The 54,374-nt window shown below is 70.1% G+C and carries 58 protein-coding genes and 1 tRNA gene (1 of these 59 running past the window's edge); 40 read left to right on the top strand and 19 right to left on the bottom strand.

Annotated elements, in window-relative coordinates:
• The 3 genes in view from ACYVKA_RS01540 to purE are tightly spaced (at most 9 nt apart) and all read left to right on the top strand, a layout consistent with a single transcriptional unit that may run on beyond the window.
• Positions 1 to 684: the final stretch of a metallophosphoesterase family protein gene (locus tag ACYVKA_RS01540; protein WP_460702439.1), read on the top strand. Its footprint begins 819 nt before the window's first position; the window shows 684 of its 1,503 coding nt (coding positions 820-1,503); its start codon lies beyond the left edge, outside the window; it ends in the stop codon at positions 682 to 684.
• A 9-nt stretch (positions 685 to 693) separates the two neighbouring features.
• Positions 694 to 1,881: a 5-(carboxyamino)imidazole ribonucleotide synthase gene (locus ACYVKA_RS01535; RefSeq protein WP_460702437.1), complete on the top strand. Its 1,188-nt coding sequence runs from the start codon at positions 694 to 696 to the stop codon at positions 1,879 to 1,881.
• Entirely contained in the window at positions 1,874 to 2,416 is a 543-nt protein-coding gene (gene purE / locus ACYVKA_RS01530; RefSeq protein WP_460702435.1) for a 5-(carboxyamino)imidazole ribonucleotide mutase, read from the top strand. Before ACYVKA_RS01535 ends, purE begins: the two co-directional genes overlap by 8 nt.
• Here purE and ACYVKA_RS01525 read toward each other — a convergent pair.
• The 6 genes from ACYVKA_RS01525 to ACYVKA_RS01500 all read right to left on the bottom strand — a co-directional run bounded on the left by ACYVKA_RS01525 (position 2,413) and on the right by ACYVKA_RS01500 (position 9,025).
• Positions 2,413 to 4,020 carry an ABC transporter permease gene (locus ACYVKA_RS01525; RefSeq protein WP_460702433.1) on the bottom strand — a complete coding sequence of 536 codons (1,608 nt, stop codon included), beginning with the start codon at positions 4,018 to 4,020 and terminating at the stop codon, positions 2,413 to 2,415. The genes purE and ACYVKA_RS01525 overlap by 4 nt on opposite strands.
• Positions 4,017 to 4,928, bottom strand: coding sequence for an ABC transporter ATP-binding protein (locus ACYVKA_RS01520; protein WP_460702430.1), 912 nt, complete (start codon positions 4,926 to 4,928; stop codon positions 4,017 to 4,019). Before ACYVKA_RS01520 ends, ACYVKA_RS01525 begins: the two co-directional genes overlap by 4 nt.
• On the bottom strand, positions 4,900 to 5,565 hold the full coding sequence (locus ACYVKA_RS01515; protein WP_460702429.1) for a TetR/AcrR family transcriptional regulator: 666 nt from the start codon (positions 5,563 to 5,565) through the stop codon (positions 4,900 to 4,902). The genes ACYVKA_RS01520 and ACYVKA_RS01515 overlap by 29 nt, the downstream gene beginning before the upstream one ends.
• A 45-nt stretch (positions 5,566 to 5,610) precedes the next feature.
• Positions 5,611 to 6,609, bottom strand: a complete 999-nt coding sequence (locus tag ACYVKA_RS01510; protein ID WP_460702427.1) for a hypothetical protein — start codon at positions 6,607 to 6,609, stop codon at positions 5,611 to 5,613.
• Position 6,610: 1 nt separating this feature from the next.
• On the bottom strand, positions 6,611 to 7,558 hold the full coding sequence (locus ACYVKA_RS01505) for an ABC transporter ATP-binding protein (protein WP_460702425.1): 948 nt from the start codon (positions 7,556 to 7,558) through the stop codon (positions 6,611 to 6,613).
• Positions 7,559 to 7,672: 114 nt separating this feature from the next.
• Positions 7,673 to 9,025: an LCP family protein gene (locus ACYVKA_RS01500; protein ID WP_460702423.1), complete on the bottom strand. Its 1,353-nt coding sequence runs from the start codon at positions 9,023 to 9,025 to the stop codon at positions 7,673 to 7,675.
• A gap of 93 nt (positions 9,026 to 9,118) precedes the next feature.
• Between ACYVKA_RS01500 and ACYVKA_RS01495 the strand changes: the two genes are divergently transcribed.
• Positions 9,119 to 10,162, top strand: a complete 1,044-nt coding sequence (locus ACYVKA_RS01495; protein ID WP_460702421.1) for a glycosyltransferase family 2 protein — start codon at positions 9,119 to 9,121, stop codon at positions 10,160 to 10,162.
• Positions 10,163 to 10,178: 16 nt separating this feature from the next.
• On the opposite strand, the gene ACYVKA_RS01490 is transcribed toward ACYVKA_RS01495, so the two are convergent.
• From ACYVKA_RS01490 to ACYVKA_RS01480, 3 genes are all read right to left on the bottom strand, one after another.
• Positions 10,179 to 11,102, bottom strand: coding sequence for a helix-turn-helix domain-containing protein (locus ACYVKA_RS01490; protein ID WP_460702419.1), 924 nt, complete (start codon positions 11,100 to 11,102; stop codon positions 10,179 to 10,181).
• Positions 11,102 to 11,995 (bottom strand): hypothetical protein, encoded by an 894-nt coding sequence (locus tag ACYVKA_RS01485; RefSeq protein WP_460702417.1) that lies wholly within the window; start codon positions 11,993 to 11,995, stop codon positions 11,102 to 11,104. Before ACYVKA_RS01485 ends, ACYVKA_RS01490 begins: the two co-directional genes overlap by 1 nt.
• Before the next feature lie 67 nt (positions 11,996 to 12,062).
• Positions 12,063 to 12,788, bottom strand: a complete 726-nt coding sequence (locus tag ACYVKA_RS01480) for a TIGR03089 family protein (protein ID WP_394274664.1) — start codon at positions 12,786 to 12,788, stop codon at positions 12,063 to 12,065.
• A 58-nt stretch (positions 12,789 to 12,846) separates the two neighbouring features.
• Between ACYVKA_RS01480 and ACYVKA_RS01475 the strand changes: the two genes are divergently transcribed.
• From ACYVKA_RS01475 to ACYVKA_RS01455, 5 genes are all read left to right on the top strand, one after another.
• Positions 12,847 to 13,926 carry a mannose-1-phosphate guanylyltransferase gene (locus ACYVKA_RS01475; protein ID WP_460702415.1) on the top strand — a complete coding sequence of 360 codons (1,080 nt, stop codon included), beginning with the start codon at positions 12,847 to 12,849 and terminating at the stop codon, positions 13,924 to 13,926.
• A gap of 30 nt (positions 13,927 to 13,956) precedes the next feature.
• Positions 13,957 to 14,757, top strand: a complete 801-nt coding sequence (locus ACYVKA_RS01470) for a hypothetical protein (protein WP_460702413.1) — start codon at positions 13,957 to 13,959, stop codon at positions 14,755 to 14,757.
• A 208-nt stretch (positions 14,758 to 14,965) separates the two neighbouring features.
• Entirely contained in the window at positions 14,966 to 15,223 is a 258-nt protein-coding gene (locus tag ACYVKA_RS01465; protein WP_460702411.1) for a WhiB family transcriptional regulator, read from the top strand.
• A 4-nt stretch (positions 15,224 to 15,227) separates the two neighbouring features.
• Positions 15,228 to 17,975, top strand: a complete 2,748-nt coding sequence (locus ACYVKA_RS01460; protein WP_460702409.1) for a glycosyltransferase family 2 protein — start codon at positions 15,228 to 15,230, stop codon at positions 17,973 to 17,975.
• Complete coding sequence (locus tag ACYVKA_RS01455) at positions 17,972 to 19,078, top strand: DUF5719 family protein (RefSeq protein ID WP_460702407.1); 1,107 nt, start codon at positions 17,972 to 17,974, stop codon at positions 19,076 to 19,078. Before ACYVKA_RS01460 ends, ACYVKA_RS01455 begins: the two co-directional genes overlap by 4 nt.
• 18 nt (positions 19,079 to 19,096) lie before the next feature.
• On the opposite strand, the gene ACYVKA_RS01450 is transcribed toward ACYVKA_RS01455, so the two are convergent.
• A complete protein-coding gene (locus tag ACYVKA_RS01450; protein WP_394277504.1) occupies positions 19,097 to 19,531 on the bottom strand; it encodes a metallopeptidase family protein in 435 nt (144 codons plus the stop codon).
• Between the two features lie 74 nt (positions 19,532 to 19,605).
• Here ACYVKA_RS01450 and ACYVKA_RS01445 point away from each other — a divergent pair, with 74 nt between their 5' ends.
• From ACYVKA_RS01445 to ACYVKA_RS01420, 6 genes are all read left to right on the top strand, one after another.
• Positions 19,606 to 20,013, top strand: a complete 408-nt coding sequence (locus ACYVKA_RS01445; protein WP_460702405.1) for a DUF3499 domain-containing protein — start codon at positions 19,606 to 19,608, stop codon at positions 20,011 to 20,013.
• A 37-nt stretch (positions 20,014 to 20,050) separates the two neighbouring features.
• Positions 20,051 to 21,451 (top strand): phosphohexomutase domain-containing protein, encoded by a 1,401-nt coding sequence (locus tag ACYVKA_RS01440; protein ID WP_460702404.1) that lies wholly within the window; start codon positions 20,051 to 20,053, stop codon positions 21,449 to 21,451.
• A gap of 71 nt (positions 21,452 to 21,522) precedes the next feature.
• Positions 21,523 to 21,717, top strand: a complete 195-nt coding sequence (locus tag ACYVKA_RS01435; RefSeq protein ID WP_394277501.1) for a Trm112 family protein — start codon at positions 21,523 to 21,525, stop codon at positions 21,715 to 21,717.
• A gap of 34 nt (positions 21,718 to 21,751) precedes the next feature.
• Positions 21,752 to 22,795, top strand: coding sequence for a hypothetical protein (locus ACYVKA_RS01430; RefSeq protein WP_394277500.1), 1,044 nt, complete (start codon positions 21,752 to 21,754; stop codon positions 22,793 to 22,795).
• Entirely contained in the window at positions 22,792 to 23,232 is a 441-nt protein-coding gene (locus ACYVKA_RS01425; RefSeq protein ID WP_460702402.1) for a type II 3-dehydroquinate dehydratase, read from the top strand. The genes ACYVKA_RS01430 and ACYVKA_RS01425 overlap by 4 nt, the downstream gene beginning before the upstream one ends.
• A 42-nt stretch (positions 23,233 to 23,274) precedes the next feature.
• Complete coding sequence (locus ACYVKA_RS01420; protein WP_460702400.1) at positions 23,275 to 24,552, top strand: peptidase C39 family protein; 1,278 nt, start codon at positions 23,275 to 23,277, stop codon at positions 24,550 to 24,552.
• A 3-nt stretch (positions 24,553 to 24,555) separates the two neighbouring features.
• Here ACYVKA_RS01420 and ACYVKA_RS01415 read toward each other — a convergent pair whose 3' ends face one another.
• Complete coding sequence (locus ACYVKA_RS01415) at positions 24,556 to 24,819, bottom strand: DUF3039 domain-containing protein (protein WP_394277497.1); 264 nt, start codon at positions 24,817 to 24,819, stop codon at positions 24,556 to 24,558.
• Between the two features lie 93 nt (positions 24,820 to 24,912).
• Here ACYVKA_RS01415 and ACYVKA_RS01410 point away from each other — a divergent pair, with 93 nt between their 5' ends.
• Genes ACYVKA_RS01410 through ACYVKA_RS01395 form a run of 4 tightly spaced genes read left to right on the top strand, consistent with a single transcriptional unit; the run spans position 24,913 to position 28,420 of the window.
• Positions 24,913 to 26,319, top strand: a complete 1,407-nt coding sequence (locus ACYVKA_RS01410) for an MFS transporter (RefSeq protein WP_460702398.1) — start codon at positions 24,913 to 24,915, stop codon at positions 26,317 to 26,319.
• 42 nt (positions 26,320 to 26,361) lie between these two features.
• The gene (locus tag ACYVKA_RS01405) at positions 26,362 to 27,174 is read left to right on the top strand and encodes an RDD family protein (RefSeq protein WP_460702395.1); all 813 of its coding nucleotides are present in this window, start codon (positions 26,362 to 26,364) and stop codon (positions 27,172 to 27,174) included.
• Positions 27,171 to 27,848 (top strand): DUF2510 domain-containing protein, encoded by a 678-nt coding sequence (locus tag ACYVKA_RS01400; protein ID WP_460702393.1) that lies wholly within the window; start codon positions 27,171 to 27,173, stop codon positions 27,846 to 27,848. The genes ACYVKA_RS01405 and ACYVKA_RS01400 overlap by 4 nt, the downstream gene beginning before the upstream one ends.
• Positions 27,845 to 28,420, top strand: coding sequence for a hypothetical protein (locus ACYVKA_RS01395; protein ID WP_460702391.1), 576 nt, complete (start codon positions 27,845 to 27,847; stop codon positions 28,418 to 28,420). The genes ACYVKA_RS01400 and ACYVKA_RS01395 overlap by 4 nt, the downstream gene beginning before the upstream one ends.
• On the opposite strand, the gene ACYVKA_RS01390 is transcribed toward ACYVKA_RS01395, so the two are convergent.
• A complete protein-coding gene (locus ACYVKA_RS01390) occupies positions 28,390 to 29,007 on the bottom strand; it encodes a hypothetical protein (RefSeq protein WP_460702389.1) in 618 nt (205 codons plus the stop codon). The genes ACYVKA_RS01395 and ACYVKA_RS01390 overlap by 31 nt on opposite strands.
• Before the next feature lie 94 nt (positions 29,008 to 29,101).
• On the opposite strand from ACYVKA_RS01390, the gene malQ reads away from it, so the two are divergent.
• The 5 genes from malQ to ACYVKA_RS01365 all read left to right on the top strand — a co-directional run bounded on the left by malQ (position 29,102) and on the right by ACYVKA_RS01365 (position 35,836).
• Positions 29,102 to 31,249 (top strand): 4-alpha-glucanotransferase, encoded by a 2,148-nt coding sequence (gene malQ / locus ACYVKA_RS01385; protein ID WP_460702387.1) that lies wholly within the window; start codon positions 29,102 to 29,104, stop codon positions 31,247 to 31,249.
• 181 nt (positions 31,250 to 31,430) lie between these two features.
• Entirely contained in the window at positions 31,431 to 32,753 is a 1,323-nt protein-coding gene (locus tag ACYVKA_RS01380; protein WP_460702385.1) for an extracellular solute-binding protein, read from the top strand.
• A complete protein-coding gene (locus ACYVKA_RS01375) occupies positions 32,750 to 33,694 on the top strand; it encodes a carbohydrate ABC transporter permease (protein ID WP_460702383.1) in 945 nt (314 codons plus the stop codon). The genes ACYVKA_RS01380 and ACYVKA_RS01375 overlap by 4 nt, the downstream gene beginning before the upstream one ends.
• Before the next feature lies 1 nt (position 33,695).
• Positions 33,696 to 34,556, top strand: coding sequence for a carbohydrate ABC transporter permease (locus ACYVKA_RS01370; protein WP_394274959.1), 861 nt, complete (start codon positions 33,696 to 33,698; stop codon positions 34,554 to 34,556).
• 29 nt (positions 34,557 to 34,585) lie between these two features.
• Positions 34,586 to 35,836, top strand: a complete 1,251-nt coding sequence (locus ACYVKA_RS01365; RefSeq protein ID WP_394274958.1) for an ABC transporter ATP-binding protein — start codon at positions 34,586 to 34,588, stop codon at positions 35,834 to 35,836.
• A gap of 80 nt (positions 35,837 to 35,916) precedes the next feature.
• On the opposite strand, the gene ACYVKA_RS01360 is transcribed toward ACYVKA_RS01365, so the two are convergent.
• The 4 genes from ACYVKA_RS01360 to ACYVKA_RS01345 all read right to left on the bottom strand — a co-directional run bounded on the left by ACYVKA_RS01360 (position 35,917) and on the right by ACYVKA_RS01345 (position 39,100).
• The gene (locus ACYVKA_RS01360) at positions 35,917 to 36,483 is read right to left on the bottom strand and encodes an isochorismatase family protein (protein WP_460702381.1); all 567 of its coding nucleotides are present in this window, start codon (positions 36,481 to 36,483) and stop codon (positions 35,917 to 35,919) included.
• Between the two features lie 9 nt (positions 36,484 to 36,492).
• Entirely contained in the window at positions 36,493 to 37,854 is a 1,362-nt protein-coding gene (locus tag ACYVKA_RS01355) for a nicotinate phosphoribosyltransferase (RefSeq protein WP_460702379.1), read from the bottom strand.
• Between the two features lie 168 nt (positions 37,855 to 38,022).
• Positions 38,023 to 38,742 (bottom strand): hypothetical protein, encoded by a 720-nt coding sequence (locus ACYVKA_RS01350; protein WP_460702377.1) that lies wholly within the window; start codon positions 38,740 to 38,742, stop codon positions 38,023 to 38,025.
• A 1-nt stretch (position 38,743) separates the two neighbouring features.
• On the bottom strand, positions 38,744 to 39,100 hold the full coding sequence (locus tag ACYVKA_RS01345) for a PadR family transcriptional regulator (RefSeq protein WP_460702375.1): 357 nt from the start codon (positions 39,098 to 39,100) through the stop codon (positions 38,744 to 38,746).
• Between the two features lie 164 nt (positions 39,101 to 39,264).
• Here ACYVKA_RS01345 and clpS point away from each other — a divergent pair, with 164 nt between their 5' ends.
• From clpS to ACYVKA_RS01305, 8 genes are all read left to right on the top strand, one after another.
• Positions 39,265 to 39,573 (top strand): ATP-dependent Clp protease adapter ClpS, encoded by a 309-nt coding sequence (clpS, locus tag ACYVKA_RS01340; RefSeq protein WP_460702373.1) that lies wholly within the window; start codon positions 39,265 to 39,267, stop codon positions 39,571 to 39,573.
• A gap of 1 nt (position 39,574) precedes the next feature.
• Positions 39,575 to 40,201, top strand: a complete 627-nt coding sequence (locus tag ACYVKA_RS01335; protein ID WP_460702371.1) for a DUF2017 domain-containing protein — start codon at positions 39,575 to 39,577, stop codon at positions 40,199 to 40,201.
• An 80-nt stretch (positions 40,202 to 40,281) separates the two neighbouring features.
• Positions 40,282 to 40,539 carry a FeoA family protein gene (locus ACYVKA_RS01330; protein ID WP_394274951.1) on the top strand — a complete coding sequence of 86 codons (258 nt, stop codon included), beginning with the start codon at positions 40,282 to 40,284 and terminating at the stop codon, positions 40,537 to 40,539.
• Positions 40,536 to 42,626: a ferrous iron transport protein B gene (gene feoB, locus ACYVKA_RS01325; protein WP_460702369.1), complete on the top strand. Its 2,091-nt coding sequence runs from the start codon at positions 40,536 to 40,538 to the stop codon at positions 42,624 to 42,626. The genes ACYVKA_RS01330 and feoB overlap by 4 nt, the downstream gene beginning before the upstream one ends.
• A complete protein-coding gene (locus ACYVKA_RS01320; protein ID WP_460702367.1) occupies positions 42,623 to 42,910 on the top strand; it encodes a hypothetical protein in 288 nt (95 codons plus the stop codon). Before feoB ends, ACYVKA_RS01320 begins: the two co-directional genes overlap by 4 nt.
• Before the next feature lie 77 nt (positions 42,911 to 42,987).
• Positions 42,988 to 43,812, top strand: a complete 825-nt coding sequence (gene murI / locus ACYVKA_RS01315; RefSeq protein ID WP_460702712.1) for a glutamate racemase — start codon at positions 42,988 to 42,990, stop codon at positions 43,810 to 43,812.
• A gap of 204 nt (positions 43,813 to 44,016) precedes the next feature.
• Positions 44,017 to 45,105: an S-(hydroxymethyl)mycothiol dehydrogenase gene (locus ACYVKA_RS01310; RefSeq protein WP_460702365.1), complete on the top strand. Its 1,089-nt coding sequence runs from the start codon at positions 44,017 to 44,019 to the stop codon at positions 45,103 to 45,105.
• 25 nt (positions 45,106 to 45,130) lie between these two features.
• Positions 45,131 to 45,742: an MBL fold metallo-hydrolase gene (locus tag ACYVKA_RS01305; protein ID WP_460702363.1), complete on the top strand. Its 612-nt coding sequence runs from the start codon at positions 45,131 to 45,133 to the stop codon at positions 45,740 to 45,742.
• Here ACYVKA_RS01305 and ACYVKA_RS01300 read toward each other — a convergent pair.
• Complete coding sequence (locus ACYVKA_RS01300; protein ID WP_460702361.1) at positions 45,739 to 46,485, bottom strand: hypothetical protein; 747 nt, start codon at positions 46,483 to 46,485, stop codon at positions 45,739 to 45,741. The genes ACYVKA_RS01305 and ACYVKA_RS01300 overlap by 4 nt on opposite strands.
• A 39-nt stretch (positions 46,486 to 46,524) precedes the next feature.
• Positions 46,525 to 47,373, bottom strand: a complete 849-nt coding sequence (locus tag ACYVKA_RS01295; RefSeq protein WP_460702359.1) for a class I SAM-dependent methyltransferase — start codon at positions 47,371 to 47,373, stop codon at positions 46,525 to 46,527.
• A 521-nt stretch (positions 47,374 to 47,894) separates the two neighbouring features.
• Between ACYVKA_RS01295 and rph the strand changes: the two genes are divergently transcribed.
• From rph to ACYVKA_RS01265, 6 genes are all read left to right on the top strand, one after another.
• Positions 47,895 to 48,632, top strand: coding sequence for a ribonuclease PH (gene rph, locus ACYVKA_RS01290; protein WP_460702357.1), 738 nt, complete (start codon positions 47,895 to 47,897; stop codon positions 48,630 to 48,632).
• Between the two features lie 65 nt (positions 48,633 to 48,697).
• Positions 48,698 to 49,396 (top strand): non-canonical purine NTP pyrophosphatase, encoded by a 699-nt coding sequence (locus ACYVKA_RS01285; protein ID WP_460702710.1) that lies wholly within the window; start codon positions 48,698 to 48,700, stop codon positions 49,394 to 49,396.
• A complete protein-coding gene (locus ACYVKA_RS01280) occupies positions 49,396 to 50,208 on the top strand; it encodes a thymidylate synthase (RefSeq protein ID WP_460702355.1) in 813 nt (270 codons plus the stop codon). The genes ACYVKA_RS01285 and ACYVKA_RS01280 overlap by 1 nt, the downstream gene beginning before the upstream one ends.
• 44 nt (positions 50,209 to 50,252) lie before the next feature.
• Positions 50,253 to 51,224, top strand: a complete 972-nt coding sequence (locus ACYVKA_RS01275; protein ID WP_394275429.1) for a dihydrofolate reductase — start codon at positions 50,253 to 50,255, stop codon at positions 51,222 to 51,224.
• Positions 51,221 to 52,576 carry a DNA polymerase IV gene (locus ACYVKA_RS01270; RefSeq protein WP_460702353.1) on the top strand — a complete coding sequence of 452 codons (1,356 nt, stop codon included), beginning with the start codon at positions 51,221 to 51,223 and terminating at the stop codon, positions 52,574 to 52,576. Before ACYVKA_RS01275 ends, ACYVKA_RS01270 begins: the two co-directional genes overlap by 4 nt.
• 13 nt (positions 52,577 to 52,589) lie before the next feature.
• Positions 52,590 to 52,674 (top strand) — tRNA-Leu (locus tag ACYVKA_RS01265).
• 81 nt (positions 52,675 to 52,755) lie between these two features.
• Here ACYVKA_RS01265 and bcp read toward each other — a convergent pair.
• The gene (bcp, locus tag ACYVKA_RS01260) at positions 52,756 to 53,235 is read right to left on the bottom strand and encodes a thioredoxin-dependent thiol peroxidase (RefSeq protein ID WP_460702351.1); all 480 of its coding nucleotides are present in this window, start codon (positions 53,233 to 53,235) and stop codon (positions 52,756 to 52,758) included.
• Positions 53,236 to 53,374: 139 nt separating this feature from the next.
• On the opposite strand from bcp, the gene ACYVKA_RS01255 reads away from it, so the two are divergent.
• Together ACYVKA_RS01255 and ACYVKA_RS01250 are read left to right on the top strand one after the other, a co-directional pair.
• Positions 53,375 to 53,689 (top strand): DUF3618 domain-containing protein, encoded by a 315-nt coding sequence (locus ACYVKA_RS01255; protein WP_394275432.1) that lies wholly within the window; start codon positions 53,375 to 53,377, stop codon positions 53,687 to 53,689.
• 215 nt (positions 53,690 to 53,904) lie between these two features.
• Positions 53,905 to 54,303 (top strand): hypothetical protein, encoded by a 399-nt coding sequence (locus ACYVKA_RS01250; protein WP_460702349.1) that lies wholly within the window; start codon positions 53,905 to 53,907, stop codon positions 54,301 to 54,303.
• The last annotated feature ends 71 nt before the right edge of the window (positions 54,304 to 54,374 follow it).

The raw sequence follows: 54,374 nt of genomic DNA, 5'->3' as shown, positions 1-54,374 counted from the left end.
GCCACCGGGGAGGGCGGCTCGGCGCGTCCCGGCGTCAACGTCCACGAGGCGCTGCGCGACACCGCCACCTACAACTCCTACTTCGACGGCTCCCACTTCCGCTTCCGCGCCGCCACCCAGGCCGGGCGGCAGGACACCTCCACCCACATGTTCCAGGCCGGCGGCCTGAAGTGGATGGTCGTCGCCCTGGAGCTGTGGCCGCGCCGTGCCCAGCTCGACTGGGCCAAGCAGCAGGTGGCCGCGCATCCCGACCGCAATGTCATCCTGCTCACCCACGACTACCTCGATCGTGACGGGAAGGTCGTCACCGGCAATGGCGGTTACGGCGACCTGCCGATCAGCACCGTGCGCAGCGAGCTCGTGGCCAAGTATCCCACTGTGCGCATGGTGCTCAGCGGGCACCAGGGCGTGCGCAGCGTCCTGGTGGAGGACTTCGGCAGCCACCGCGTCGTGGCGATGCAGCAGAACTACGACAACAACGCCGACGCCATGGTGCGGCTGGTGGAGGTCGACGCCAAGGCCGGCACGCTCAAGCACACCTTCCGCTCCACCCCAGCGACCGTGTCGATGTCAACGGTGCGGTCATCGACAAGATGGCCTGGGTCCGGTGAACACGGATTCTGTGAACATGCGTCGTGTGACGGACGGCTCGCGGACTACGGGTGCTGCGGCGTCCTTCGGTAGTCTCGTGGGGTGAGTCGTCCCTACATCATCGGCATCATCGGCGGTGGCCAGCTGGCCCGCATGATGCACCAGGCATCCATCGCCCTGGGCGTGCGCGTCCGGCTCCTCGCGGAGGGGCCGGACGTGTCGGCCGCCCAGGTGGTCCACGAGGTCGTCGTCGGCGACTACACCGATCCCCAGGTGCTGCTCGACTTCGCCCGCGACTGCGACGTCATCACCTTCGACCACGAGCACGTCCCCACCCAGCTGCTGGAGCAGGTGGAGGCTGCCGGCACCGCCGTGCGCCCCGGCCCGGACGCCCTGCAGTACGCCCAGGACAAGTCGCGGATGCGCCTGCGGATGACGGAGCTCGGCGCGCCCAATCCCGAGTTCGCGATCTGTGAGCAGCCCGAGCAGTTGGTGGCCTTCGGTGACGAGCACGGCTGGCCGGTGATCGCCAAGATCTCGCGCGGCGGCTATGACGGCAAGGGCGTGTGGAAGGTGGACGGCCCTGAGCAGGCCGACGAGCCCTTCGCGGTGCTCCGCGAGGAGGGCAGCACCGTCGACGGCGGCACGATCAGCCGCGAGGGCGTGGTGATCGTCGCCGAGGAGTTCGTCGACTTCACCCGGGAGCTGGCGGCGCTGGTGACCCGCTCGCCCAGCGGGCAGGCCGTCGCCTACCCGATCAGCGAGACCGTCCAGCGCGAGGGCATCTGCGCCGAGACCACCACCCCGGCCCCCGGCCTCGACGGGTCCCAGGCGAGCGAGCTGCAGCAGCTGGCGCTGCGGATCGCCGACGAGCTCGGTGTGGTGGGTCTGCTGGCCGTCGAGCTGATGCAGCGCCGCGACGGCAGCGTGGTGGTCAACGAGCTGGCGATGCGCCCCCACAACACGGCGCACTGGACCATCGACGGCTCCAACACCTCACAGTTCGAGAACCACCTGCGGGCCGTCCTCGACCTGCCGCTGGGCGATCCTGGCCTGCGCGCCGCCCACGTCGTGATGGCCAATGTGCTCGGCGGCGACGAGGAGGACCTCACCGGCGCCCTGCAGCACTGCTTTGCCCGCGACCGCAAGCTGCGCGTGCACCTGTACGGCAAGGACGTGAAGCCGCATCGCAAGGTGGGCCACGTCACCACCTACGGCGAGGAGCTCGCCGACGTCACCAAGCGCGCCCGGCATGCCGCCGGCTACCTGATGGGAGATCCGAATGCCTGAGGTCACCACCCCGCTGTCCGTGCTGGAGCAGCGCGAGCCCGCTCGGCCGCTGGTTGGCATGGTGATGGGCTCCGACTCCGACTGGCCCACCATGGAGGCCGCCACCGTCGCCCTCGATGAGTTCGGCATCGCCTGGGAGGCTGACGTGGTCAGCGCCCACCGGATGCCGGAGGACATGGTGACCTATGGCCGCGAGGCCCACACCCGAGGGCTCCGCGCGATCATCGCCGGCGCCGGGGGAGCGGCCCACCTGCCCGGCATGCTGGCCTCCCTCACCCCGCTGCCCGTGATCGGCGTGCCGGTGCCGCTGAAGTACCTCGACGGCATGGACTCGCTGCTCAGCATCGTGCAGATGCCCGCCGGGGTGCCGGTCGCGACGGTCAGCATCGGCAATGCCCGCAATGCCGGCCTGCTGGCCGCCCGGATGATCGCCGCTGGGGACGAGGAGCTCACCGGCAAGATGCTGGACTTCCAGGCCAGCCTGCGCGACCAGGCCCTGGCCAAGGGCGAGAAGGTGCGCCAGCACAACCGCTAGGCCGGGATGGCGCGACGCCGGTAGCCCAGCAGGCCCAGCGCCAGCAGGGCGATCGCCAGCGCGGACTCGATGGTGAAGGCGGTCCAGTCCATCGGGTCGCGCGGCAGGTGGGCGAGGTGGCCCCAGGGCTGCAGCCGGACCAGCCAGTCGGGCAGGTCGAAGAGCACGGCGAACCAGGTGCAAAACATGGTCCAGCCGAGCAGCGCCCAGACCAGTCCGGTCAGCCGGGGCAGCCAGCCGATCAGCAGCATCATGGCGCCGGTGACCAGCACCAGGCCGGGCAGCAGGCCGAGCGCGGTGCGGGTGTAGGTGCCCACCAGACTCCAGTCGTGGTTGCGCTGGGCCTGCACCAGTGGCATCGCCGCGCCGACTGCGACCAGGACGATGCAGGGCACCAGTACCGCCCACAGCAGGTGGCTGAGCGCCAGGCTGGTGCGGCTGGTGGCGGTGGCGAGCACCTGTTCGGCATGGCCGTGCACCTCCTCGCTGCGCAGCCGGACCAGCACCGTCGCCGACATGATGGCCGCGACGGTGGCCATGATCCCGGTCATTGCGACATAGAAGGCGGTCTGCAGGTTCGCGGTGCCACCCATCTTCTGCAGCATCTCGCCCATCTGTGGATTGGCTGCCAGGGCCTTGTCCATCTGGCTCATGATCGAGCCCATCCCCGCCGAGCACAGCACCAGCGCCAGGCTCCAGCCCAGCAGGGTGCCGCGCTGCAGCCGCCAGGCCAGCCCCCACGCCCCACCCAGCCATCCGGGGGCGGTGGCGCGTCCCGCACGGGTCTGCCAGAGCCCGGCCAGGTGGTCGCGGGTGGACTCCAGCCGGAAGGCGACGGCGACGAGCAGGACGAAGGCCGTCACGGGCAGCGCCAGCACCCACCAGCGTTCCTGGGCGAATGGCCGCAGCAGCATGCCCCACTCCATCGGGATGGCCCAGCGCAGGTTCGCGTAGGAGGCTTCGGGACCGGCGCCGTCGACGATCATGCGCAGCAGGAACATGCCGCCCCACAGGGCCCCGACGGCCCAGTAGCGGGCGCTGCGGGCACTCTCGAAGAGCTGCGCGCACACCGCCCCGATCCCGACGAAGAGCAGTCCCTCGGCGCCGACCGCCGCCCCGGCCGCCACTGAACCCGTGCCGGGAAGCCCCGTCGATGCGGTCCACGCGGCCGTCACGGCTACCAGCACGAGGCAGGCAAGCATGCAGCATGCCAGCGCCCCGGCCAGTGGGGCGTGCCGTCCGACCGAGCCGGCGTGCAGCAGCTCGAGCCGTCCTTCCTCCTCCTCTGCGCGGGTGGCGCGGATGATGCCCAGGGCGCCCATCATCCCGGCGAACATGCTCGCGAAGCCTCCCACCCGCCAGAAGACGAAGCCGCCCTTGGTGTCGATGTCGAAGACCGGTCCCAGCAGGGCCAGCATCGACGGGTTCTTGCGCAACGGGTCCAAGGTGGCGCGAGGGTCAGTGCCGGGCGGGATGATCGTGTCGTACTGGCTGGCCGTCAGCGGCATCAGGCAGGCCAGGCCGAGGATCCACAGCGACCAGAAGAGCCAGTTGCGGCGCAGCGTCAGCCGCAGCATCATGCCGGTTCCGGTGAGGGTGCTCATCGTGCCGCTCCCGACGCCTGGTCGCCCTGGTCGTAGTGGCCCAGGAAGAGTTCCTCCAGCGACGGTGGGGCCGAGGTGAGCTTGCGGACTCCGTGCTGGGTGAGCAGGACCAGGACGTCGTTCATCCGGTCGGCGTCGACGTGGGCGCGCACCCGGTTGCCCTCGACGCGCAGGTCGTGCACGCCCGGCAGGGCTCCGAGCCTGTCGGGCACGGTGTCCAGATCTGCCGTGACCTGCAGGCTGTGCAGGTGGCGCAGCTCATCGAGGGTGCCCGTCTCGACGATGCGTCCGGCCTTGATGATCGAGACGTGGTCGCACAGCGCCTCCACCTCGGACAGGATGTGGCTGCTGAGCAGCACGGTGCGGCCCTGCTCCCGCTCCTGCCGGATCAGGTCGGTGAAGACGTGTTCCATCAGCGGGTCGAGGCCGCTGGTGGGCTCGTCGAGCAGCAGCAGGTCCACGCGGGAGGCCAGCGCCGCAACGAGCGCCACCTTCTGCCGGTTGCCCTTGGAGTAGGTGCGGCCCTTCTTGCGCGGGTCCAGCCCGAAGGCGTCGATGAGTTCGGCGCGTCTGGTCTTGTCCAGTCCGCCACGGGCGCGGCCGAGGATGTCGATGGCCTCCCCGCCGGTCAGGTTGGGCCACAGGGTCACGTCGCCGGGCACGTAGGCGAGCCGCCGGTGCAGGTCGGGGGCCTGGCGCCACGGGTCGCCCCCGAGCAGGCGCGCGGTGCCGGAGTCTGCCCGCAGCAGGCCGAGCAGCACGCGGATGGTGGTGGACTTGCCGGCGCCGTTGGGTCCGAGGAAGCCGTGCACCTGTCCGGTCGGGACTTCCAACGTCAGCCCGTCGAGGGCGCGCAGCCTGCCGAAGGTCTTGACCAGGTCAGTGGTCTGGATTGCGAGGTCGTTCATTCCCGTCTCCCGGGGTGGTGGTGTTGGCTGCCTGCAGCGCCTCCAGATATGCGGGCGTGAACAGGCCATGGGTGAAGACTTCGGCGGCCACCAGGCCATAGCGCTCGACGACGTCTGGGTCGTCGAGCTGCTGGCCTCCCAGCTGGCGGGCAAACTGCTCCGAGAGCATGAGCAGACCCAGGGAACTGGCTGCGAGGAAGGCCACGGTGGCCTCCCGGTCCTGGGGCATGTGCACCAGCCCCTGCGCCTCGGCCAGGTCGAGCAGGGACGCGGTCATGGTGACGGTCCGGTTGTAGATCCGGTCCGCGATCGCGCCCCCCTCGCGCAGGCCGGTGGTCAGGTAGGCGATCACCGGTTCGTACTCGGGATGTTCGGCCAGGTAGTCCCGCAGGCCGGGCTGGGGGCCGAGGGTGAGCAGCGTCTTCTCCTGCTCCAGGAACTCCACCACCCAGTCGTCGCAGTGCTCGCGCAGCTGGTTCTTGCTGCCGAAGTGGTGAATCACGAGGCCGGGGGAGACGCCGGCACGTGCGGCGATCTGGCGGATCGTCGTCTTCTCGAAGCCCTGGGCACCGAACAGCTCCAGGGCCGCCAGGCGGATACGCGCCTGGGGCAGGAGGTCGGCAGGGTTTGAACTCACGTTCAAGAAGTTAAACGCATGTTCAGTCTGAGTCAAGAAGTCCGATCAGGCCACGTCGCGCCGGGTGAAGAAGAGCCAGCCCAGCACGATGCTCGCCAGTGCCAGCCCGCCCAGCCATAGGCCGGCATCCGCGCGGGTGAGGACGTGTTGCACCGCGAAGTAGGCATCGGTGGTTCCGGGCTTGAGCACGTTGACCGTGTAGGTCATCCGCCCCTCGAACCAGGCCTCGAGGTTCTGGAGGAGGCCGAAGCGCTGCAACCAGGAGTCGCCGTTGCCGTAGGAGACGGAGAAGAGGCTGTAGACCGCGACGGCCGACACCACGGCCACCGTGTGGCGGAAGAGGAAGGCCAGTCCCGCGGCTGCCAGCGTCCCGGCCACCGCCAGCACCAGACCCCGCCCCAGCCCCGCCAGCAGCGAGGCCTGCGCCTGGCCAGTGAGGTCTTGCTGGAAGTCACTCATCTGGCCGATGACCCACAACCCGACGACCATCAAGCAGGAGACCACCGTCGTCAGCACCGCGGTGAAGAGCCCCACCACCGCCAGCTTCGAGGCGACGACCCTGCTTCGCCTCGGCTCGACCAAGAGCCAGCTGCCGATGTTGCCAGTGGTGAACTCGGCTCCGACGAAATTGCCCGCCGCCAGCATCCCCGCAGCCAGCGACAGCAGGCCGGCCAGGTAGGGCAGCGGAATGACGGCGTCGCTCATCCGCGCCGGGGTCATGGCGTACCACTGTGCCCGCGGAGCCATGGCCTCGGCGGTGCAGTCCATCAGGTAGGAACGATCCATCTGCGGGTCGCTGCGGAGCATCTCCTCATTGCTGGCCTGGCAGTCCTTGATCTGCTGGGCCCCGTTCCTGTCCCAGTCGGCCTGTGCCTGCCGGTAGCTCGCGATGGCCTCCTGCTTCTGCTGCTCGGTGGGGGGCCTGGTGCCCTCCCCGACAGCCCAGCCGGTGACGCCCAGGGCGAGCAGCACCCCCACCAGGCACAGGATCGTCACTTGCCGGTGCAGCAGGCGCCGCAGCTCGGCCAGTACCAGTCGTGCCATCTCAGTTCTCCCTCTGCATGGTGATCCCGCTGCCCTCGACGGGGCTGTTTCCGCTGGTCAGCTCCAGGTAGACCGACTCCAGGTCGCGACGCACCGGCGTCATCTCGCGCGCGTAGAGCCCTTGGTCGGCCAGCAGGCGGGTGATCCGGGCCGGGTCCCCGGCACCCTCCACCATCAGCGCGGGGCCGTCGGTGCCCACCTGCAGCCCGGCCCGCACCAGCACCGTCGCCGCCGTCGTCGAGTCCTCCACCAACACCCGCACCCGGCTGGCGCGCGCTCCCAGCAGCTCCACCACACTGCCGCTGGCCAGCAGGCTTCCCTTGCCGATCACACTGACGGTGTCGGCCACCTGCTCCACCTCGCTGAGCAGGTGGGAGCTGACCAGCACGGTGCGGCCCTCGCGCCCCAGGCCGCGGACGGTCTCGCGCATCTCGTGGATGCCCGACGGGTCGAGGCCATTGGTCGGCTCGTCGAAGACCAGCAGCTCGGGATCCTTCAGCAGGGTGGCGGCCAGCGCGAGGCGCTGCTGCATTCCCAGCGAGTAGCTGCGGAAGCTGTCCTTGTCGCGCCCGGCCAGCCCCACCTGCTCCAGCACCGCGTCGACCCGGCGCGGGGCGACTCCGGCGGCCGTGGCGGCGAGCTCCAGGTTCAGCCGGCCCGAGAAGTTCGGGAAGAAGCGGGGACGCTCCACCACCGCGCCCACCTGCGGCATGACGGCCGGCAGGTGCCTGGGGACGTCACGTCCCAGTACCTGCATCGAACCGGCATCGGCCCGCACCAGTCCCAGCAGCATCCGGATCGTGGTGGTCTTGCCCGAGCCATTGGGCCCCAGGAAGCCGTGCACACCGCCGCGGGGCACCACCAGGTCGAGCCCGACGACGGCTGTGCGTCGCCCCCTCAGCGTGCGGTAACCCTTGCTCAGACCGCTGGTCTCGATGGCCGTGTCCATCGCCACCCCTCTCGTCGGCGTACCCACTGTGGGTACGCAGACGACGCTAGGGGAGCGGAGCCGCACCGTCCGCGGCGAAACGGGGGGTCGAGACCACGGTCGTAGCAGGTGGGGTCAGCGGACGTACTGCTCCAGCCCCGAGGTGTCACCCGAGGCCATCTGCTCGAAGAAGGCGCCGGCCTTCTGCTCGTCCCAGATCACCGAGGACCCGGCACTGGTGGAGGTGTCGGTGCTGCTCAGCGGCACCGAGACGGCCAGCGCATCACCCGACGAGACCTTGCGGAAGGAATTGGCAGTGGCCGCCAGCTCGACCGGGCCAGTGCCCTTGCCCCGCTGCACCGAGCCGCCCAGGGCCATGTTGAGCCTCCAGTAGCGCACCGGGTTGATGAAGGTCATCGGGCTGGCCGCCTTCTTCACGAGGGCGGCCATCATCTCGCGCTGGCGCTTCATGCGGCCGATGTCGCCGGCGGGGTCGGCCTTGCGCATGCGCACATAGCCCAGCGCGTCGGTGCCCTTGAGGGTCTGGCAGCCGGACGGCAGGTTGGTGTGCGAATCCTTGTCCACCATGGGTTCGTCGAGGCACATCTCGACGCCCCCCACGGCGTCGACCACAGTGGCGAAGCCGTCGAAGCCCACCTCCAGGTAGCTGTCGACGCGCAGGCCGGTGTCCTGCTCGATGGTCTCGACCAGCAGTTCCGGACCGCCCAGGGCATAGGCGGCGTTGAGCTTGTTCTTGCCGTGGCCGGGAATGTCCACATAGGAGTCGCGCGGCAGGCTGACCAGCACCGGCTTGCCGGTGCGCGGGGTGTACATCAGCATCATCGTGTCGGTGCGCTTGCCCCCCTCGGTGCCGGTGCCAAGTTCGGCCTGCTGCTCGGGTGTCAGGTTCTCGCGGGCGTCCGAGCCGACCATCAGCGTCATGGTGCCGGGCTGGTCAGCCGGACGGTCCCCATCGGGGCTGGCATCGACGGCGCCGGCGCGGGTGACGGCGAGCACCGGGACGACCAGCAGCCAGACCAGCCAGGCCACCAGCAGCAAGGGCAGCAGTCCCAGCGGGCCGCAGCCGCCGCGACGGCGGCGGGAACGACGGACGGGCGCGGGGGCACTGACCTGGGCGGCAGCGGGTGCCGGGCGGGGGGCTGGCCGTGGTGCGGGGCGGGGCGCGGCTGCAGGAGCCGGTCGGGGCGCGGGACGTGGGGCAGGCCTGGGCGCGGGTGCCGGGCGTGGCTCGGGACGGGTCGGCTTGCGCACCTGGTCCTCGGTGTAGACCACGCGCTGGGGTTTCTGCTCGGCCCGCTGGGCGGCGGCTGCGCCCGTTCCAGCGGCCTGCGCGGTGGCGCGACGCCGTCTCTCCAGCTCGGCTGCCTCGTGGGAATCCATGATCCGTGACTGGTCGGCACTGGGCTTCTCGGAGCCGTAGAGCCAGTCCAGATCGGCCTGCCTGCGGGCATCGTCACGGGGATCCATGGCGACAACCGTACCCAGACCTGGCTGTGAGGCCTCACAGGCTGGTGGCGAGCCGGATGGATGGTGTGCTGGGGTGCTGGAAGAATGGAATCCATGAGCTCGCCCGGCAGCACCCCTCGACGCCCCCTGGACCCGGAACCGGTGAGCGTGGTGATCCCCGTCCTCAACGAGGAGACCCACCTGGAGGAGTCCGTGGCCGGGGTGCTGGCCCAGGACCATCCCATGGAGATCGTCCTGGCCGTGGGGCCGAGCACCGACCGCACCGAGGAGATTGCGCACGAGCTGGCGGCCGCCGACGACCGGATCACCGTCGTCGCCAACCCCTCCGGCACCACCCCCGATGCGCTGAACCTCGCCATCGCTGCCAGCCGGTACGACATCATCGTGCGCGTCGACGCCCACGGCGCGCTGGCTCCCGGCTACATCGACCGGGCCGTCGACCTGCTGCGGAGCACAGGAGCGGCCAATGTCGGTGGGCACATGGCCGCCCGGGGACGCACCCCCCTCGAGAAGGCCGTCGCCGTCGCCTACACCTCACCCGTGGGGCTGGGAGGAGGGTCCTTCCACCTGGCCAACTCGCCCGAGGGGCCCGCCGAGACCGTCTTCCTGGGGGTCTTCCGGCGTGACGCGCTCGACCAGGTGGGCGGCTACGACCCCACCCTCCTGCGCGCCCAGGACTGGGACCTGAACTACCGGCTGCGCAAGGCCGGGTGGACGGTCTGGTTCTCGCCCGACCTGCAGGTCACCTACCGCCCCCGCTCGTCGGTCACCGCACTGGCCCGGCAGTTCTTCCGCACCGGGCAGTGGCGGCGCGAGGTGATGCGTCGCAATCCCGACACGATCAGCCCCCGCTACCTGGCCCCGCCCGTGACGGTGCTTGCCATCGCCGGCGGTTCCCTGGCCGGCCTGCTCGGACTGGCCACCGGCAGGCGCGCGCTCACGGTCGGCTTCCTCGCCCCGGTGGGCTACCTCGGGGGCGTGACGGCCGCCGCCGCGCTGATGCGTCGCCCAATGGACCCGGGCGTGCGGGCCAGGCTGCCGCTGGTGCTCACGGTGATGCACATGGCCTGGGGGGCCGGGGCGATCGTCGGATTGCCTGTCGAACAGCGCGGCGGCCCCGAGCCCGAGCAGGTCTGAGCCTCAGCCCTGACCGTCAGCGGCTCCACGGTCCCCACCGGTCGAAGGGGGTGCCGGTCAGGTCCGACCCGGGCATGGCCCAGTGCAGGGCATAGGTGCCCGGAGGCGCCTGCTCGCGGGCGTACTGCAGCAGCGCGGTCGGCTCCTCCCAGATGACCACCTCGGTGGGCTCGTCCTGCTCGGGCGGGGTGTAGGAGCACATCGCGAGCCGCGGCATGTCGCCATCGAAGCGCACCTCCTCCACGAGGACGTCCACGCTGGCGTCCAGGATCCGGGTGTGGTTGCCGACCGGTGCCTGGTGGGAGGACCAGACCACGTCGTAGCCCACCCAGGCCAGTTCGGCGAGCTCCAGCTCATGTCCCAGGTCCAGCTGGGCGACGAATCCGTTCCCGGCCTCCAGCTCCACCAAGGCATGAACCGCCATGCCGAAGCCCTCCTCCAGCACCGGGCTGGGAGCCTCGTCGTCGACGCGGTGGATCGCCAACATGAAGCGGGTGCGGGGCGTGGTGCAACGCAGCAGCTGGTGGAGCGACTGGCGGGAGGTGTGGTCTGAATTGACCACCAGCATCTCCCGCAGCGCCACCTTGCCCAGCCCGGGAACCATGTCCATGCCCAACTCGCAGCGGATCCGCTGGATCTCCTCGCCGTCGGGGAAGACATCGGCGAAGGAGGCGACCCCGGTCGACCGGTCGGGCAACAGCCGCCGCAGGTGCCCCTCGCCAACCTCCAGCACCTTCTCGATCTCGGAGATTGCCCGCAGGGAATTGGTGCGTCGCGGGGTGGAGCGTCCCGTCTGCCAGTAGCTCAGGGTGGCCACGGAGATGCTGTGTCCCCGCTCGGCCAGCAGGTCACGCAAGTTCTGCAGCGTCAGGTTGCGCTGCTGCAAGGCCTGCGCGAGGGCCCGGCCGAAGGGCGGCTGGGAAGCGGTACTGTCCGGCATCAGTCCCCCTCGGCGAACTCGGCGATGCCGTCGTGGTCCCAGCACCACAGCATCATGTGACGGCCGGGACTCGCGTAACGGGTGATGTGGCACAGGCGGGGCTTGCCGGGATCCAACTCCACGAGGTCGACGCCCGTGGTCTGGCCGGTGGGCACGAAGACGTGGCCAGCGGCCCGGGGCAGCGGGCCGGTGAAGAGCACCTCCTGCACCAGGAAGTCGGCGGTGCGCCCCAGGGTACATTCCTGCATGCACGGGTCCTCGGTGCTTCGGGGGCGCAGCACCTCGTAGCCAAGCCAGAGCGTCGCACCGCGCGGGAGGGGGCGGGGCAGCACCAGTTCGGCCACCTGGCCGGGCAGGGTCCCCAGGTCCCGCGTGCGGCCGATCGTCACACCGTGAGGGGCCGTGATGCGGGGCACGGCGTCGCCGGGATGGGAACCCAGGTGGATCGAGGGGATGCGCTCCAGCCCGTCGATCTCGGCACGCACCAGTTGGCGGATGCACTCGCGCTCAGTGCCGGGCGGGTCGTCGACGACCACCAGGTCGTGTTGCATCACGGTGGTGACGGGGCCGGGCATCGCCAGCCCGAAGTCCTCCAGGATCGTGGCCACCTCGTCGGTCCAGGGCCGCCCCGCGAAGGCCTGGCGCACGTCGGACGGCCGCGTGGTCAGCAGGCCGGCCAGGCTTCCTTCCGGCAGCTCCAGTTCCTGCTCGATCAGCCCCACGGCCCGCAGCGAGTCTGCGCGTCGCGGCAGCGAGCGCCCCGAGGACCAGTAGCTCAGTGTCGCCACAGACAACCGGATGTCGCTGTCGGCGAGGCGCTGCTGCAACGCCTTGAGCGTCATGCCCCGCTCGCGCAGTGCACCGGCGAGGATCTCCCCGAAGGCGGACGGCATCGTTCGTGACACAGGGTTGGTGGTCGTGTACGTCATGGGGAAGAATTCCTGGAAGCAGGATGCGGGATCAACCGCGACCAGTCTTCTCCGCCGCGGCGATGCGCGCCAGTCGCTCCTCGAGCTCGGCGGCGTCCATCTCATCACCGCCGCGCACCAGAACCGAGGAACCTCCACCGGACAGGGCTCGCAGCAGGCCTTCGACCAGGTCGGTCCACGGCTCGCCGGTGGGTCGCACCAGGCGACGTCGCGCGTCCGGCTCCACAACCGCCAGCGCCCCGGCCCCCAGGCGCTGCTCACCGTCGTCGAACCAGACCGGGGCCGGGTCATTGCGCCAGTGCACATCGGGCTGGCCCAGCACCTCGGCATAGTCGGTCACTCCGGCCACGGGCTGCGGGAGACCCAGGCCGAGCGGGTGCAGCGAACAGGCCACCGTCTCCACCCCCGGGACGGGATGGGTGCGGGCCGGGCCCACGACGGCCAGCTCGACCCGGTCCAGGTCGTCGCGCGGCAGCGCCAGCACCGTGCCGCCGGCCTGCCAGGTGGCCATCGCCCAGACCATCCCCACCCAGTGGCCCGGGTCGGTCAGCAGCAGCGGCAGGCCCACGTCCCCCCCGTCGTCGAGCCCCATCGAACCGATCAGGTTGGCCGTCTTGTCCACCCAGTTGGCGAAGGTCCGGGCCGAGAACTCCACCCGGGAGCCGTCGTCCAGGTCGTAGCAGGTGAGCAGCGGCTGGGCCGGGTCGGCGACGGTGCGGGACTCGAGGGCGGCGACGGGATCGTTCGGCAGGAACATTCAGCCATCCTAGGGCAGCCCCGCCCGCCGGCACCGTGAGGGCCACTAGGCTCGAGCCATGAGACATGTGGTGATCATGGCCGGTGGTTCGGGGACCCGTCTGTGGCCGCTCTCCCGCAAGGGCGAGCCCAAGCAGCTTCTCGAACTGGTGGACGGAAAGAGCCTGCTGAGGCTGGCCTACGAGCGGGTCGCGGGGGTGGTGCCCGACGAGAACATCCTGGTGTGCTGCGGAGCCGCCTACACCGCCGTGGTGTCACGGCAGCTGCCCGAACTTGCTGAGGAGAACCTGTTGGGCGAGCCCGTCGGGCGCGACTCGCTCAATGCCGTGGCCTGGCCCGCCGCTGTGCTCCAGCGGCGCGACCCCCGGGCCGTGATGGCAGTGCTGACGGCCGACCAGATCATCACCCCCGTCGAGGAGTTCCGCGCCTCCCTGGAGACCGCCTTCAGCATCGCCGAGTCCGACGACAGTGCGCTGGTGACCTTCGGCGTCGTGCCGGACAGCCCGCACACCGGCTACGGCTACCTCAAGCGCGGCGACTCGCTGGCCGCCTTCCCCAGTGCCAGCGGAATCACCGAGTTCAAGGAGAAGCCCACCGCCGAGGTTGCCCGGGCCTACCTGGACAGCGGACAGTACTGGTGGAACTCGGGCATGTTCGTCTGGCAGGCGGCCACCGTCCTGGAACAGCTGCGCCAGCTGGTGCCCGAGACCCACGCCAGCGTCCTGGAGCTCGCGGCCCAGCCCGAGCGGCTGGGCGAGATCTATCCGCAACTGGCCAAGACCTCGGTGGACTACGCCATCATGGAGCCCGTCAGCCAGGGCCGTACCGGTGCGCACGTCGTCGCCGTGCCCCTCGAGATCGAGTGGTACGACCTGGGCGGCTACGCCTCACTGGCCGAACAGCTCACCCACGACGAGCAGGGCAATGCCCGCGAGGGGGTGACCGTCACCCTCGACGCCAGCAACAACCTGGTGATCAACCGGGGACGGCCCGGCACCGTCGTGGCCGTGGCGGGCATCTCCGGCATGGTCGTGTGCGTCACCGAACAGGCCACCCTCGTGGTGCCGCTGGAGCAGTCGCAGCGGGTCAAGGAGCTGGTGGGGCTGGTCTCCGAGCAGGTCGGGCCCGAGCTGGCCTGAAGCTGCCGCAGGAGGATCTAGGCTGGGTCCATGGCAGAGACTGTGAAGCGCTTCCGCGAGCCCGCCGCCCTTGGAGTACTGGGGATCAGCGTGGTCTACATCCTGATCTCGCTGGTGCGCTGGGGCTACCTGCTGGTGCAGGGCGAGCCCTTGTCGGCGGCCTCGCGCGCCGTGGGCGGAAGCTCGCTGAGCATCGTGATGGTGCTGCTGTGCTTCCTGGCCGCCACCGCCTGCCTGGGAATCGCCCCCGCGACCCGGCGCGCCACCCAGGTGGTGCGCTGGGCCGCCATGGTGGTGGGGCTGGCCGCAGCCCTGGAAGCGATCTTCCTGGTCCTCGGCGTGCCCGGGGCCCCCGGAGGCCCCTTCGTCAGCGCCCTGGAGGTGCTCGGCGGACTGCTGGAGATCTCGCTCAAGGCCGCCGCCGCCGTCCTGCTGGTGCGCACCCTCAGGGGCACCCGCGAGGAGCAGGCGGCGGCGCTGCCCGAACGACCCAGGGTCGTCGAGGTGGAGTCCGTGGAGGAGTCCGAGCCGCAGGCTGCCAGCTGGAAGGCAGACCAGGCCGCTGGGGCGGTGTGGACCCGCGCCGGCGATGCCGCGAGCGGGGCTGCCGCCAGCACTTGGGGGCATCCGGGCGAGAGCTCATCGGGCTGGCAGCCGGCACGCCCGGATGGCCCCGCCGAACTGGAGGCGCCCTCCGCCGCTGGTCCCTGGCCCACCGCCGGCCAGCGTGCCGCCGGGCACGCCATAGCGCCGCCAACGCAGGATGCACAAGGGGGCACGCCGATCGGGCAGGGCGCCGTCAGCTGGTCGCCGCTTCCTCGTGAGGAATGAGCACAAGGCGCCCGGTGATCGGGAGTGCATCCCGTGCACTTGTCAATTCTCCACGCCGACTTGACGGGAAGGCAAGCACAGCCGTGTAATTGCGCCGAGGGGGATGCATGGGTCCTGTGCGTGCCCTTTTTGATCTTTCGGGGGGCGGCTCGTGCCGCCCCCCTTCACTTTTTTCTGGTGCAGGACGGCTGAGAGGACTGAGAGGCCAATGACTGGGCTGTTCATGGTGCTTCCGGGGGTCGAAGAGGGGGTGCTGGGCTGGCAGGAACGCGCCCTGTGCGCCCAGACCGACCCGGAGGCCTTCTTCCCCGAGAAGGGCGGTTCAACCCGCGAGGCCAAGAAGGTCTGCCAGACCTGTGAGGTCAAGTCGCAGTGCCTCGAGTATGCGCTGGCGCACGACGAGCGCTTCGGTATCTGGGGTGGCCTCAGTGAGCGTGAGCGCCGCAAGCTGAAGCATCGCGCCTGATCCCGTGACCTCTATCGAGGACGACTGGCGCTGGGCGCACGTCGGGGATACAACCGATCCCCGAAAGGTTGACATTCACGACGTGGCCGCGGTCCTGGTGGTCCACAATGCCGAGCCGTGGCTGGGTCGCACCCTCGCGTCCCTCGCCCGGCTCGAGCCACGGCCGCACCTGCTGGCGGTCGACGCCTCCAGCACCGACGGCTCCGCCGCGCTGCTGGAACAGGCCCGCCAGGACGGCTTGGTGCACCAGCTGCACCAGGCTCCGGCAGACGTGGGCTTCGGCGCCTGCGTCGCGCTCGCCGAAGCCGAACTGGATGAGGACCTGACCTGGTTGTGGCTGCTGCACGACGACCTCGAGCCTACGCCCGACGTGCTGCAGTTGCTGCGCGCCGAGGAGGCGGACATCATCGTGCCCAAGCTCCTCGAGCCGCGCCGGCGCAACCATCCCGACCAGATCCAGGAGATCGGCCAGAGCATTGGCCCCGAAGGTCAGCGTGTGTTGGACGTCGAGCCGGGGGAGTACGACCAGGGCCACAAGGCGCCGCGCCCGGTGCTCGGCGCCTCGACCGCCGGGCTGTTGGTGCGGCGCAGCGCCTGGCGACGCCTGGGCGGTACCAGCCCGGAACTGCCACTCTTCCGTGACGGGCTCGACCTGGGCTGGCGCGCCAATGCCGCCGGCCTGGACGTGCGCACCTGCCCGCAGGCGGCCCTGTACCACCGCCAGGCCGGACGACGCGGCCTGCGCCAGGGCACGTTGACCGATCGTCCAGAACTCACCGACACGCTGCTGGGCCTACGGCTGGCGGCCGCCCACCGCCGAAGCCCGTTGCTGGCCACGCTGGGGCTGGTCCTGTCCGGCCTGTTCGCCGCCCTGGGCCACCTGTTGGCCAAGGACCCCTCTGCCGCCCGTACCCAGCTGGCCGCCGGCAGGGACTTGTGGAGCACGCGGGCCGCCACGGTGGGCCTCCACCAGCGGGTGCACTCCGCCGGCACCCTCACCGATCCCACGCTGCTGCCCAGCCGCGGCCAGATGTTGCGGCGTCGCGTGGACCGCGCAGCAGGCTGGATCGGTGACCTGCGCCGTCCCGAGGACGAGTCCGACGCCCCCAGCATCGACGAACTGACCGCTGACGAGACCCCGCGAGGTCCCGCGCGGATCCCGGTGCCGCGGCTGGGCCTGGCCGTGCTGACCCTGCTCGCGCTGGTGGCCGGACGGCGAGCCTTCGGGCTGGGAACCTTGGCCGCACCGGCGCTCGCCCCCGCCCCCGCCAGCCTCTCCGGCGCCTGGACGGCCTTCTTGTCCGTTCCCGACGGTGGCCACGGGGTGCAGTCGGCCGGCTGGCTTGGTCTGGGCGCCCTCGGCTCCACCCTCGCGCTGGGCCGCCCCGGGTTCTTCCTGCTGCTCTCACAAGTCTTCGCGCTGCCGGTGGCGGCCGCTTCCTCGCTACCGCTGTGGCGGCGCCTGGCACCCCGCGCGCCGCGACAGGTCTGGCTGGTGCTGGCCGGCGCCTGGACCGGCGCTATCGCCCTGCTCGGGCTCGCCCAGACCGGACGCGCATCCGGCCTGATGCTGGGCGTCCTGGTGCCGCTGGCCGGTGTGGCGCTGCTGGCGTGGACCCGCTCGGCCGGCGCTTCGGCCGAAGCCTGGCGCGCCGGTGCGCTGCTGGCGCTGGTCGCCACCGTGGCCTTCGGAGCCAGCCCGTCGTCCTGGCTTGTGGCGTTCCTGGCCGGGATCCTGGCGGCCGCCTGCTCCCGCCGCCCCGCCCCGCTGGTGCTGCTACTGGCGCCGCTGCTGGTGCACCTGCCCTGGCTGCCCGCGCTGTGGCAGGAGCCGGTCCGGCTGTTCACCGGCAGCGATCCGCTGCTGCGCGTGGACACCCTCGACCACCTGGCCGTCTGGTGGCTGGGCCTGCCCGCCGCGCTGCTGATCCTCTGTGCCGCCTGCCTCGGTCTCGCCGCCGCCCTGGGCCGTGGCGGCGCCCGTCCTGTGATCCTGGTGGCGATCGCAGTGCCGCTGCTGGTCGGCGCCGGTGTCGCCCTCACCCGCATCCCGTTCACGCTGGCCGACGAGCCGGTGGTGGCCGACCCCGAGCCCTTCCTGCTGGCGGCCCTGTGCTGCCTGCTGGTGCTGGCCTCGCAGGCCCACCACCTGCCCGCACTGCTCGGCATGCTGGCCCTGGCGGCTGTGCTGGGGCTCAGCTGGTGGGTGAGCGCGACCCGGCCCGGCCTCGAGCGTCAGGGCAGCGTGCTGCCGGCCCGGGTCCAGTCGGTGCAGGGCTCCGAGCGGGCCACCCGAGCCCTGCTCGTGGAGCGCCACGGTGACGGCAGCGTCACCTGGAACCTGAGCGCCCGTGACCTGCCCGTCTGGGGCAGCTCCGAGCACACGACCGTCCCGGCGGTGCGCAAGGCCGACCTCGACTCACTGGTCACCGATGTGGCCCTGGGGCGCACCAGCGACGACCTGGGCCAGCGCGCCCACCGGTTGGCCATCGGCCACCTGTGGCTCCGCGGCGCCGACGACGCCCAGGTGGCTGCCATCTCCAATTCCCAGGGCCTCGGCCCGGCCCAGGCCGGCGGTAATGCCACCACTTGGACCGTCACCGGCCTGGTCACCCGCACCGACGAGTGGCGCGGCCCCGTGCACTGGTGGCCGCTCGTGCCGCAGGGGCTGGTGCTGGCCGCCCTGGTCGTGCTGGCACTGCCCGGACGCACCCGCACCCAGGGCCCCCGCCGAGGACTGGAGGCCCGATGAGGACCGCACAGGTGGTTGCGCCGGTGGCGCTGGCCCTGGCGACGGCGGCCGCGGCAGCCGGCGGCTGGCGGCTGCCCACCCCAGTCCCCACCCCGGCGCGCTTGGACGGCACGGCCACCGCACAGCAGCCGGTCTGCCCGCCCACGCCCCAGAGCACCCCGGCCGGCACCCTCACCCAGTCCGCCTGCCAGCTGCCCGCCCAGGAACAGACGGTGCTGCTGCCCGACGCCGCCGACTCCCGTCTGGTGCTGGCCAACCCGGACCGGGTGCCGGCCGTCGTGGACCTCGTGCTGTCGGGGGCGAAGGGGCCCTTGACGGCCGCCGGGACCTCGTCGATCACCGTGCCTGCCGGCGGTAGCCGGGAGGTGCCGCTGATGGTGCAGGTGCCCACCGGCCAGGCTGTCGCCGTCCAGGTGAGGGCCAGCTCCGGACGCGTCGCCGCGTGGGGCAGCGTGGTCACCACCACTGGCAAGCGCCCGCACGGCGCCGACCTCGCGCCGTCGACCGGCGCCTCGACCCATTCGGTACTGCCCGCCCTGCCCGCCGCCGAGGGCCACACCCTGCTCGTCGCCAATCCCGGCGACCAGCGGGCCACCGCCACTGTCCTCGCCCACGGCAGCCAGGGCAGCTTCGCCCCGGCCGGGGCCGGCGAGGTCACCGTCGAGCCGCACCAGGTGCTCGCCCTCGACGTCAGCTCCTCCTTCGCCGGGGAGCCCGGCGCGCTCGAGGTGCGCTCCGAGGACCCGCTGGCGGTGGGCTCATCCTCGCGCAAGGGCAAGGACTTTGCCTTCGGCGCCGGCAGCCAACCCGCGACGGCCCAGCAGCTGCAGGTGCCCGGGCCGTCGACGCTGGTGCTCACCAATACCGAGGGCGCCGAGGCGAAGGTCACGCTGGTCGGTGCGCTGGGCCAGGAGCTCGCGGTGGGCCCCGGCCAGGCGGTCACCGTCGAGGTTCCGAAGCAGGGCCGCCTCGAGGTGTCCTCGACCGGCCCGGTGGGCGCGGCGCTGGTGCTCGACCGGGGCGGTCTGGCAGTGCAGCCAGCCGTGGCCAGCAGCACGTCCCACTCCGGGGGCGGTCTCAGCCGCGACCCGTCGCTGCGCTGACCAAGGTCGCAGGCCTGTTCACCAGTCCTCGTCGAGGCTCGGGTCGATGTCTCGCACCTCTTGTGCTGTCAGGGCGGCCAGCTGCTCCACCAGGGTGCGGTGCACCAGGTCGCGCAGGTCGCTGCGCGAGACCGCCCGGTGCTCCAGCGGGCGCCGGTAGATGACGATCTGCGCCGGCCGCTGGCTGGTGGCCTCCACGGCCACGGCCAACGGCACCTGGTCGCCCGTCCACATGGTTGCCAGGTACGGCACTTCCTCGACGCCCACGTCCACGCTGTCCAGGCCGCCCGGATAGCTCTTCGCGATGCGCGCGATGGCATCGGTGACGGCGTCGGTGAAGACCTCCTGACGGCTCGCCGCCCGCCGCAGCGGCACCTGGCGGCCGGTGAGCGCATTGGGCATGGCGATCGGGCCGCGGAATCCACGGTCGTGGCGGTCACGTCGACGAGGCATGGCGCCACTGTAGTCGCGGCCCGTCGGGCTGTTGGCGTGCCTGGGGCCGCGGCGCCGTGCGATAGCCTCGCCCGGTGGAGCAGAGATTGTGTACCCGGACGGGGTGTCGCGAGTGGGCCGTCGCCACCCTCACCTATGTCTATGCCGACTCCGTGGCCGTGCTCGGACCCTTGGCGGACGACCACGTCCCCGGCAGCTACCACCTGTGCCGGCTGCACTGCGAGCACCTGTCGGTGCCGCGTGGCTGGACGGTCGTGCGCAGCCCTCGGCTCGACCCGGGCGTCGCACCGGAGGCGCCGATGGCCGGGGAGCTCGAGCCTGACGATCTACTGGCCTTGGCCGACGCCGTGCGCGAGGTGGGCCTGCTGCCCGAGGAAGTGGCTGCCAAGCCTCAACCAGGGCTGGAATCGAGCGCCGAGGTGGTGGTGCTGGCCGAACGCCGGCGCCTGCGGGTGGTGCAGGAGGGCGAGCAGCCCGGCTGAGCTTGCGGCTAGATTGTCCCCGACAGTCAATCGGGGAATGGACATGATCAGTCGACACATGGGTTCAGCCCGGGGAATCAGGGGCCGGATCGGGGGGATGGACCCCCAGTGGGACCTCTACGGTGCCCGGGTGCTCGGCGCCGCCTACGTCGCCCTGTGCGAACTCCAGGGCACGACCATCGTCGTGGGCCACGACCTTCGTACGCAGGGCCGTGAACTTGCCGCCGCCTTCGTGCGTGGGGCCGCCAGCCGCGGCGCCGACATCGTCGACCTGGGGCTGACCAGCCTCGACCAGACCTCCTACACCGCGGGCGTGCTCGAGGTGCCCGGGGTGCACATCGGCCTCGGTTCGGTCGGCGCCCGCTCCAACGGCCTGCAGTTCCTCGGGACGGTGCGTCCGGACCAGGCCCTGCGCCAGCGCATCATCAACGAGGCGGCTCGCATCGACGTGGCCTCCCTGAGCGGGCGGATCATGGCCAAGGGCCGCAAGGCCACCCACGGCACCACCAGCAGTGACGACACCCGCGCCGACTACATCGCCCACCTGCGCAGCCTGGTGGGGCTGCGGCGGCTGCGTCCGCTGACCGTCGTGCTCGACTCCGGCAATGGCGTGGCAGCCCACCTGGCCCCGGGCCTGCTGCGCCTGCCCGGGCTGCGCCTGGTGCAGGTGAACCATCCCCTCGACGCACACGACAACGGCGCCCTCGAGGCGGGCCGGCTGCAGCAGGCCCGCCGCGCCGTGCTCGACAACGCAGCCGACCTGGCCGTCGTGCTGGATGCCGACGCCTCGCGCTGCGCCGTGCTCGACGAGTGCGGCGAGCAGGTGGGTCCCGGGACGGTGGCCGCACTGCTGGCCCCGGTGCTGCTGGCCGGGCGCCGTGGACCCGTGGTGGTGGACACCCTGATGGGCAATGACGTCAGTGAGGTGGTTCTGGGACTCGGCTGCACCCTGCGCGTGTGCCCGGTCGGCGAGCACCACGTCTCGCGCACCATGGCCATCCACGACGCCGTCCTGGGCCTGGAGCACGACGGCCACTGGCACGTGCGCGACCTCTACGGCGCCAGCTCCGGGTTGCTGACCGCCCTGGCGGCCGTCGCCCTGGTCGGGCAGCAGGGCAGGACCCTGTCGAGCCTGGCCGAGGCGGTGGGACGCCACTGCTGCTCCGGTGAGCTCACCCTGTCCTCACCCGACCCGTCGGGGGCGCTGCGCGCGGTGGAGCACGGCTTCCGCCACCACGTGCTGTCCTGTGAGCCCGGCGAGGGCCGGGTGCTGCGCGGGATCGTCACCGGACGCGGCAGCTGGTGGGCCAGCCTCACCCAGGACGAGGAGTGCCAGTGGGTGCGGCTGGCCGTCGAGGCCGACGACCCGGCGGTGATGGAGGCGGTGCGCGACGACCTGTGCTCGATCGTGCGCGAGCACCACATGGTGGCGGCCTGAGCCCGGCCGGGCACCCTAGACTGGGCTCCACGGCCCGCACCGGTGGGCCGGCACCGCTTGAGGAGTAGCCAATGCCCGACCAGATGGAGCTCTCGCCCACCTTCCTGGAGATCGCGGCCTGCCCGGCCTGTCACAGCAAGTTCGCGGTCGACTACGACACCCACGAGCTGCAGTGCACCAGCCGGTCCTGCGGCCTGGCCTTCCCCGTGCGCGACGGGATCCCCGTCCTGCTGGTCGACGAGGCCCGCAAGACCTCCGCCCTGTGAGCCGTCGCACCGTGAGCGAGGGGACCACCGGCCGATGACCATCGACTTCGACGACTCACGCCTCGACGACCCCGAGGCCCTGGACGGCATTGATGAACAGTTGCGCCGGCTGGCCGGCGCGGGGGCCCGAGTGCGCATGCTCGCCGGGGCTGCGGCCCCGTCGGGCGCGCAGCAGCTGGGACTGGACCGTCCGCGTGGTGTCCTGGCGCTGGGTGCGGAGGCCCGCCTGGTGCGGGCCGTGCTGGAGCCTGTCTGCCCCGTGCCCTTCGTGGCCTGGCAGCTGGAGGGCCTTCCCGCCTGGGTCGGACCGCTCGACCTGGTGGTGGTGCTGGCCAGCGGCGGCAGCGACGCCTGGCTCATCGGCGCCGTCACCGAGGCCGTGCGCCGTGGTGCGGCCGTCATGGTGGCTGCCGCTCCTGGCTCGCCGATCGCCGAGCGTGCCGCCGGCCGCAGCACCCTGCTGGTGCCCACCGTCGACGACGACCCGCTGGCGAGTGTCGCGGTGGTGCTCGACGTGCTGCACGACCTGGGCCTGGGGCCTGGCGTCGACCCGGAGCGGATCGCCGCCTGCGCCGACCGCGTCGCGGAGGCCTGCTCACCGCACCGCAACCTGGCCGAGAACCCCGCCAAGGAGCTGGCGCTGGCCCTGGGCGATGCGCAGCCACTGGTCTGGGGCGGCAGCGTGCTGGCCGCCCGTGCTGCCCGGCGGATCGCGGAGGCGCTGCGCCATGCCAGCGGCCGCCCTGCCCTGAGTGCCGACGCCGATGCGCTGCTGCCGGTGGTCGAGGCCTGCCAGCCGGCCGATGTCTTCCGGGACCCCTTCGACGACGAGGGTCATCAGCTGCCGTGCGTGCTGGTCGTCGTCGACGACGGCAGCACCGACCAGCGGGTGCGCGCCGAACGAGGCCGCCTGCTGGCTTCGGCCGAGTCGCACGGGGTGCGGGTGTGCACCATCCACTCCGGTGGTGACGGCCCGGGTGCCGACGGGTCGACCGTCTTCGAGCGCTATGTCCAGCTGCTGCAGCAGGGCCGCTATGCCGCCCAGTACCTGCAGTTGGGGCTGGAGGAGTCCCGATGAGCGATGAACTGACCGGGGTGCTGGTCCTCAACGGCGTCAACCTGGGCCGGCTGGGCCGTCGCCAGCCCGAGGTCTACGGCTCCACCACCCACGCGCAGCTGGCTGAACGTCTGGTCGTGGTGGGGGAGAGCCTGGGTCTGGACGTGGAGGTGCGCCAGACCGACTTCGAGGGAGAGATGGTCCAGTGGCTGCACGAGGCCGCCGATGCCGGCGTGCCGGTGGTGCTGAATCCTGCCGCCTGGACCCACTATTCGATCGCGCTGGCCGATGCCGTGGTGCAGGTGCCTCGCGTGGTGGAGGTGCACATCAGCAATGTGCACGCCCGTGAGGAGTTCCGTCGCCACAGCGTGGTCAGCCCCCATGCCGAGGCGGTGCTGGCAGGCTTCGGCCTGGCCGGCTACGAGCTCGCGTTGCGCCACCTCGCGGCCACCAGCTGACCGATTTCTCGATTATGACGATCGTGATGAAAACTGGTCGTCATGCACCTTTCCCGACGCACCCTGCTCGCCGCCGCCCCCGCGACGGCAGCCGCCTCCCTCACCACGGCCGCCGGCACTGCCCAGGCCGCCACCACCCGCCAGGGCCGTCTGGTTCGCTGGTCCGGCGCCGGTTGGGGCCTGGGCAGCCACGACGGCACCAGGGTCTCCCGCCAGGGCCTCTACCTCAGCGCAGCACGCCGTAGCACCACCTACCGTGACCCGCACGCCGGTCGCACTCTCACTCAAGGGGTCGCCAGCTGGACCGGACCGGTCACGGCAGTGGGAATCAGCGCCCGTGACCTGGTCTGCTCCTGGAATGCCAGCACCCAGCCCGGCAGCGCCGTGCGCATCCAGCTGCGCGCCCGCACCGCCGCGGGCACCTGGACCAAATGGTTCGTGATGGGCCTGTGGGGTTCCTCCAGCGCGAATGCCACCAGCCCCGCCCGCACCTCGGTCAACGGCCAGTACGACAGCCTCGCCGTTGTCTCCACTGACACCCTGCGAGCCCGCACCAGCGCCCACTTCACGCATGTCCAGGCGCGCCTCGAGCTGCTGCGCACTGCCGGCACGACGGCCATGCCGATCATCTCCCAGCTGGCCGTGGTGGGCTCCACCGCCGCGCAGTCCAGCACTCCGGTCAGCCCGGTGGGCGTGGCGCGCGGCCTCGCGCTCGACGTGCCGGCCTACAGCCAGATGATGCACATCGGTCACTACCCGGCCTGGAATGGCGGGGGAGAGGCCTGGTGCTCCCCGACCTCGACCGTCATGGTCCTGGACCACTGGGGCGCAGGCGCCAGCAGCGCCGAGACGGCCTGGGTGCGTCCCACGCCGCACATCGACCCACAGGTGGAGCAGGTGGTTCGCGGCGTGTGGGATGCCGCCTACCAGGGCACCGGCAACTGGCCCTTCAACGTCGCCTACGCCTCGGCCCGCGGCCTGGCCGGATTCGTCACGCGGCTGCGCAGCCTGACCGAGGCCGAGCTGTTCATCAAGGCCGGAATCCCGCTGATCGTGTCCACCAGCTTCTCCAGCAGCCAGCTCACCGGCGCCGGCTTCGGCACCAACGGACACCTCATGGTGCTGCGCGGCTTCGACGCTCGCGGCAATGTGCTGGTCAACGACCCGGCCTCACAGATGAAAGCCTCCAACGCGCTGGTGCGGCGCACCTATGACCGAGCCCAGTTCGAGTCGGCTTGGGGGCGCACCGGCGGCACCAGTTGTGTGCTCCACCCCAAGGGTCACGCCCTGCCGCCCCGCCCAGCCGGGGCGGCCTGGTGAGGCTCAGGCGTCGGGGTCCTTGCGGCCCGGGTCGTTGAAGCTCTCCCAGACCTCCTTGCACTCAGGGCAGACGGGGAACTTCTCCGGGTTGCGGCTGGGCACCCAGACCTTGCCGCACAGCGCGACCACCGGAGTGCCCATCACCATCGCCTCGGTGAGCTTCGCCTTGGGCACGTAGTGACTGAAGCGTTCCTGGTCACCAGCCTCCATGTCCTGCGTGCGCTCGTCGATGACCGTCTGCGAACCGGGTGCCAGCTGTTGACTCATGGCTTCGATTCTAGGCAGCCGATCCCTCCCTGACGAGGGCTGGGCTGTTCGCTGGCCGCGAGACGATAACCTCGGCCCCTCAGGTGTCGGACGGTGGAGGGAGGCGACGCGATGGGCACGGCCGCTGCGCGGGACGAGCCACGGCTGCTCGACGACGGGCAGCGGCGGGCGCTCATGGTGGGACTGCTCGCCGGCGTGGCCTGCGTCGCCTTCGAGTCGGTTGCGGTGGCCACCGCCATGCCGCAGGCCGCGCGGGAGCTGGGCAGCGTCGACCTCTACGCCTGGGCCTTCACCCTCTTCGTCCTGGGCATGGTGCTGTCCACCGCGGTGGCCGGGCGGCTCTCTGACCGCTTCGGCCCGGTGCTGCCGCTGGCGGGAGGCACGACGGTCTTCCTGGCGGGCCTGCTGCTGGCCGGCGCCGCCCCCACGATGGGGGTTCTGGTCACCGCACGCTTCCTGCAGGGCATCGGCGGCGGCGCCATGAACCTGTGCCTGATGGTGGTGGTGGCCATCGCCTTCGACGCGGAACGCCGCGCGGCGATCATGACCTGGTTCAGCATGTGCTGGGTGATGCCCGCCTTCATCGGGCCACCCGTCGCGGCCGCCATCACTCACCGGCTGGGCTGGCACTGGGTCTTCTGGGCCCTGGTGCCGCTGCTGCTGGCCGCGGCAGCCCTGGCGGCGCGACCGCTGCTGGAACTGTCCCGCCGCCACGTGCCCGACGAGGGGGATGCCTCGCCCGTGCCGCTGTGGGCAGCGGCCCTGGCGGCCCTCTCCGCGGCAGGCCTGCAGGTGGCCGGGCAGTGGCTCGGCTGCTCGGGTGCCGCGACGGGCCTGGTTGCCGTCGTCCTGCTGCTGGTCTCGGTCCCGCGACTGATGCCCGACGGCTTCCTGCGGATGAGCCCTGGACTGTCCGCCGTGGTCTGGACCCGCGCCTGCCAGTCCGGGGCCTTCTTCGCCACCGAGGCCTTCCTGCCGCTGTCCCTGGTGGAGGGGCGCGGGATGAGCCTGTTCCAGGCGGGCCTGGCGCTGACCATCGGCTCGGTGGGCTGGACCGTGGGGTCCTGGGTCCAGGCACGCCCCTGGCTGCGGCTGCGACGCGACCAGATCATCCAGGTGGGCCTTGCCTGTACCGTGCTCGGTCTGGCGACGATCGCCTTCCAGGCCTGGCATCCCGCGGGAAGCCTGTGGCTGGCCGCCATCGGCTGGACCATCGCCGGATTCGGCATGGGCCTGGGCGTGGCCAGCGCCTCCCTGGCCGTGATGACGCTGTCGAGTCCGGCGCGCCTGGGCCGCAACACGTCCTCGCTGCAGACCGCTGAGGGCCTCGGCAACTCGATCATCACCGGACTGGCCGGCGCCGTCTTCGGTTCCCTGCACCCACAGGGCGCCGAGGCACACGCCTTCGGCTGGCTCTTCGTGGCCACCACCGCCTGCTGCTGCATCGCCATCCTGGCCGGCTGGCGGATCGGACCCGTCGCCAACGAGGCCGCACGCTGACGAGGCGGCCGGTTGCTTGAACGGCCATGGGATACTGGCGAGGTGAGCACACCCCCGATGGACTGGTACCCCGACCCTGCCGACGGCGCCCGCGAGCGCTACTGGGACGGGCAGCAGTGGACCCACAACACCCGCCCCGCCCGCCCTGCCACGCCCGTCGCCGGCGCCCCGGGACAGGACCCGTGGAGCGCGCAGGGCCTTCAGGGCGTTCCCGTGGGCCAGGACCCCTTCGCGCCGCGTCCGGCAGACCCGGCCGCTCCCGCGGGCCAGCCGCAGCAGTACCCGTCGCAGCCGCAGTGGGGCGGCGTGCAGCAGGCCGGCCGACCGGATCGCACGCCCGACGGCGTCCCCTTCGCCGGCTATCCCAGCCGCGCGATCGGTTTCATCGTTGACTCGATCCTCACCTCGCTGGTGGCGACGGCCCTGGGCTGGAACTTCGCCCGCAAGTTCTGGGCCTCCTACTCCACCTTCATCGACGAGCTCATGGTCCAGGCCCGGGCCGGCAACACCCGCATCGACCCGGAGATGGTCGCCAATGCCGAGTTCATGAACCATGCCACGGCACTGAATGGGATCTGGACCGCCGTGCTGTTCGTCTACCTGCTGCTGTGCTGGAAGTTCCTCGGCGCCACCCTGGGCCAGAAGCTGATGGGCCTGCGCGTGGTGCCCGTCGGCGAGGGGCATGCGCCGCGCCAGCTCGGCTGGGGGGCAGCCCTGGTGCGGACCCTGGTCCTCGTCTTCTCCGCCACCTTCTTCCCGGTGCAGGTGGTCAGCTTCCTGATGCCGCTGGGCACCCGCCTGCGCCAGACCCTGCACGACATGGCCTCCCGCACCCAGGTGGTCCGCGCCCGGTGAACCCCGTCCCCGGGTGGTACACCGATCCCACCGGCACGGCAGAGCTGCGCTGGTGGGACGGCGCGACGTGGACGCATGAGGTGAACGCCGTGGCGTCCACTCCGCCCATCGCCGACGAGCACGTGCAGCTGGCCAGCTGGTGGGCCCGGGTACGGGCCTACCTGCTCGACGCCTTCCCGCTGTGGCTCGCCTCCCTGATGCTCTTCGACCACTGGCACCAGCCCCTGGTCAACGAGATCGTCGGCATCATGCGCGTGTCCATCCTCACCGGCGGGGGGCGTTTCCCGCCGCTGGAGATGTGGCTCAGCTATGGCCTGCTGCCGGTGTGGATCCAGGCGGCGATCCCCGGGATCCTGCTGCGCGTGGCCTACGACGTGGCCTGCCTTTCGACCATGGGCGCCACCTTCGGGCATCGCAGCGCCGGCCTGCGGGTGGCCGAACAGGGACGCTGGCGCGAGCCCGGCTGGACCTCGAAGACCGCCCTGCCCTGGCACCGTGCACTGCGGCGCAGCATCGTGCAGCGCGGCCTCGGCATCACCGGCATCGGCTTCCTGGCCTGCGTGCTGTGGCCGCTGGCCGATCCGGGCCGGCGCAGCCTCGCCGACCTCGCCGGCGGCACCCAGGTGGTCGACATCGGAGACGTCAGCGGCACCCCGATCGTCTTCGGGCGATGACCACTCCACGCCAGTCCCGTATGTCCTGGGCCTGCGGCGTCCTGATCGTCGCCACCGTCGTCCAGTTGCTGGTCGCCGTGCTGGTCCCCGAACTGCCGCAGTTCCGCGGAAAGGCATTCACCGCGAGGCTGGTGGCCTATCCCGTGCTCATGCTGGCCCTTCCCGTGGCGCTGCGGCTCACCCACCGGCTGGACACCCGCGGGTGGACTGCCAGCGCCCTGGTGATGGCACCCTTCCTGGTGGACGTCACGGGCAACACCCTCGACCTCTACGACCGGCTCATGTGGTGGGACGACTGGTGCCACTTCATGAACTGGGCGTTGCTGATGTCGGGCCTGGGCCTCCTGCTGGACGCTGATGGGCGGGCTCCGCGCCTGGTGCGGGCACTGGCCATCGCCGGGCTGGGGTCGATGATCGCCATCGTCTGGGAACTGGGGGAGTGGTTCACCTTCATTCGCTTCGGCACGGAGCTTGCGGACGCCTACACCGACACCCTGGGCGACCTGTGCCTGGGCAGCCTTGGCGGGATCGTCGGGGCCGGCTACGCGCTGCGCAGCACCCGCCATTCATAGTTGCCGGTGTCGCGGGCCAACTCCATCAGCGTCAGCGTGGGACGGGCCTCGACGGCGTCGGGAAGCGCCGCGGCCACCCCGGCCAAGCACTCCCGCAGCTGCTCGGCCGGCACCGCCCCGGCCATGTAGGCCAGCGAGCTGTGCGGCCACAGCTGGCGCCACTGCCGCTGGCCCAGCACCTCGTCGACCACCTCGCGCTGCACCCGGGCCAGCTCGGGCAGCCAGTCGTCGATCCGGGCGGTCAGCATCACCGACTCGTGCGCGACGAGGAGCTGGTCATAGCTGATGCGCTCGTGCGAGAACTCCTCCCACCGGGAGAAGACGCCCTCCTCGATCTGCGCCAGCGCCTCGGAGGAGACCTCACCGACGCGGCCAAAACCGCTCATCGTCAGGTGCAGCCACTCCACCGGCACCAGCCGCGCCGGGGGCAATGCGCCCAAGGCCTCGTGCACCCGGCGCGCGGCCGCGGCCAGCTCCGGGTTGCCGTCCAGCGTCAGGTGGAAGGTGAGGCGGCGCTCCCCGTCCTGCCAGGGGTTGAGCTCGAAGTGGTCGCGTGTGCTGTCCATCTCGGCGACGGCGAGTCTCATCGGCTTCCTCCTGCGGGTCGGGCTGGGCAGAACCTCAGCCTAGGGCCGGTAGTCTTGTGCGGACCCTTGCACTGCCGACGGACTGGACGCACTGATGGCCCTGAACGACCCGCTGCTCGCCGAACTGGCCGAGCACTTCGGAATCGCAACTGAATTCTGGGACTGGAAGGGTCGCCAGACCCAGGTCAGTGACGAGACCGTCGTCACCGTCCTCGCCAGCCTGGAGATCGATGCCTCCACCCCCGAGAAGGCGGCCGCCGCCGTCGAAGAACTGCGCCTTCGTCCGTGGCGACGTGCCCTGCCGCCGTGCGTCGTGCAGGAGCAGGGCCAGCCGGTCTGGGTGAACGTGCACGTTGCCTCCGGCGCCGACGCCCACCTCTACATCCGGCTGGAGAACGGCGAGACCCGCGACGCCACCCAGGCCACCAATGACAATCCCGACCGCGAGGTGGACGGCGTCTGGACCGGTGAGGCCACCTTCCAGCTGCCCGCCGACCTGCCGCTGGGCTACCACCGCATGGTGCTGCGCAGCCAGGAGGTCGACGTCGAGTCCACCCTGGTGATCACCCCCAGCTTCCTCGGCCTGCCGCGCAGCATGAACGACCGCCGCGTCTGGGGCTATGCCACCCAGCTCTACAGCTTGCGCTCGCAGGGCTCCTGGGGTGTTGGCGACCTCACCGACCTGGCCGACCTGTCGGTGTGGTCGGCCACCCAGCAGTTCGCCGGCTACGTGCTGGTCAACCCGCTGCACGCCGCCCAGCCGCAGCCGCCGCTCGAGCCCTCGCCCTACCTGCCGACCAGCCGCATGTACGTCAACCCGCTCTACATCCGGCCCGAGGCGATCGACGAGTACGCGACCCTCTCGCAGGCCGACCGGGAGGCCGTCGAGGAGCTGCGCCAAGAGCTCCTCGAGGAGCTCGACGGCGTCGACGAGGTGCGTCGCAACGAGTCCTGGCAGGCCAAGGTCAAGGCGCTGGAGATCATCTTCGCCGCCGGCCGCCGCCCCGCCCGCGAGATGGCCTTCAACCACTTCATCCGCCGCGAGGGGCGCCAGCTGCGCGACTTCGCCACCTGGTGCGCGCTGTTCGAGGAGCACGGCCACGACTGGCGCCAGTGGCCGGTCGAGCTGCAGCGACCCACCTCGCCGCAGGTTGCCGAGTTCCACCGCGTGAACGTCGAGCGGATCCGCTTCTACAAGTGGCTGCAGTGGATCGCCGAGACCCAGATGTCGGCCACCCAGCAGGTCGCGCGCGACGCCGGCATGCCGGTGGGCATCGTGAGCGACCTGGCCGTCGGTGTGAACGCCTCGGGCGCCGAGACGTGGATGCTGTCCGACGTCTTCGCCCAGGGCTGCACCGTCGGTGCACCGCCGGATGCCTACAGCCAGCTGGGCCAGGACTGGGGGCAGCCGCCGTGGCGCCCCGACCGGCTCGCCGACCTGGGCTATGCGCCCTTCCGCCAGATGGTGCAGGGGGTGCTGCGCCATGCCGGCGGGCTGCGCGTGGACCACATCATCGGGCTCTTCCGGCTGTGGTGGGTGCCGGCCGGCAAGACCGCCAAGGAGGGCACCTACGTCCGCTACGACCACGACGCCATGATCGGCATCCTGGCGCTGGAGGCCCACCGGGCGCAGGCGCTGGTGGTGGGCGAGGACCTGGGAACGGTCCAGCCGTGGGTGCGCGAGTACCTGAGCCGCCGCGGCATCCTGGGCACCTCAGTGATGTGGTTCGAGCAGGACGAGCAGGGACCCACCCCGCCCGAGCGCTGGCGGGAGTACGCGATGAGTTCGGTCACCACCCACGACCTGCCGCCCACCACTGGATACCTGGCCGGGGACCACATCCGCCTGCGCGACAGGCTCGGCATGCTCACCGAGAGCCTGGAGGACGAGCTGGAGCACGGTCGTGCCGAGCAGCAGTCGATGATCGAGGCATTGGTGGCCCACGGTGCGCTGTCCCAGGAGGACTACGAGAGCCGCGACGTGGAGCAGATCGTGCTCGCCATGCACCGCATGCTCACCTGGACACCGTCCAAGGTGCTCAACGCGGCCCTGGTGGACGCGGTGGGGGATCGTCGTACCCAGAACCAGCCCGGCACCATCGACGAGTACCCCAACTGGCGGGTGCCGCTGACCGGCCCGTCGGGGGAGCCGATGCTGCTCGAGGACGTCTACGCCTCGGAACGGGCCGGACGGCTCGCTGCAGTGATGAATGGTTTCGCCCAGCTGCCTGACAAGCGCTGATGGTGTGAACCGCGACCGGAGCCGCCCCTTATAGGGCAGATCTGGCCGTTCACGTTGCGGTTGCCACTAGTTGTTGGCGCGTTCAAATGACATACTGCGGATGTTGGGAGAGGATCCCGACATCACGTACAGCACCGTCGCTGGGGGCACTGTCCACCACGACGGTGCAGGGAAGGTATTCATGGGAATCGCGAGGAAGCGGTACCGCAGGGCGGCACTGACACTGGCCCTGACGATGTGTGCGACGGGAGCACTGGCCGGATGCAGCTCTCAGGAGCAGAGCTCCGGCACCCCCGAACTGACCTGGTTCATCAACCCCGACGGCGGCGGCGCAAATCCCGCCGGCGGTGGCCAGGCCCAGCTGGCCAAGGAGTGCAGTGATGCCTCCGGTGGCAAGTACAGGATCAACGTCCAGCAGCTGCCCAACAGCGCCTCCGACCAGCGCACGCAGCTGCTGCGCCGCCTGGCTGCCGGTGACACGGGCATGGACCTGATGAGCCTCGACCCGGTCTTCGTGCCCGAGTTCGCCGAGGCCGGCTACCTGGCCCCGGTGCCGGAGCAGATGAAGGCCGAGTTCACCAAGGACCGCGTGCAGTCGGCCATCGACGCCGCGCATTGGAAGGACGAGCTCGTCGCCGTCCCCTTCTGGGCCAACACCCAGCTGCTGTGGTACCGCAAGTCGGTCGCCGAGAAGGCCGGGCTGGACATGTCCAAGCCCGTCACCTGGGACCAGGTGATCGAGGCGGCGCAGAAGACTGACACCACCGTCGGCGTGCAGGGCAAGCTCTACGAGGGCTACACCGTGTGGGTCAACGCCCTGGTCGAGGGAGCTGGCGGTCACATCGTCGAGACCCCCGGTGCCACCTACGAGGACATGAAGATGGGCCTGGACTCCGAGGCCGGCCGTGAGGCCGCCAAGGTGATCAAGAAGGTCGTCGACACCGGCGTCGGAGGCCCGGCCGTCGGCTCCTCGTCGGAGACCGAGGCACTCAACCTCTTCCAGAGCAATGCCAGCTCGGGCTTCATGCTCAACTGGCCCTATGTCTACGCCGCCCTCGGCGCCGCCAAGGTGCCGTGGGTCGACGACGTGGCCGCGGTGCAGTATCCGCAGACCGTCGCTGGCAAGGAGTCGGCGCCGCCCTTCGGCGGCATCGACATCGGTGTCGGCGCCAAGTCCGCGCACCCCGAGCTGGCCTACCAGGCCGCCCAGTGCATCACCTCGGTGGAACACCAGATCGACTACATGGTCGGCACCGGCAACCCTGCATCGTCGAAGGCCGCCTTCGATGACGCCGGCGTGAAGAAGGCCTTCCCGAACGGGATCGCCGCCCAGATCCGTGACTCGCTCGACGTGGCCGCGCCCCGTCCGCGGTCGCAGTACTACGGCGACATCTCCACCGGCGTGCAGCAGCGCTTCAGCCCGCCAGACCAGGTGGATGAACAGACGCCCGCCGAGGCCCAGCAGTTCATCATGGACGTCCTGAAGGGAGATGCGCTGCTGTGAGCACCATCGCACCCAATGCCGCCGGCAAGGCGCGCAAGCCTGTCCTGTCCGACCGTGCCAAGGAGGAGCGCAAGCTCGGCTGGATGCTGGCCGGACCCGCCTTCGTCGTCATGGTCCTGGTGACCATGTGGCCCATCCTCAACGCCATCTGGCTCTCCCTCTTCCAGTACCGGCTCACCGACCCCGACGGACGCAAGTTCGTCGGGCTCAACAACTACGTGACGGCCCTGACCGACAACCTGTTCTGGAAGGCCATGGGCATCACGGTGGCGATCACCGTCATCACCCTGGTCTTCGAGCTGGTGCTCGGCTTCATCATCGCCCTGGTGATGAACAAGATCGTCATCCCGCGTCGCACGCTGCGCACCGTCGTGCTGATCCCCTATGCCATCATCACGGTGGTCTCGGCCTTCAGCTGGAAGTACGCCGCCCAGTTCGACACCGGCTTCGTCAACCACTGGCTGCACACGCTGAGCTTCGGCGCCTTCGACCTGGACTACAACTGGTTCGGCGGCACCTGGAGCTCGCTGGCGATCATCTGCCTGTCCGAGATCTGGAAGACCACGCCCTTCATGTCGCTGCTGCTGCTGGCGGGCCTGGCGCAGATCGACGGAGCCATGGAGGAGGCTGCCGTCGTCGACGGCGCCACCTGGTGGCAGAAGATGCGCCGCGTCGTGCTGCCCAACATGAAGGCCTCGATCATGGTCGCGACCCTCTTCCGCACCCTCGATGCCTTCCGCATCTACGACAACCCCTACGTCATGACCGGTGGCGCCAACGACACGATGACCCTGTCGATGCTGGTGGCCAACGAGACGATCAGCCGCGTGGAGATCGGCATGGGCTCCTGCCTGGCCGTGATCCTCTTCCTGTGCGTGCTCGGTATCGCAGCCCTCTTCGTGAAGGGCTTCAATGTCGACCTGGCCGGGGGAAGGAACTGACATGGAAACCAACATCTCGCCCAAGGCCAAGCTGTGGATGGGCATCGGCTCGATCCCCATCATGCTGTGGACCCTCATCCCGCTGGTGTGGATCCTGGCCACCTCGCTCAAGAGCGACGCGGCACTGGCCGACTCCAGCAAGAACATGTTCGGCAACTTCTGGCCCAAGGAGCCGACCCTCGACAACTACCGGCTGATCTTCACCGGCGGCGCCAAGGACCTGTTCATGCCGGCGCTGTGGAACTCGGTCATCGTCTGCCTCACCGCGACCCTGATCTCGGTGGTGCTGGCCACCTTCTGCGCCTACGCCATCGCCCGGTTGGACTTCCCCGGCAAGAAGATGATCCTGACCACCGCCCTGGCGGTGAGCTTCTTCCCGGTGATCGCCATGGTGACGCCGCTGTTCAACCTGTGGCGCCAGGTCGGCCTGTTCGACACCATCCCCGGCCTGGTCCTGCCCTACCTGGCCCTGACGCTGCCGCTGAGCATCTGGACCCTGTCGGCCTTCTTCCAGCAGATCCCGTGGGAGATGGAACAGGCCGCCCAGGTGGACGGCGCCACCAACTGGGAGGCCTTCCGCAAGGTCATCGCCCCGCTGGCGGCCCCCGGTGTCTTCACCACCGCGATCATCGTCTTCTTCACCGCCTGGAACGACTTCGTCTTCGCCTCGAACCTGACCAGTGAGCACGCCCGCACCGTGCCCGCCGCGCTGGCCTTCTTCACCGGCGCCAGCCAGTTCGTCCAGCCCACCGGTGCCATCAGCGCCGCCGCCGTCGTCGTCACCATCCCCGTCGTGATCCTGGTGCTCGTCTTCCAGCGCCAGATCGTCTCGGGCCTCACCTCGGGCGCGGTCAAGGGCTGAGGCCCTCCGCGACACAACAGGAGCTAGAAATGGCAAGCATCACACTCAACAACATCGTCAAGAAGTACGGCGACGGCTTCCCGGCCGTCAACGACGTCAGCATCGACATCGCCGACGGCGAGTTCATGATCCTCGTCGGGCCCTCCGGCTGTGGCAAGTCGACCCTGCTGCGCATGGTCGTCGGCCTGGAGGACATCACCTCCGGCGACATGCTCATCGACGGCAAGCGCGTCAACGAGCTGGCCCCGCGCGACCGCAACCTGGCGATGGTCTTCCAGAACTACGCGCTCTACCCGCACCTGACGGTCTTCGAGAACATCGCCTTCCCGCTGCGACTGGGCAAGGGCAAGTTGTCCGAGGCCGAGATCACCGAGAAGGTCAACAATGCCGCGGCGATGCTGGACCTGACCGACCACCTACAGCGCAAGCCCGGCAACCTGTCGGGCGGCCAGCGCCAGCGCGTGGCCATGGGCCGCGCCATCGTGCGCGAGGCCGAGGCCTTCCTCTTCGACGAGCCCTTGAGCAACCTGGACGCCAAGCTGCGCGGCCAGATGCGCACCGAGATCGCCCGCCTGCAGCGCCGGATGGGCATGACCACGATCTACGTCACCCACGACCAGACCGAGGCCATGACCCTGGGTGACCGTGTCACCGTGCTGAAGAAGGGCGTCATCCAGCAGTGTGCCTCGCCGCGCGAGCTCTACGAGCAGCCGCTCAACCTGTTCGTCGCCGGCTTCATTGGCTCCCCGCCGATGAACTTCCTGCCCGCCCGCGTGCAGAACGGCGTGCTGCGCCTGCCCTACATGGACGTCACCCCGACGCCCGAGCTGGCTGCCAAGCTGCAGGGGCGCGAGATCGTGATCTGTGGCCTGCGTCCCGAACACATCAAGGACGCCACGGTGCAGAACTCGGGCAGCAACCTGGTGCACTTCACCGCCGATGCCGACCAGACCGAGTGGCTGGGCAATGAGCAGTACGCCTACCTGCCCATGGAGGTGGACGAGCGCGCCAAGGACAAGCTGAACGAGCTCGACCGCGAGCTGGACGGCGAGGGCATGCGGAACCAGATGATCGTCAACCTCGACTCACGCTCCTTCCTGCGCGAGGGTGACCAGGCCGAGTTCTGCTTCGACCCGTCGCAGATGCACGTCTTCGACCCGGAGACCGGCGAGAACCTGACCCGCGACGACGAGGCTGCCGCCGGCATCGCGCGCGAGTCCGAGGCGGCACGCAAGGCCGCCCTGGCACGCTTCCGCGCCAAGGAGGCCGGCCGCATCTGAGCGGCCGACACGACACGACACTGCCCCGGGACCTGTTGGTGCCGGGGCATTGTCGTGTTCGGGGTGGGCCAGGGCCTGGCTCAGTGGATGGAGACCCCCGCCGCCCGCAGCTCGTCGAAGACCTCGGGGACCCGGTCGGGCGAGACCGCCGCGGTGAGCTGCGCGAAGACGCCCGTCGTGAATCCCTCCCGCGCCGAGTCCAGGGCGGTGGCGCGCACGCAGAAGTCGGTGGCGATGCCGACCACGTCGACGCGGGTGACGCGGCGCGAGCGTAGCCAGTCGGCCAGCCGCTCGCCGTCCTCGTCGCCCCCGATCGAGCCCTCGAAGCCCGAATAGGCCGCCTCGTAGGAGCCCTTGTCGAAGATGGCGTCGAAGTCGATGCCGGTCAGGTCGGGGTGCAATTGCTGGCCGGGAGTGCCCACCACGCAGTGCGGCGGCCAGGAGTCGACGAAGTCGGGCTCGTCGCTGAAGTGGCTGCCCGGGTCGATGTGGTGGTCGCGGGTGGCCACCACGTGGTCATAGCCGCCCCGCCGGTCGGTCAGCTGGGAGGCGATCTTGGAGGCCACCAGGTTGCCTCCGTCGACACCCAGCGATCCGCCTTCGCAGAAGTCCAGCTGGACGTCGACGACCACCAGTGCGTTGCTCATGGGTCCTCCTCAGATGTTGGTCGGCACGGCCGAGTGAAGGTAGGGGTTGTAGGCCTCGTCGCCCTCGGGGTCCAGGATGATGGTCGCGATCGCCGGCTCTCCCTTGCTGACCCGCAGCGCCGCCTTGGGCAGCTCGGCGCGGGAGCGCTCGTGGCGCTCCCGGGCGGCCTCGATCGGCTCGCGGCCGACCACGACGCCATCGCGGACCAGCTCGACCATCAGCTGCCGGTCGTCGCCGTCGCTGGACGGCGGGTTGCCGATGCCGACGATCTCGGCCTGGGCGCGGCCCTTGGCGTCCAGGCGGCGCATGGCGAACTTGCGGCCGCCGACGGTGTTCTTGTTCATCGACTTCTTGGCCACGGGAAGCAGCTCGGTATCCGGCTCGTCGGAGCTGGCGCGGGCCACCAGCTTGTAGACGAAGCCACAGGTCGGATGGCCGGAGCCGGTGACCACCGAGGTGCCCACCCCGTAGCCGTCGACCGGCGCACCGCGCAGCGCGGCGATCTGCCACTCGTCGAGGTCGCTGGTGACGATGATGCGGGTCTCCTCGGCGCCCAGGTCGTCGAGCAGGTCACGGACCTCCCGGGCGACCATGGCGTGGTCGCCGGAGTCGAGGCGGATCGCGCCGAGGCGGCCCTTGGTCAGTTCGACGCCGGTGCGCACGGCCGCCTCGATGTCATAGGTGTCCACCAGCAGGGTGGTGTCCTCGCCGAGGGCGTCGAGCTGGGCCTGGAAGGCCTCGCGCTCGGAGTCGTGCAGCAGGGTGAAGGAGTGGGCGGCGGTGCCACCGGTGGGCACGCCGTAGCGCCGGCCGGCCTCCAGATTGGAGCTGGAGGCGAAGCCGGCGATGTAGGCGGCGCGGGCGGCGGCGACGGCGGCCTGCTCGTGGGCGCGTCGGGAGCCCATCTCGATGCAGGGGCGCCCCTCGGCCATCGCCGTCATCCGGCTGGCGGCCGAGGCCATCGCGGAGTCGTGGTTGTAGATGCTCAGCAGCAGGGTCTCCAGCACGCAGGCCTCGGCGAAGCTGCCCTCGACTCGCAGCAGGGGAGAGCCGGGGAAGTAGACCTCACCTTCGGGATAGCCCCACATGGTGCCGGTGAAGCGGTAGTCACGCAGCCAGTCGGCGCACTCGGCATTGACCACGTCCTTGTCTAGCAGCCAGTCGACGGTCTGGTCGTCGAAGGTGAACTCCTCCAGCGCGTCGAGCATCCGGCCGACGCCGGCCACCACGCCGTAGCGTCGCCCCTCCGGCAGGCGGCGGGGGAAGAGCTCGAAGACGCTACGGCGAAAGGCCGTGCCCGACCCCAGGGCCGCGCGGACCATGGTGAGCTCGTAGTGGTCGGTGAGCAGTGCGGTGGTCATGGATTGCACACTATTGGACGATCCGCCCTGGCGACAGGGGCTTTCACTGGGCGCCTCGACGTACGGATTGGACCCCCCACGTGGTGGCTACCGGGGCACGCGCTGCAGCGCCTGCCTGTGACGGCCCGACGTGCGCAGATGACTGCGCACGTCGGAGCGACCGCCCATTGCTTCTGGTCAGCTGGCCATCCAGAGCGGGATCGCGCTGATCAGGCCCAGCCCGACGGCGCTGATCACGAAGATCCAACTGGCCGCCGCCGCGATGGCGGGGTTCTTCGGACGGCGAGTGCGGGGGTCAATGATCAAGTCCTGCTCGGTCTCGATCACTTGACGCATGCCGATCACCGAGTAGGCCAGGGCAGCCAGGCAGACCACGGCTGCGAGCCAGAGCGGCACGTGGAAGGCGGTGACGTCGAGCAGCACCTGGGTCATGGTCAGCAGCGTGATGCCGCCGCCGAGGATCAGGGCAGCGTTGATCCACCGCTGCAGGATGGCCTGCAGCACGCCGTGGACCCGAGCCAGCAGCACCACGACAGCGGCCATCAGCGCCAGCGTGGCGATGTCGCCCCACCGCACCGCGACGGGCTCGTGGGTGAACAGGGCCAGCACGATGCCCGGCACCAGGTACAGCCCAACGAGGCCAATGGCGATCGGGGACATCAGGCGTACCCACTGGCCGGGCGCGGTCTTGCTGACCTGGTCGGCGGGGAATTCAAGGGCACGGGCGTACTCGCGCGGGTGGCCGAAGGCCCCGGTGGCGCTCTCGCCGGATTCGGCGCAGTGCGTCTCCACGGCGGCAACCGCGTCGCCGATGGCGGGGCCCCGGACATTGCGCAGGCGAAGTTCGATGATCATCTCGTCGAGCCACTGCTTGTCGGTGAGCTGCTTGGCGTTCATGTCATGCCTCCGGGTTCTGGTGGGGCTGATCGGGGTTGATGAAGTTGCTGGTGTGTTCGCAGAAGGCCCGCCACAGGGGTGCCTGCTGGTGGTAGCGGCGCAGCCCCAGTTCGGTGAGCTGGAAGTACTTGCGGCCGGGGCCGCCGTCTCCCTCGCGCCACTCGGTCTCGACGAGGCCCTGGGTCTCCAGCCGGCTGAGCAGTGGGTAGAGGGTGCCGCCCTTGATGTCGCCGAAGCCTGCGTCGGCCAGCGCGTTGGCGATCGCGTAGCCATAGGTGGGCCCGTCGGAGAGCACGCGCAGCACCGCGAGGGTGAGGGTTCCGCGCAGCCACTCGCTGGGCCAGGGTTGGGTTGCCATAGCTCAATAGTGTTACTACTTAGTGGGGCTGTCTAGTCTGTCTGGCTAGTGTGGGCTCATCGCTGCCAGTGGACCTTGGTCAGGGTTGTGTCGCACCGCTGCGACAGAACCCTGACCGGGACGGCTGGGTGAGGTTGTCGGTCAGGTGCGTCACAATGGAGGGCATGAGCAGCGAGCCGACCACCACGCCGTCGGGTGGCACCGCCGTCGTCGAGCGTGCGGACGAGCAGGAGCAGACCCAGGAGCCGTGGGTCTGCCTGGTCTGGGACGACCCGGTGAACCTGATGAGCTATGTCACCCACGTCTTCACCACCTACTTCGGCTTCACCCGCGAGAAGGCCGAGCGGCTGATGCTGCAGGTGCACAACGAGGGCAAGTGCGCCGTCTCCAGCGGGGGCCGGGAGCAGGTGGAGCGCGACGTCAACGCCATGCACGGCTATGGCCTGTGGGCCACGATGCAGCAGGGGGAGTGAGATGCGCGGAATTGAACCCGAGGAGTACGGGCTGAGCATCCACTTCGACAAGGGGGAGCCGGGCCTGTTGGCAAGCCTGGTGGAGCAGGTTGTCGAGCTGCTGGACCCGGACGACCTGGCACGACGCCAGCACGCGGCGCGCTCGGCCGCCAAGGACTCCGGGGAAGACCCCTTCCCCCAGGACCCATTCGCACGGTGGGAGGCGGACTTCAGTGCCGAGGTCGGCGGCTCGGTCGACGACCCGAATGCGGGGCTCGACCTCGACGACCCAGTGGTGCGGCGCATCTTTCCCGATGCCTATCCCGACGACCCGGCTGCCTCGCATGACTTCCGTCGCTTCACCCAGACCCAGCAGCGCGATCAGAAGGTGACCGATGCCCAGGTGGTGCTGGCCGACCTTGCCGTCACCGGCCGCAAGGGTGTGTGCCATGTCGAGGCCGAGTCGGTGGCGGCCTGGCTGAAGACGCTGACCGCGGTCCGCCTGGCCCTGGCGGCGAGGCTCGGGATCGTCGACGAGACCAGCGCCTCCGAAGTGGCCGAGTTGCCCGAGGATGACCCTCGGTCGTGGGTGTACGAGCTCTACCAGTGGACGGCGTGGGTCCAGGAATGCCTGCTCGGGACTCTCTGACAAGGTGATTTGCGAGGAGTGTTGCTTGTTGGTGGCCCCCTTTGCTTAGGCTTGCCTAAGTAGGGCGTAGAGTGCCTGGCATGACGCCACCGATGAGTCTTGATGCGGCCCCCCTGGGCAGTCCCCTGACACTCGTGCGGACCGAGGGCAGCCCGGAGCTGTGTCGCCGACTGGCCGCACTCGGAATCCGTCGCGGAGCGCAGGTGAACCTGGTGCACGCCACCAGCGGTGGCGGCCGCGTGCTCAGCGTCGCCGGCTCGCGGATCGCGCTCGACCGCTCCATGCTGCAGCGCCTCTACGTCGAGCACCAGGACCTGGCCGTGGCGGGGCGGCGATGAGCATCGACCAGGACGCGCCGGTTCTGCTCCAGATCAAGGACCGCCCCAGCATTCTCACCGCCAAGGCCTGCTGCGACGAGAGCAATGGTGCCGGTGCCGGCGTGGGCGCTCCCGTGATCGCACTCGTCGGAGCCCCGAACGTCGGCAAGTCCACACTGTTCAATGCGCTCACCGGCGCCAAGGTCACCATGGGCAACTGGCCCGGCACCACGGTGAGCGTCTCGCGTGGCGTGTGGCACAGCACCGCCCCCGCCGGCCCGTGCGGCTGCGGGCAGAGTCCCTGCACCTGCACCGGCTGCTCCTGCGGGGAGCACGGCGGAACCCGTCCACTCGACATGACCCTGATCGACCTGCCCGGCGCCTACTCGCTCGACCCGGTCAGCCCCGACGAGGCGCTGACCCGCGAGCTGCTGGTCACCGGGCCCGCCGACGAGCGCCCCGATGTCAGCGTGGTCGTGGCTGATGCCGCCCACCTGGCGCGCAGCCTCTACATCGTCGCCCAGCTGCGCGAGCGCGACATGAAGGTCGTGGTGGCCCTCACCATGCTCGACGTCGCCCGCCACCGGGGCATCGGGGTGGACACTTTTGCCCTGTCCACCCAGCTGGGCTGCCCCGTGGTGGCACTCGACCCGCGCCGTCGCGACGGGATCGAGACCCTGGCACGGGTCGTCCACGAACAGCTCGAGGCGCCCGCCGCGGAAGCCCGGACGCTGGGCACCGTTCCTGATGCCGGGCTCGACCCGCTGGATGCCGACCTGGTGCGCGAGGACGAGCGTTTCGCCTTCATCGAGCAGGCCGTCAGCGCGGGCACCCTCGACAGTGGTGAGGCCCGCGCCTCGTGGAGCGACCGGGTGGACCGTTGGGTCACCGCCCCGGTCATCGGGCCGCTGATCTTCATGGCCGTCATGTGGGTGGTCTTCCAGACCACCACCACGGTCGCCGCCCCGCTGCAGGACGCGCTTGACCAGTTCTTCGCCGGCCCGCTCAGCGACGGCGCCCATCGGGTGATGGAGCTCGTGGGCCTGGGTGGTAGCTGGGTCGACGGCCTGCTGGTCGACGGGCTGGTCGCCGGCGTCGGCATGCTGCTGACCTTCGCACCACTGATGGCGCTGATGTTCGTGCTGCTGGCACTGCTGGAGGACTCCGGTTACATGGCCCGCGCCGCCGTGGTCACCGACCGCATGATGCGCGCGCTGGGCCTGCCCGGACGCGCCTTCCTGCCACTGGTGGTGGGATTTGGCTGCAATGTGCCGGCGATCAGCGCCACCCGCATCCTGCCGCAGGTGCGCCAACGCATCCTGGTCTCGCTGCTGGTGCCGTTCACCAGCTGCACCGCCCGCCTGACCGTCTACGTGCTGGTGGCCACCACCTTCTTCGGACGCTGGGCCGGCACCGTGGTCTTCGCGATGTACCTGACCAGCATCCTGATGGTGGTGGGTGTCGGGATGCTGCTGCGCAAGACGCTGTGGCGCACCATGGGGGCCGAGCCGCTGGTGCTCGACCTGCCGCCCTACCAGCTGCCCACCGCGCGGCTGACCGCCTCGGTGGCCTGGGTGCGGCTCAAGGGCTTCCTGCGCACTGCCTCGGGCATCATCGTCGCGACGGTCTGCCTGGTCTGGCTGTTGCAGTCCACCCCGGTGAACCAGCAGCACGCCTTCGGGGAGGTGCCGGTCGAGCAGTCGGCCTATGGCGTGGCCGCCCAGGCCGTCACCCCCGTCTTCCAGCCCGCCGGCTTCGCCCAGTGGCAGACCACCTCCGCGCTGGTGGTGGGCTTCGTCGCCAAGGAGGCAGTGATCAGCTCGTGGGCGCAGACCTATGCCGTCGACGAGCCCGAGGAGGGCGGCGACCCCGGCACTCTGGGCGACCGGATCACCGCTGACTTCGAGAAGTCCTCGGGCGGGCACCCCCTGCCCGCGGTGATCGCCTTCCTGGTCTTCCTGCTGGCCTACACGCCGTGCGTGGCCACCCTGGCGGCGCAGAAGCGCGAGATCGGGCTGCGCTGGACCATCTTCGGTGTGGTGATGCAGCTGGCGGTCGCGTGGGTGAGCGCCGTCGCGGTCTTCCAGGTGGGAAGGCTGCTGTGGTGAGCGGACCCCTGAGCCAGGTGCTCGCAGCCTTCGTCGACGGAGCCACCAGCCTCGACGAGGTTGCCGTCATCACCGGCCTGGACCGCGGGGTGGTCTCGACCGCCGTCGACCACCTGCGCCGGATGGGGCGCATCGACGCCAAGGAGCTGGCGATGGGATGCCCCGGCGGTGGCTGTGGCTCCTGTGCCAGTGGGACGGTCGACGGGACGGCAGGCTGTGGCTCGCACGGTCCGTCGCAGTCCCGCACCGGCCCGGTGTTGGTGCAGTTGAGCCTGCGTCGCTGACCCGCGCCGGGCGGGGCGTGCGCCGGGCTGCTCGGGCGGACGCCTATCATGGCTCGGGTTGAAAGGACGTGCGAGTGATCCCCTTCGAGTCAGAGATCGGCAGCGATGCCCCGATCGGCATCTTCGACTCCGGTTTCGGTGGCCTGACGGTGGCGCGTGCCATCGTCGACCAGATGCCCAATGAGGATGTCATCTACCTGGGCGACACGGCCCGTGCCCCCTACGGCCCCCGCCCCATCGCCGAGGTGCGCAGTTATGCCATCGAGTGCATGGACCGCCTGGTCACCCACGGTGTGAAGGCCTTGGTGATCGCCTGCAATTCCGCTTCCTCCGCAGCCCTGCGCGATGCCCGCGAGCTCTATGACGTGCCCGTCACCGAGGTCGTCCTGCCGGCCGCACGCCGGGCCGTGGCCGCGAGCCGCAACCATTCCATTGGCGTCATCTGCACCGAGGCGACGGCCACTTCGCGCTCCTACAACGACGCCGTGGCCGTCGCTCCCCAGGTGCGCCTGACCACCCAGCCCTGCCCCCGCCTCGTCGAGTTCGTCGAGGCCGGCATCACCGGTGGCGACGAGCTGCTGGGCCTGGCGCGCGAGTACCTGGAGCCGATCCAGCGCGCCGGCTGCGACACCCTGATCCTGGGCTGCACCCACTACCCACTGCTGCAGGGCGTGATCAGCTACGTGCTGGGTGACCAGGTGACGCTGGTCAGCTCCTCCGAGGAGTGCGCCAAGGCCACCTACCAGGTGCTGCAGCGCCGCGAGCTGCTGCACCACGAGCCGCGCGAGGCGCAGCGGATGTTCCTCACCACCGGCCGGGACGACGACTTCGAGGGCATCGGCAGCCGCCTGATGGGCGGCTTCGTGGACGACGTGCAGCACGTGGTCCTGGGCCGTCGCTGAGCTTGCCGGAACATGGCACGATGGAGCCACACACCTGACGTGAGGAGAAGCCATGTGCAAGAAGGTCACCTGTGACAACTGCGGCAAGCCGACCTGGGCTGGTTGCGGGGAGCACATCGAGGACGCCCTGAAGGACGTCAAGCCCGCGGATCGCTGCACCTGCCCCCGCTGACCCGCTGAACCCGTCGAGAGGAACCGTCACCCATGTCGCAGACCGTCAAGGCCATCATTTCCCGCAGCAAGGGTGCCGATGTCGAGCTCGTCGACATCGTCGTCCCCGATCCCGGGCCCGGTGAGGCCGTGGTGAAGGTGCAGGCCTGCGGCGTCTGCCACACGGACCTGCACTACAAGCAGGGCGGCATCAACGACGACTTCCCCTTCCTGCTGGGCCATGAGGCAGCCGGCGTCGTGGAGACCGTGGGGGAGGGCGTCACCAATGTGAAGCCCGGTGACTACGTCGTCCTCAACTGGCGCGCCGTGTGTGGCCAGTGCCGGGCCTGCCTCAAGGGCGAGCCGTGGTACTGCTTCGACACCGCCAATGCGACGCAGAAGATGACGCTCACCGACGGCACCGAACTGACCCCCGCGCTGGGCATCGGCGCCTTCGCCGAGAAGACCCTGGTGGCCGCCGGTCAGTGCACCATCGTCGACGAGAAGGCCGAGCCCGCCGTCGCGGGCCTGCTGGGTTGTGGTGTGATGGCTGGCATCGGCGCCGCGATGAACACCGGCGAGGTCAAGCGTGGCGAGTCCGTGGCCGTCATCGGTCTGGGCGGCGTGGGCATGGCCGCCGTCGCCGGCGCGGTGCTTGCCGGTGCCACGAAGGTGATCGCCATCGACACCGATGAGCGCAAGCTGGCCAAGGCGGTGGAGCTGGGTGCCACGCACACCGTGCACTCCACCGACGACAGCGTGGTCAAGCAGGTCCAGGAGATCTGCGACGGCCACGGCGCCGATGTCGTGGTGGACGCGGTGGGCCGCCCCGAGACCTTCCAGCAGGCCTTCGAGGCCCGAGACCTGGCCGGCCGCGTCGTGCTCGTGGGCGTGCCCACTCCCGACATGGAGTGGTCCACCAAGCTGATCGACATCTTCAGCCGCGGTGGCGCGATCAAGTCCTCCTGGTACGGCGACTGCCTGCCCAGCCGCGACTTCCCGATGCTGGTGGACCTCTACCTGCAGGGCCGTCTGCCGCTGGACGCCTTCGTCACCGAGAAGGTGGGCCTGGGCGACGTCGAGGCCGCCTTCGACAGGATGGCCAAGGGCGACGTCCTGCGCAGCGTCGTCGTCATCGACTGACACCACCGGCACGACGGGAGAAGACATGAGCGTACGCATCGACCATGCCGTGGTGAGCGGCACCTTCACCCTCGACGGCGAGACCTTCGACGTCGACAACAACATCTGGGTGCTGGGCGATGACAGCGAGTGCATCGTCATCGACGCCCCGCACGATGCCGAGGCCATCCTCGACGTGGTGGGTGATCGCCGGGTGACCGCAATCGTGTGCACCCACGCCCACGACGACCACGTCCGGGTTGCCCCGGAGCTGGCCGAGCGCACCGGGGCACCGATCCTGCTGCACCCGGCCGACCTGGAGCTGTGGGCGCTGACCCATCCCGATCGCCGCCCCGACGGCGAACTGGCCGACGGCCAGGTGCTGACGGTGGCAGGCACTGCGGTCGAGGTGATCCACACGCCCGGCCACGCGCCGGGCGGGGTCTGCCTGCATGTTCCCTCGCTGGGGGTGCTGTTCAGTGGCGACACCCTCTTCCAGGGCGGGCCAGGCGCGACGGGGCGTTCCTTCTCGAGCCGTGAGCTGCTGGAGCAGAGCATTCGGGCGCGGCTGTTCGAGCTGCCTGAGCAGACCGTCGTGCACACCGGTCACGGGGAGTCGACCACCATCGGCGCCGAGACCGAGGTGCTCGGTCGCTAGTTGCCCACGGCATTCAGCAGCATTGCCAGCAGCAAGGCCCAGCCGCCCGTCATCCGTCGACGGCCCGGCTGGGCCCCTCTGGTGCCGATGAAGAGATAGGCCATGGTGGTCCACGGGGCCCACGGTGAGCACATCAGCCAGAACCAGGCCCAGCGGGTTGCGTGACGGGGCTCGGGGCCGGCCAGGGCCAGCGTCAGCGGGGCGAGCATGGCCAGCAGGGCAACGGCGACGGCCACGACGCCCAGCGGGGGCGGGACCGTTTCGGCCGGGATCGTCCAGCCGACGTAGCTGAAGGTGCCGGACGACGGCTCGGTGCGCACCACCCGCACGTCGGGGTCGACGCCGCGCAGGTACTCCGTGATGTTGGTGCTCGCCACCGCCGACGACGAACCGGCCTGCGTGCACTCGGAGGGCGGCGTGGAACCCAGCGGCTGGTTGATGGTGGTGGAGTGCTTCAGCCCCCACCTGCGCCAGGTCACTTCGGCCGGGGCGCATCCCGAGGCCTTCTCCATCGTGGACGTGTCGGGCCACAGGCGGGTGGCCACCTCGACGGTGTCGACCGTGCCGGAGGCGAGGTCGTCGGTGAGGCGCTGGGGGCTCGTCTCGTGGCTGCCGACGCAGATCGCCAGTCCCATCATCACCAGGAGGAGGACCTGCACCCCGAGCACCAGCCGTCGCAGGGTGCGCGGAGCTGCCGTCGGGGTGGACGCAGTGCGAGCGGACGTCTCAGCGGGGGCCGTCATGACGGGATCCTAGCCCTGGCAGGGATCGCGTGGATTCCGTCAGGATTGCTTCGGCCGCCGGGCGATGATCGTGAAGGTGCACGGGATGCGGTCCGGTGTCGGCCACGCCCAGCCCTGGCCGGTCTCGACCATGGCGGGGGAGAAGCGCCAAGGGAGGGTCTGGCCCTCGTCGAAGTGCTCGACCACCAGGCCGGCGGCCAGCAGGGACTGCATGATCTCGGCCAGGGAGTGCGGCCACTCGTAGGTGCGGCTGTGCTGCACGGTCCCGTCGCCCAGATAGGTGCCCGGGTCGTCCCAGGTCTGGGCCCGGCCGGTGGGGAAGTAGCGGTAGCGCACCCGCGGGTCCGGGCCGTCGTCTTCACCGAGGGCATAGAGCATGGGATGGCCGTCCTGGATGTGGAAGAGGCCACCGGGGCGCAGCAGGGCGGCGATCTGTTCGGCCCAGCGGCCGAGGTCGTCGATCCAGCAGATGGCCCCGATGCTGGTGTACACGACGTGGAAGCTGCCGGTGAGTGCCTCCCGGGCGGCGAGCACGTCGGACTGCACGAAGTCGACCTCGTCGTGGTGGGCGGCCAGCCGTCGGGCCACCCCGAGGGAGGCCTCGGAGAAGTCGAGGCCGGTCACCTGCGCTCCGAGCCGGGCCCAGGAGATCGTGTCGGTGCCGATGTGACACTGCAGATGGGCCAGCCGCAGGCCCTCGACGCAGCGTCGTGGCAGGAAGGGCGCGAGCTCGGCGGCGTCGGCCCGCACCTGCCCGGAGACGTGCGTGGGGTCCGAGATGTAGGCCTCGATGCCATAGGACTGCTCGTGCAGGTGTGCGCGGTCGTCCCAGTTGAGGCGGTTCGCCTCGCGCGCGTCCTCCCAGGCGACGTCGATGTCATTGTCCATGGCGCGATCCTAGCCAGCGGAGGGATCGTGACTGGAAGTTGTGGCCGGGCTGAAGCGGTGCCGAATGGGGCTGTCCCCTGAACGGGTGACACGCCCAGCGTGACATTTCGGTCGATTCTGGGGCTTTTGTCACGGCACTGCGTGACAAGGGCGTCGGCGAGCCTGTTGGCCGGCTGAACCAGGGGCTGTCCAGCGCCTTCCCGACCGAGGTCGGCCGGCTTGTGCTGCTGGGGCGACGGGGAGAGAGTAGGGACATCGCACGGCGCTGATCGGGGGATCGGAGCCGGCGACCAGTTCGGGGGAACTGGACAGCAGGACCAGGTGCGGGTCTCGGGGGAGACGAGCACCAGTGCTGGGGCTTCGGGGGTGGCGGCAGCAGGCAGGGATCGGGGGATCCCAGACCTGCAAGGACCACAGGCCCGGACAGTCACGGTCCGGGCCCGGTTGTGTTGTGGGCTGGTCCCGTTGGGGCTGGTAGCGGTGGAACAGAATTGTCGGGAGCGGGCGGTAGGTTTGGGGCCATGACACAGACCACTCCCGCCACCCGCGTCGACGGCCGCGCCGCCGACGAGCTCCGCCAGGTCAAGATCACCCGCAACTGGCTCGACCACGCCGAGGGATCCTGCCTCATCGAGTTCGGCAAGACTCGCGTCCTGGTCGCCGCGAGCGTCGAGGAGGGCGTGCCGCGCTGGATGAAGGGACGGGGCTTGGGCTGGGTCACCAGCGAGTACGAGATGCTTCCCCGCTCCACCAACACCCGCAACTCCCGCGAGTCCCGCAAGGGCAAGGTCGGAGGCCGCACCCACGAGATCAGCCGCCTGATCGGGCGCGCCCTGCGCGCGGTCATCGACTACGAGGCACTGGGTGAGAACACGATCGTCATCGACTGCGACGTCCTGCAGGCCGACGGTGGCACCCGCACCGCCTCGATCACCGGCGCCTATGTGGCGCTGTCCGACGCGGTGGAGTACCTGCGTGGGCGCGGCGCCCTCAAGGGCGAGCCGCTCAAGGACTCCGTCGCCGCGATCAGCGTGGGCGTCGTCGGCGGTATCCCGATGCTCGACCTGGCCTACACCGAGGACTCCACCGCCGACACCGACATGAACATCGTCGTGGCCGGCAACGGCGACTTCATTGAGGTGCAGGGCACCGCCGAGGGTGTCCCCTTCGACCGCGCCACCCTCGATGCCCTGCTCGACCTGGGTCTCAAGGGCTGCAACGAGCTCAAGGCACTCCAGGAAGAGGCGCTGGCCCAGTGAGCGAGCACGACGCGGCGAACCAGCCGCAGGAGAGCGGGTGCCAGGAAGCCGAGCGCCAGAAAGTGGTGCTGGCCACCAACAATGCCAAGAAGCTCGTCGAACTCCGGGCTGCCCTGGAGGCCGCCGACCTGCCCGTCGACGTGCTGGGGCTCTCCGACGTGGAGCCCTACGAGGCCCCCGCCGAGACCGAGCAGAGCTTCGAGGGCAATGCCCTGGTCAAGGCCCGCGAGTGTGCCCTGCGCACCGGGCTGCCGGCCCTGGCCGACGACTCGGGAATCGAGGTCGACGTCCTCAACGGCTGCCCCGGCGTGCGCTCGGCCCGCTGGGCCGGGCCGGCCTGCGACGACGAGGCCAACAACGACCTGCTGCTGGCCCAGGTGGACGACGTCCCCGCGGACCAGCGCCAGGCCCGCTTCGTCTGCGCCATCGCCATCGTGGTCCCCGACGGGAAGGGCGGCATGAGCCGCGCCGAGACCGTGCGTCGCGAATGGCCGGGCATGCTGGACACCGAGCGCCACGGCAGCTTTGGATTCGGCTACGATCCGCTGTTCATCCCCGACGACGCCCCCGAGGTGGACGGGCGTCGCCTGTCCAGCGCCGAACTCGAGCCGGAGCACAAGAACCGGATCTCGCACCGGGGCCAGGCCATCGAGGCGATCACCCCGATGGTCGCAGGCCTGCTCGGGCTCAAGATGCCCGAGGAGGGTGTGGGACGGCCCGAGTCGAACGGGCAGGACGCGCCCGACGGGGGCCAGGAGGACTGATGCAGCAGTACCTCGACCTGCTCACCCGCGTCCTGGACGAGGGCGTCGACAAGTCCGACCGCACCGGCACCGGGACGCGCAGTGTCTTCGGGCACCAGATGCGCTTCGACCTGGCCGACGGCTTCCCGCTGCTGACCACCAAGAAGCTGCACACGCGCAGCATCTTCGGGGAGCTGCTGTGGTTCCTGCGCGGCGACACCAACATCGGTTGGCTGCACGAGAACAAGATCTCCATCTGGGACGAGTGGGCCGACGAGAACGGCGACCTGGGCCCGGTCTACGGCTACCAGTGGCGCAGCTGGCCCACGCCCTCGGGGGAGCACGTCGACCAGATCGCCAAGGTCATCGACTCGCTCAAGCGCAACCCCGACTCCCGCCGTCACATCGTGAGCGCCTGGAATGTGGCCGACGTGGACTCGATGGCCCTGCCCCCGTGCCACACGATGTTCCAGTTCTACGTCGCCCCCGGGGTTGACAGTGGGCGGGGCACGCTCTCCTGCCAGCTCTACCAGCGCAGTGCCGACCTCTTCTTGGGGGTGCCCTTCAACATTGCCAGCTATGCGCTGCTCACCCACCTGGTGGCGCAGGTCTGCGAGCTCGACGTGGGGGACTTCGTGCACACCTTCGGCGACGCACACCTGTACTCGAACCACAGGGAGCAGGCCCGGCTGCAGCTCACCCGAGAGCCGCGCCCGCTGCCGAGGCTGCGCCTGAACCCGGAGGTGACCGAGATCGACCGCTTCGAGCTCTCGGACATCGAGATCACCGGCTACGACCCGCACCCGGGCATCAAGGCACCAATCGCCGTCTGAACACGCACGTCGTGGGACGATGGGACCACTGGGAGGAGAGCACTATGCGCGTCATCGCCATCGCCGTCGTCGGGCGCAACGGCGTGATCGGGGACGGTCACGACCAGCCCTTCAAGTTCCGGGAGGACTGGGAGAGGTTCAAGGCCACCACCCTGGGCCACCCGATCATCATGGGCCGCCACACCCATGAGGCGATCGGGCGCTACCTGCCGGGTCGCACCACGATCGTGGTGAGCCGTGACCCGGAGCAGGTGGAGCTCAGCGACCGTGAGGACGCCCCGAGCTTCGCCGTCGGATCGGTGGAGCTGGCCCTGGAGCTGGCCGAGTCGCTGGACGACGTGTGCTTCGTCTGCGGCGGCGGCCAGGTATACGAGAACACCTGGGAGTTCCTGACCGAGCTCGACATCACCCAGGTCCACGACGAGGCGCCGGGATCGGTCCTCTTCCCCGAGGTGGACCCCGACGAGTGGCAGCTGCTGATGCGCGAACCACGCGGCGGGTTCGACTTCACCCGACTCTTCCCGATCAGCACCACCGAGCGGCTCACCCTGGTTCCGGTCGGTCCCGAGGACCTCGACGACTGGGTGCGGCTCTACACCGCCCCCGACCTGCCCGAGGTGCCGATCGAGCGCCACCGGGTGGGCATCGAGGCCAATGTGCAGCACTGGCTCAATGACGGACTGGGCTACTGGCTGGTCAAGGACAGCCTGCATGACCGTCCGATCGGTGTGGGCGGGGTGCGTCGTAACAAGGAACTGCCCGAGGGGGTCTGGGGCCTCTACTACCGCTTCGAGGAGGCCTCGCGCAGCCAGGGCTATGCCTTGGAGTTGGCCCAGGCCGCGGTGCGCTCGCTGAAGGTGGTCGATCCCGACGCCGAACTGCGTGCTGCCTTGCGTCCAGGCAATGCGGCGGCGATCGCGGTCGCCGAGAAGCTGGGGCTCGTCCTGACCGCCGAGTCCGACGACGAGCGCGGTCCGCTTCAGGTGTGGTCGGCGAAGGTCGCCGACCTCGCGTGAAACCCATCGCCTCGATCCTGCACCTCGACCTCGACGCCTTCTTCGCGGCGGTCGAGCAGCGGGACAAGCCCTCCCTGCGGGGCAAGGCCGTGATCGTCGGCGGCACCGGGGGGCGGGGCGTGGTCTCGACGGCCAGCTACGAGGCCCGAGTCTTCGGGGCCCGGTCGGCCATGCCCATGCACGAGGCACGACGCCGGGCACCCCATGCCGCGGTGCTCGGGGGCCGTTTCGACGCCTACCGCCAGTCGAGCCGGATCGTCATGCAGCTGCTGCACGAGCTCTCGCCGTTGGTGGAGCCGCTGAGCATCGATGAGGCCTTCGTGGACCTGGAGGCGGGCGGGCATGACTGCACCAGCACCGAGAGTCTGCGGGCGCTGGGGGAGCGTCTGCGTGCTGACCTGTACGAGCGCACCGAGGGGTTGACCGCCAGCGTCGGGATCGGGTCGAGCAAGTTCATCGCCAAGGTGGGCAGTGAGATGGCCAAGCCCAATGGTCTGGTCGTGGTGGAGCCCGGTACGGAGGTGGCCACGATCCGTCCGCTGCCGGCTCGTGCCGTGCCGGGGGTGGGGCCCGCGACCATGGAGAAGCTGGAGCGTCTGGGAATCCGGACGGTGGCCGACCTGCAGAAGGCGGAGCTCACCGAACTGGTGCGTGAGGTGGGGCGCAGCTGGGGGACCTCGCTGCACGAGCTGGCCTTTGCCCGCGACGACCGTGCCGTCAGCGCCCATCGGGAGGCCAAGTCGATCTCGGTGGAGGACACCTTCGAACGCGACCTGACCGACCGTGCCGAGCTGGAGGCCATCGCCACCAGGGATGCGGCGATCGTCGCGGACCGGCTGCGTCGCTCGGGCCAGTTCGCTCGCACCATCACGCTCAAGCTGCGGCTGGCCGACTTCACCACGTGGACGCGCTCACGCACGCTGGAGGGCGCCACCGACAACACCGAGCGGATCGCCCAGGTGGCCCGGGAGCTGCTGGCCGCGCTGGACGTGCGGGAGGGGATCCGGCTGCTGGGCATCGGCGTGGGCAACTTCACCCAGGCGGCCCAGGAGGAGCTGTTCTCCATCGACGGCGAGCAGGTCAGGCTGGTCGACCAGACCAGCACCAGCTACGACGCGCCCCCGGAGCGCCGCAGAAGGGGTGGCGAGTGGAGCCCCGGAAGCGAGGTGCTGCACCCCGAGATGGGGCGTGGCTGGGTCTGGGGGTCGGGCCTTGGGCGGGTGACCGTGCGCTTCGAGACCCGCCACACCGGAGTCGGGCCGGTCCGCACCTTCCGGGCCGACGACGAGCAGCTCACCCGCCCCGACGGGCCCCTGCCGATGCGGTGGGAGCAGCCCGGGACCGTGCCCTAGACTTGCAGCCCTGGCCGAAGTGGTGGAATTGGCAGACACGCAGGATTTAGGTTCCTGTGCCTTCGGGCGTGAGGGTTCAAGTCCCTTCTTCGGCACCAGACACGACACCCCAGACACGAAGTGAGGGCCTTTTGATCCGTCATCGGATCAAAAGGCCCTCACTGTGTCGTGAATGGTGCTCAGATGCCCAGCTCCCGGCGCAGCCTGGCGACGTGGCCGGTGGCCTTGACGTTGTACTGGGCCACCTCGATGGTGCCGTGTCCGTCCGCGTCGACGTCGACGACGAAGGTGGAGCGGATGACGCCCTCGATCTCCTTGCCGTAGAGCTTCTTGGTGCCAAAGGCGGCATAGGCGTTCAGCGCGGTGCGCTCCGGGTCGGCCAGCAGGGTCACTGAGAGCTGCTCCTTCTCGCGGAACCTGGCCAGCTTGGCGGGGGTGTCGGGGCTGATGCCGATGACGGTGTAGCCGGCGGCGGCGATCTCGTCGAGCGAGGCCGTGAAGTCGACGGCCTGCACGGTGCACCCGGGCGTCATCGCCGCGGGGTAGAAGTAGACGATCACCTTGCGACCGCCGAAGTCGGAGAGGCTGATGACCTTCTCGTCGGCATCGGGGAGGCTGAATTCGGGGGCGGGAGAGCCCGCCTGGAGGCGCTCTGACATGACCATGATGCTAGCCGGGTTCGCGTTCAGCGCACATCCGTCGTCCACCTCACGTGGCCGCGACGCTGCTGGTGGGCATAGGCTGGTCAGGTACGTCGGGCCGGGAGGCCTGCCGCCGCCCACGCCAGGAGGAGAGACGATGGCTGACAAGAAGAAGCAGAAGGACAACCGCTCGGCCCAGCAGATCCGCGCCGACATCGCCGCGGCACGTGCTCGGATGTCGGCCAATGTCGAGGGGCTGGTCACCGAGGTGCACCCCAAGGCCGTCAAGCAGCGCACCGTCGACGATGTCAAGGCCTTCGCCATGGCCGAGGCGGAGCACGCCAAGAGCCAGATCAAGGATGAGGACGGCTGGCGCACCGATCGCCTGACGCTGGCCGGTGCCGTGGCCGGTGCCGCGCTGGTCGCGGTCCTGACCTTGCGCGCCATCGCGCGCAAGGTCAGCAAGCGCTGACGAAGAACACCCAGCCGAGGGGCGTCCACCACTGGTGGGTGCCCCTCGTCTGCTTTGGCGCTCATGCATCTGGTCCCGTGCGCGAGAAGATCCTGGCCCGAGGTGCGGCAGGCAAGGGCCTGTGGTCGGATGGAATGCCCGGTCTGGGTGCCTAGGGTGGCCACATGCCCCTCCTCACCAACCAGCGACTCTGCGTTCTCGGTCATGCTCTCGTCGTGCTGACGCTTGCGCTCTCGCTGATGCAGAACTTGGTGCTCAATCCTCTGGCCACGGTGCCGGGGCATTCGTTGGGCCAGATCCAGGCCGAGGTGGCGGGAGCCGGCCAGTCCCTGGACGTCGGCCTTGTCATCGCCATCGCGGTCGCCTACTCCGGGTTGGCCACGGCGCTGCTGGTGAGGACCCGCTCGACCGTCCTTTCAGCGGTCCTGCTGGCCGGAGTCGTGCCCTTGCACTGGTTCTCCTCCTTCGCGCCCGGGATCGCACTGGCCGACGCCTACGGGATCTCCGGCGCACCGCAGGCGCCATGGGGCTGGCTCGTCATGGCCCTTGCGCTGGGGGGTGGAGGAGTGCTGTTGGCGCTGGCCAGCGGGCCCCGCGCCCGACGATCCTGTTGACTCATGTCAAGATGCCCGCGTGGGTCGGGTCGTTGACTCACCTCAAGATGCCCGCTTGTTGAGCTTGGTTC

The sequence above is a fragment of the Luteococcus sediminum genome, assembly GCF_054783495.1.
The sequence above is the reverse complement of the archived record's forward strand: the minus strand, read 5'-3'. Positions and strand labels throughout refer to the sequence as shown.

Excerpts from the sequence above, each read along its gene's own strand:
- malQ (WP_460702387.1), top strand. The coding sequence starts at position 29,102 with ATGGCCCTGAACGACCCGCTGCTCGCCGAACTGGCCGAGCACTTCGGA.
- ACYVKA_RS01365 (WP_394274958.1), top strand. The coding sequence starts at position 34,586 with ATGGCAAGCATCACACTCAACAACATCGTCAAGAAGTACGGCGACGGC.
- ACYVKA_RS01450 (WP_394277504.1), bottom strand. The coding sequence starts at position 19,531 with ATGCCTCGTCGACGTGACCGCCACGACCGTGGATTCCGCGGCCCGATC.
- ACYVKA_RS01295 (WP_460702359.1), bottom strand. The coding sequence starts at position 47,373 with ATGGACAATGACATCGACGTCGCCTGGGAGGACGCGCGCGAGGCGAAC.
- rph (WP_460702357.1), top strand. The coding sequence starts at position 47,895 with ATGACACAGACCACTCCCGCCACCCGCGTCGACGGCCGCGCCGCCGAC.
- ACYVKA_RS01275 (WP_394275429.1), top strand. The coding sequence starts at position 50,253 with ATGCGCGTCATCGCCATCGCCGTCGTCGGGCGCAACGGCGTGATCGGG.
- ACYVKA_RS01455 (WP_460702407.1), top strand. The coding sequence starts at position 17,972 with ATGAGGACCGCACAGGTGGTTGCGCCGGTGGCGCTGGCCCTGGCGACG.
- ACYVKA_RS01490 (WP_460702419.1), bottom strand. The coding sequence starts at position 11,102 with ATGCCGGACAGTACCGCTTCCCAGCCGCCCTTCGGCCGGGCCCTCGCG.
- feoB (WP_460702369.1), top strand. The coding sequence starts at position 40,536 with ATGAGCATCGACCAGGACGCGCCGGTTCTGCTCCAGATCAAGGACCGC.
- ACYVKA_RS01350 (WP_460702377.1), bottom strand. The coding sequence starts at position 38,742 with ATGAACGCCAAGCAGCTCACCGACAAGCAGTGGCTCGACGAGATGATC.
- ACYVKA_RS01425 (WP_460702402.1), top strand. The coding sequence starts at position 22,792 with ATGAGCGATGAACTGACCGGGGTGCTGGTCCTCAACGGCGTCAACCTG.
- ACYVKA_RS01510 (WP_460702427.1), bottom strand. The coding sequence starts at position 6,609 with ATGGCACGACTGGTACTGGCCGAGCTGCGGCGCCTGCTGCACCGGCAA.
- ACYVKA_RS01305 (WP_460702363.1), top strand. The coding sequence starts at position 45,131 with ATGAGCGTACGCATCGACCATGCCGTGGTGAGCGGCACCTTCACCCTC.
- ACYVKA_RS01525 (WP_460702433.1), bottom strand. The coding sequence starts at position 4,020 with ATGAGCACCCTCACCGGAACCGGCATGATGCTGCGGCTGACGCTGCGC.
- ACYVKA_RS01495 (WP_460702421.1), top strand. The coding sequence starts at position 9,119 with ATGAGCTCGCCCGGCAGCACCCCTCGACGCCCCCTGGACCCGGAACCG.
- ACYVKA_RS01370 (WP_394274959.1), top strand. The coding sequence starts at position 33,696 with ATGGAAACCAACATCTCGCCCAAGGCCAAGCTGTGGATGGGCATCGGC.
- ACYVKA_RS01475 (WP_460702415.1), top strand. The coding sequence starts at position 12,847 with ATGAGACATGTGGTGATCATGGCCGGTGGTTCGGGGACCCGTCTGTGG.
- ACYVKA_RS01255 (WP_394275432.1), top strand. The coding sequence starts at position 53,375 with ATGGCTGACAAGAAGAAGCAGAAGGACAACCGCTCGGCCCAGCAGATC.
- ACYVKA_RS01395 (WP_460702391.1), top strand. The coding sequence starts at position 27,845 with ATGACCACTCCACGCCAGTCCCGTATGTCCTGGGCCTGCGGCGTCCTG.
- ACYVKA_RS01390 (WP_460702389.1), bottom strand. The coding sequence starts at position 29,007 with ATGAGACTCGCCGTCGCCGAGATGGACAGCACACGCGACCACTTCGAG.
- ACYVKA_RS01380 (WP_460702385.1), top strand. The coding sequence starts at position 31,431 with ATGGGAATCGCGAGGAAGCGGTACCGCAGGGCGGCACTGACACTGGCC.
- ACYVKA_RS01430 (WP_394277500.1), top strand. The coding sequence starts at position 21,752 with ATGACCATCGACTTCGACGACTCACGCCTCGACGACCCCGAGGCCCTG.
- ACYVKA_RS01420 (WP_460702400.1), top strand. The coding sequence starts at position 23,275 with ATGCACCTTTCCCGACGCACCCTGCTCGCCGCCGCCCCCGCGACGGCA.
- ACYVKA_RS01335 (WP_460702371.1), top strand. The coding sequence starts at position 39,575 with ATGCGCGGAATTGAACCCGAGGAGTACGGGCTGAGCATCCACTTCGAC.
- ACYVKA_RS01465 (WP_460702411.1), top strand. The coding sequence starts at position 14,966 with ATGACTGGGCTGTTCATGGTGCTTCCGGGGGTCGAAGAGGGGGTGCTG.
- clpS (WP_460702373.1), top strand. The coding sequence starts at position 39,265 with ATGAGCAGCGAGCCGACCACCACGCCGTCGGGTGGCACCGCCGTCGTC.
- purE (WP_460702435.1), top strand. The coding sequence starts at position 1,874 with ATGCCTGAGGTCACCACCCCGCTGTCCGTGCTGGAGCAGCGCGAGCCC.
- ACYVKA_RS01280 (WP_460702355.1), top strand. The coding sequence starts at position 49,396 with ATGCAGCAGTACCTCGACCTGCTCACCCGCGTCCTGGACGAGGGCGTC.
- ACYVKA_RS01505 (WP_460702425.1), bottom strand. The coding sequence starts at position 7,558 with ATGGACACGGCCATCGAGACCAGCGGTCTGAGCAAGGGTTACCGCACG.
- ACYVKA_RS01330 (WP_394274951.1), top strand. The coding sequence starts at position 40,282 with ATGACGCCACCGATGAGTCTTGATGCGGCCCCCCTGGGCAGTCCCCTG.
- ACYVKA_RS01360 (WP_460702381.1), bottom strand. The coding sequence starts at position 36,483 with ATGAGCAACGCACTGGTGGTCGTCGACGTCCAGCTGGACTTCTGCGAA.
- ACYVKA_RS01500 (WP_460702423.1), bottom strand. The coding sequence starts at position 9,025 with ATGGATCCCCGTGACGATGCCCGCAGGCAGGCCGATCTGGACTGGCTC.
- ACYVKA_RS01435 (WP_394277501.1), top strand. The coding sequence starts at position 21,523 with ATGCCCGACCAGATGGAGCTCTCGCCCACCTTCCTGGAGATCGCGGCC.
- ACYVKA_RS01520 (WP_460702430.1), bottom strand. The coding sequence starts at position 4,928 with ATGAACGACCTCGCAATCCAGACCACTGACCTGGTCAAGACCTTCGGC.
- ACYVKA_RS01440 (WP_460702404.1), top strand. The coding sequence starts at position 20,051 with ATGGACATGATCAGTCGACACATGGGTTCAGCCCGGGGAATCAGGGGC.
- ACYVKA_RS01345 (WP_460702375.1), bottom strand. The coding sequence starts at position 39,100 with ATGGCAACCCAACCCTGGCCCAGCGAGTGGCTGCGCGGAACCCTCACC.
- ACYVKA_RS01310 (WP_460702365.1), top strand. The coding sequence starts at position 44,017 with ATGTCGCAGACCGTCAAGGCCATCATTTCCCGCAGCAAGGGTGCCGAT.
- ACYVKA_RS01485 (WP_460702417.1), bottom strand. The coding sequence starts at position 11,995 with ATGCCGTCCGCCTTCGGGGAGATCCTCGCCGGTGCACTGCGCGAGCGG.
- ACYVKA_RS01480 (WP_394274664.1), bottom strand. The coding sequence starts at position 12,788 with ATGTTCCTGCCGAACGATCCCGTCGCCGCCCTCGAGTCCCGCACCGTC.
- ACYVKA_RS01300 (WP_460702361.1), bottom strand. The coding sequence starts at position 46,485 with ATGACGGCCCCCGCTGAGACGTCCGCTCGCACTGCGTCCACCCCGACG.
- ACYVKA_RS01470 (WP_460702413.1), top strand. The coding sequence starts at position 13,957 with ATGGCAGAGACTGTGAAGCGCTTCCGCGAGCCCGCCGCCCTTGGAGTA.
- bcp (WP_460702351.1), bottom strand. The coding sequence starts at position 53,235 with ATGTCAGAGCGCCTCCAGGCGGGCTCTCCCGCCCCCGAATTCAGCCTC.
- ACYVKA_RS01415 (WP_394277497.1), bottom strand. The coding sequence starts at position 24,819 with ATGAGTCAACAGCTGGCACCCGGTTCGCAGACGGTCATCGACGAGCGC.